The 53,651-nt window shown below is 67.7% G+C and carries 62 protein-coding genes (2 of these 62 running past the window's edge); 39 read left to right on the top strand and 23 right to left on the bottom strand.

Annotation, left to right across the window (positions count from 1 at the left end; all coding sequences use genetic code 11):
- Positions 1-42: the 5' end (the start) of an accessory factor UbiK family protein gene (locus FBQ73_RS20035; RefSeq protein ID WP_138401258.1), read on the bottom strand. It extends 285 nt beyond the left edge of the window; the window shows 42 of its 327 coding nt (coding positions 1-42); it begins with the start codon at positions 40-42; its stop codon lies beyond the left edge, outside the window.
- Positions 43-515: 473 nt separating this feature from the next.
- On the opposite strand from FBQ73_RS20035, the gene lgt reads away from it, so the two are divergent.
- The 6 genes from lgt (at position 516) to FBQ73_RS20065 (ending at position 5,832) form a co-directional block, all read left to right on the top strand.
- Complete coding sequence (gene lgt / locus FBQ73_RS20040) at positions 516-1,334, top strand: prolipoprotein diacylglyceryl transferase (RefSeq protein ID WP_138401354.1); 819 nt, start codon at positions 516-518, stop codon at positions 1,332-1,334.
- A complete protein-coding gene (locus FBQ73_RS20045) occupies positions 1,331-2,434 on the top strand; it encodes a class I SAM-dependent methyltransferase (protein ID WP_138401259.1) in 1,104 nt (367 codons plus the stop codon). The genes lgt and FBQ73_RS20045 overlap by 4 nt, the downstream gene beginning before the upstream one ends.
- Before the next feature lie 13 nt (positions 2,435-2,447).
- Complete coding sequence (gene pgeF, locus FBQ73_RS20050; RefSeq protein ID WP_138401260.1) at positions 2,448-3,215, top strand: peptidoglycan editing factor PgeF; 768 nt, start codon at positions 2,448-2,450, stop codon at positions 3,213-3,215.
- 29 nt (positions 3,216-3,244) lie between these two features.
- A complete protein-coding gene (locus FBQ73_RS20055; RefSeq protein WP_138401261.1) occupies positions 3,245-3,796 on the top strand; it encodes an RBBP9/YdeN family alpha/beta hydrolase in 552 nt (183 codons plus the stop codon).
- A gap of 187 nt (positions 3,797-3,983) precedes the next feature.
- A complete protein-coding gene (locus FBQ73_RS20060) occupies positions 3,984-4,664 on the top strand; it encodes a hypothetical protein (RefSeq protein ID WP_138401262.1) in 681 nt (226 codons plus the stop codon).
- A gap of 214 nt (positions 4,665-4,878) precedes the next feature.
- The gene (locus FBQ73_RS20065) at positions 4,879-5,832 is read left to right on the top strand and encodes a ribose-phosphate pyrophosphokinase (protein WP_138401263.1); all 954 of its coding nucleotides are present in this window, start codon (positions 4,879-4,881) and stop codon (positions 5,830-5,832) included.
- 54 nt (positions 5,833-5,886) lie between these two features.
- Here FBQ73_RS20065 and FBQ73_RS20070 read toward each other — a convergent pair whose 3' ends face one another.
- Both FBQ73_RS20070 and FBQ73_RS20075 read right to left on the bottom strand, forming a co-directional pair.
- Positions 5,887-6,711, bottom strand: coding sequence for a phosphatase PAP2 family protein (locus FBQ73_RS20070; protein WP_138401355.1), 825 nt, complete (start codon positions 6,709-6,711; stop codon positions 5,887-5,889).
- Between the two features lie 189 nt (positions 6,712-6,900).
- The gene (locus FBQ73_RS20075; protein WP_138401264.1) at positions 6,901-7,794 is read right to left on the bottom strand and encodes a branched-chain amino acid aminotransferase; all 894 of its coding nucleotides are present in this window, start codon (positions 7,792-7,794) and stop codon (positions 6,901-6,903) included.
- 213 nt (positions 7,795-8,007) lie between these two features.
- Here FBQ73_RS20075 and FBQ73_RS20080 point away from each other — a divergent pair, with 213 nt between their 5' ends.
- From FBQ73_RS20080 to FBQ73_RS20105, 6 genes are all read left to right on the top strand, one after another.
- The gene (locus FBQ73_RS20080; protein WP_138401265.1) at positions 8,008-8,559 is read left to right on the top strand and encodes a MarR family winged helix-turn-helix transcriptional regulator; all 552 of its coding nucleotides are present in this window, start codon (positions 8,008-8,010) and stop codon (positions 8,557-8,559) included.
- A gap of 60 nt (positions 8,560-8,619) precedes the next feature.
- Positions 8,620-9,333 carry a response regulator gene (locus FBQ73_RS20085; RefSeq protein ID WP_138401266.1) on the top strand — a complete coding sequence of 238 codons (714 nt, stop codon included), beginning with the start codon at positions 8,620-8,622 and terminating at the stop codon, positions 9,331-9,333.
- A complete protein-coding gene (locus FBQ73_RS20090; RefSeq protein WP_392567247.1) occupies positions 9,330-10,718 on the top strand; it encodes an ATP-binding protein in 1,389 nt (462 codons plus the stop codon). Before FBQ73_RS20085 ends, FBQ73_RS20090 begins: the two co-directional genes overlap by 4 nt.
- A gap of 88 nt (positions 10,719-10,806) precedes the next feature.
- Positions 10,807-11,676, top strand: a complete 870-nt coding sequence (locus FBQ73_RS20095) for a tRNA nucleotidyltransferase (protein ID WP_138401267.1) — start codon at positions 10,807-10,809, stop codon at positions 11,674-11,676.
- 63 nt (positions 11,677-11,739) lie between these two features.
- Positions 11,740-11,970: an AbrB/MazE/SpoVT family DNA-binding domain-containing protein gene (locus FBQ73_RS20100; protein ID WP_138401268.1), complete on the top strand. Its 231-nt coding sequence runs from the start codon at positions 11,740-11,742 to the stop codon at positions 11,968-11,970.
- Positions 11,971-11,997: 27 nt separating this feature from the next.
- On the top strand, positions 11,998-12,264 hold the full coding sequence (locus tag FBQ73_RS20105; protein WP_342780541.1) for a PIN domain-containing protein: 267 nt from the start codon (positions 11,998-12,000) through the stop codon (positions 12,262-12,264).
- A 229-nt stretch (positions 12,265-12,493) separates the two neighbouring features.
- On the opposite strand, the gene FBQ73_RS20110 is transcribed toward FBQ73_RS20105, so the two are convergent.
- From FBQ73_RS20110 to FBQ73_RS20120, 3 genes are read right to left on the bottom strand one after another with little or no spacing between them, the layout of a single operon-like run.
- Positions 12,494-13,138 (bottom strand): hypothetical protein, encoded by a 645-nt coding sequence (locus tag FBQ73_RS20110; protein ID WP_138401269.1) that lies wholly within the window; start codon positions 13,136-13,138, stop codon positions 12,494-12,496.
- A gap of 31 nt (positions 13,139-13,169) precedes the next feature.
- Positions 13,170-14,462 (bottom strand): ATP-dependent DNA helicase, encoded by a 1,293-nt coding sequence (locus FBQ73_RS20115; protein WP_138401270.1) that lies wholly within the window; start codon positions 14,460-14,462, stop codon positions 13,170-13,172.
- A complete protein-coding gene (locus tag FBQ73_RS20120) occupies positions 14,459-15,460 on the bottom strand; it encodes an adenosine kinase (protein ID WP_138401271.1) in 1,002 nt (333 codons plus the stop codon). Before FBQ73_RS20120 ends, FBQ73_RS20115 begins: the two co-directional genes overlap by 4 nt.
- A gap of 319 nt (positions 15,461-15,779) precedes the next feature.
- Between FBQ73_RS20120 and glmM the strand changes: the two genes are divergently transcribed.
- Entirely contained in the window at positions 15,780-17,123 is a 1,344-nt protein-coding gene (glmM, locus tag FBQ73_RS20125) for a phosphoglucosamine mutase (RefSeq protein WP_138401272.1), read from the top strand.
- Between the two features lie 145 nt (positions 17,124-17,268).
- A complete protein-coding gene (locus FBQ73_RS20130; RefSeq protein WP_170218986.1) occupies positions 17,269-17,928 on the top strand; it encodes an outer membrane protein in 660 nt (219 codons plus the stop codon).
- Positions 17,929-17,958: 30 nt separating this feature from the next.
- Here FBQ73_RS20130 and FBQ73_RS20135 read toward each other — a convergent pair whose 3' ends face one another.
- Positions 17,959-18,366 carry a response regulator transcription factor gene (locus tag FBQ73_RS20135; RefSeq protein ID WP_138401274.1) on the bottom strand — a complete coding sequence of 136 codons (408 nt, stop codon included), beginning with the start codon at positions 18,364-18,366 and terminating at the stop codon, positions 17,959-17,961.
- Complete coding sequence (locus FBQ73_RS20140; RefSeq protein WP_138401275.1) at positions 18,366-18,764, bottom strand: response regulator; 399 nt, start codon at positions 18,762-18,764, stop codon at positions 18,366-18,368. The genes FBQ73_RS20135 and FBQ73_RS20140 overlap by 1 nt, the downstream gene beginning before the upstream one ends.
- 213 nt (positions 18,765-18,977) lie before the next feature.
- On the opposite strand from FBQ73_RS20140, the gene FBQ73_RS20145 reads away from it, so the two are divergent.
- The gene (locus FBQ73_RS20145) at positions 18,978-19,433 is read left to right on the top strand and encodes a type II 3-dehydroquinate dehydratase (protein WP_138401276.1); all 456 of its coding nucleotides are present in this window, start codon (positions 18,978-18,980) and stop codon (positions 19,431-19,433) included.
- On the top strand, positions 19,430-20,389 hold the full coding sequence (locus FBQ73_RS20150; protein WP_138401277.1) for a 2-hydroxyacid dehydrogenase: 960 nt from the start codon (positions 19,430-19,432) through the stop codon (positions 20,387-20,389). Before FBQ73_RS20145 ends, FBQ73_RS20150 begins: the two co-directional genes overlap by 4 nt.
- A gap of 109 nt (positions 20,390-20,498) precedes the next feature.
- Here the strand turns inward: FBQ73_RS20150 and FBQ73_RS20155 are convergent, their stop codons facing one another.
- Complete coding sequence (locus FBQ73_RS20155) at positions 20,499-20,921, bottom strand: YciI family protein (RefSeq protein ID WP_138401278.1); 423 nt, start codon at positions 20,919-20,921, stop codon at positions 20,499-20,501.
- A 172-nt stretch (positions 20,922-21,093) separates the two neighbouring features.
- Entirely contained in the window at positions 21,094-22,032 is a 939-nt protein-coding gene (locus FBQ73_RS20160; RefSeq protein WP_138401279.1) for a LysR family transcriptional regulator, read from the bottom strand.
- Positions 22,033-22,267: 235 nt separating this feature from the next.
- On the opposite strand from FBQ73_RS20160, the gene FBQ73_RS20165 reads away from it, so the two are divergent.
- From FBQ73_RS20165 to FBQ73_RS20195, 7 genes are all read left to right on the top strand, one after another.
- Positions 22,268-23,722: a 4-hydroxyphenylacetate 3-hydroxylase family protein gene (locus FBQ73_RS20165; protein ID WP_138401280.1), complete on the top strand. Its 1,455-nt coding sequence runs from the start codon at positions 22,268-22,270 to the stop codon at positions 23,720-23,722.
- Positions 23,719-24,219 (top strand): flavin reductase family protein, encoded by a 501-nt coding sequence (locus FBQ73_RS20170; protein ID WP_138401281.1) that lies wholly within the window; start codon positions 23,719-23,721, stop codon positions 24,217-24,219. Before FBQ73_RS20165 ends, FBQ73_RS20170 begins: the two co-directional genes overlap by 4 nt.
- 10 nt (positions 24,220-24,229) lie before the next feature.
- On the top strand, positions 24,230-24,649 hold the full coding sequence (locus FBQ73_RS20175) for a RidA family protein (RefSeq protein WP_138401282.1): 420 nt from the start codon (positions 24,230-24,232) through the stop codon (positions 24,647-24,649).
- A gap of 346 nt (positions 24,650-24,995) precedes the next feature.
- Positions 24,996-26,027 carry an ABC transporter substrate-binding protein gene (locus FBQ73_RS20180; protein WP_138401283.1) on the top strand — a complete coding sequence of 344 codons (1,032 nt, stop codon included), beginning with the start codon at positions 24,996-24,998 and terminating at the stop codon, positions 26,025-26,027.
- Positions 26,028-26,240: 213 nt separating this feature from the next.
- Positions 26,241-27,092: an ABC transporter permease gene (locus FBQ73_RS20185; protein WP_138401284.1), complete on the top strand. Its 852-nt coding sequence runs from the start codon at positions 26,241-26,243 to the stop codon at positions 27,090-27,092.
- Positions 27,092-27,925 carry an ABC transporter permease gene (locus FBQ73_RS20190; protein ID WP_138401285.1) on the top strand — a complete coding sequence of 278 codons (834 nt, stop codon included), beginning with the start codon at positions 27,092-27,094 and terminating at the stop codon, positions 27,923-27,925. Before FBQ73_RS20185 ends, FBQ73_RS20190 begins: the two co-directional genes overlap by 1 nt.
- On the top strand, positions 27,915-29,072 hold the full coding sequence (locus tag FBQ73_RS20195) for an ABC transporter ATP-binding protein (RefSeq protein ID WP_246089795.1): 1,158 nt from the start codon (positions 27,915-27,917) through the stop codon (positions 29,070-29,072). The genes FBQ73_RS20190 and FBQ73_RS20195 overlap by 11 nt, the downstream gene beginning before the upstream one ends.
- A 49-nt stretch (positions 29,073-29,121) precedes the next feature.
- On the opposite strand, the gene FBQ73_RS20200 is transcribed toward FBQ73_RS20195, so the two are convergent.
- Positions 29,122-29,775 carry a DUF1028 domain-containing protein gene (locus tag FBQ73_RS20200; protein ID WP_138401287.1) on the bottom strand — a complete coding sequence of 218 codons (654 nt, stop codon included), beginning with the start codon at positions 29,773-29,775 and terminating at the stop codon, positions 29,122-29,124.
- A 38-nt stretch (positions 29,776-29,813) separates the two neighbouring features.
- On the opposite strand from FBQ73_RS20200, the gene argE reads away from it, so the two are divergent.
- The 7 genes from argE to leuB all read left to right on the top strand — a co-directional run bounded on the left by argE (position 29,814) and on the right by leuB (position 36,442).
- Positions 29,814-31,007, top strand: coding sequence for an acetylornithine deacetylase (argE, locus tag FBQ73_RS20205; RefSeq protein ID WP_138401288.1), 1,194 nt, complete (start codon positions 29,814-29,816; stop codon positions 31,005-31,007).
- A gap of 59 nt (positions 31,008-31,066) precedes the next feature.
- Complete coding sequence (locus FBQ73_RS20210; protein WP_138401289.1) at positions 31,067-31,498, top strand: GlcG/HbpS family heme-binding protein; 432 nt, start codon at positions 31,067-31,069, stop codon at positions 31,496-31,498.
- 133 nt (positions 31,499-31,631) lie between these two features.
- Positions 31,632-32,873, top strand: coding sequence for a bifunctional glutamate N-acetyltransferase/amino-acid acetyltransferase ArgJ (gene argJ / locus FBQ73_RS20215; RefSeq protein WP_138401290.1), 1,242 nt, complete (start codon positions 31,632-31,634; stop codon positions 32,871-32,873).
- Complete coding sequence (locus FBQ73_RS20220; protein WP_138401291.1) at positions 32,870-33,274, top strand: (deoxy)nucleoside triphosphate pyrophosphohydrolase; 405 nt, start codon at positions 32,870-32,872, stop codon at positions 33,272-33,274. The genes argJ and FBQ73_RS20220 overlap by 4 nt, the downstream gene beginning before the upstream one ends.
- Positions 33,275-33,298: 24 nt before the next feature.
- Positions 33,299-34,153: an aromatic amino acid exporter YddG gene (gene yddG / locus FBQ73_RS20225; protein WP_138401292.1), complete on the top strand. Its 855-nt coding sequence runs from the start codon at positions 33,299-33,301 to the stop codon at positions 34,151-34,153.
- Between the two features lie 29 nt (positions 34,154-34,182).
- Positions 34,183-35,049 (top strand): SDR family NAD(P)-dependent oxidoreductase, encoded by an 867-nt coding sequence (locus tag FBQ73_RS20230; RefSeq protein WP_138401293.1) that lies wholly within the window; start codon positions 34,183-34,185, stop codon positions 35,047-35,049.
- 280 nt (positions 35,050-35,329) lie between these two features.
- Positions 35,330-36,442, top strand: coding sequence for a 3-isopropylmalate dehydrogenase (leuB, locus tag FBQ73_RS20235; protein WP_138401294.1), 1,113 nt, complete (start codon positions 35,330-35,332; stop codon positions 36,440-36,442).
- Between the two features lie 160 nt (positions 36,443-36,602).
- Here the strand turns inward: leuB and FBQ73_RS20240 are convergent, their stop codons facing one another.
- Positions 36,603-36,944 (bottom strand): rhodanese-like domain-containing protein, encoded by a 342-nt coding sequence (locus tag FBQ73_RS20240; protein ID WP_138401295.1) that lies wholly within the window; start codon positions 36,942-36,944, stop codon positions 36,603-36,605.
- A gap of 305 nt (positions 36,945-37,249) precedes the next feature.
- Here FBQ73_RS20240 and FBQ73_RS22955 point away from each other — a divergent pair, with 305 nt between their 5' ends.
- The 3 genes from FBQ73_RS22955 to FBQ73_RS20255 all read left to right on the top strand — a co-directional run bounded on the left by FBQ73_RS22955 (position 37,250) and on the right by FBQ73_RS20255 (position 40,134).
- Positions 37,250-37,564, top strand: coding sequence for a glycine zipper domain-containing protein (locus FBQ73_RS22955; RefSeq protein WP_210236842.1), 315 nt, complete (start codon positions 37,250-37,252; stop codon positions 37,562-37,564).
- A 222-nt stretch (positions 37,565-37,786) separates the two neighbouring features.
- Entirely contained in the window at positions 37,787-38,746 is a 960-nt protein-coding gene (gene meaB, locus FBQ73_RS20250) for a methylmalonyl Co-A mutase-associated GTPase MeaB (RefSeq protein ID WP_138401297.1), read from the top strand.
- 224 nt (positions 38,747-38,970) lie between these two features.
- Positions 38,971-40,134, top strand: a complete 1,164-nt coding sequence (locus tag FBQ73_RS20255; RefSeq protein ID WP_138401357.1) for a cell wall hydrolase — start codon at positions 38,971-38,973, stop codon at positions 40,132-40,134.
- A gap of 102 nt (positions 40,135-40,236) precedes the next feature.
- Here FBQ73_RS20255 and FBQ73_RS20260 read toward each other — a convergent pair whose 3' ends face one another.
- Positions 40,237-40,854: a YqgE/AlgH family protein gene (locus FBQ73_RS20260; RefSeq protein WP_138401298.1), complete on the bottom strand. Its 618-nt coding sequence runs from the start codon at positions 40,852-40,854 to the stop codon at positions 40,237-40,239.
- A 192-nt stretch (positions 40,855-41,046) separates the two neighbouring features.
- Between FBQ73_RS20260 and FBQ73_RS20265 the strand changes: the two genes are divergently transcribed.
- Entirely contained in the window at positions 41,047-41,898 is an 852-nt protein-coding gene (locus tag FBQ73_RS20265; protein WP_138401299.1) for a protein-disulfide reductase DsbD domain-containing protein, read from the top strand.
- Between the two features lie 118 nt (positions 41,899-42,016).
- Positions 42,017-42,502 (top strand): peroxiredoxin, encoded by a 486-nt coding sequence (locus tag FBQ73_RS20270; RefSeq protein ID WP_138401300.1) that lies wholly within the window; start codon positions 42,017-42,019, stop codon positions 42,500-42,502.
- A gap of 90 nt (positions 42,503-42,592) precedes the next feature.
- On the opposite strand, the gene FBQ73_RS20275 is transcribed toward FBQ73_RS20270, so the two are convergent.
- Positions 42,593-42,799: a YdcH family protein gene (locus tag FBQ73_RS20275; RefSeq protein WP_138401301.1), complete on the bottom strand. Its 207-nt coding sequence runs from the start codon at positions 42,797-42,799 to the stop codon at positions 42,593-42,595.
- A gap of 302 nt (positions 42,800-43,101) precedes the next feature.
- On the opposite strand from FBQ73_RS20275, the gene FBQ73_RS20280 reads away from it, so the two are divergent.
- Positions 43,102-43,281 (top strand): YdcH family protein, encoded by a 180-nt coding sequence (locus FBQ73_RS20280; RefSeq protein ID WP_138401302.1) that lies wholly within the window; start codon positions 43,102-43,104, stop codon positions 43,279-43,281.
- A 132-nt stretch (positions 43,282-43,413) separates the two neighbouring features.
- Positions 43,414-45,243, top strand: a complete 1,830-nt coding sequence (locus FBQ73_RS20285) for an ABC-F family ATP-binding cassette domain-containing protein (protein WP_138401303.1) — start codon at positions 43,414-43,416, stop codon at positions 45,241-45,243.
- Positions 45,244-45,255: 12 nt separating this feature from the next.
- Here FBQ73_RS20285 and FBQ73_RS20290 read toward each other — a convergent pair whose 3' ends face one another.
- The 6 genes from FBQ73_RS20290 to FBQ73_RS20315 form a co-directional block, all read right to left on the bottom strand.
- The gene (locus FBQ73_RS20290) at positions 45,256-45,732 is read right to left on the bottom strand and encodes a MaoC family dehydratase (RefSeq protein ID WP_138401304.1); all 477 of its coding nucleotides are present in this window, start codon (positions 45,730-45,732) and stop codon (positions 45,256-45,258) included.
- A complete protein-coding gene (locus FBQ73_RS20295) occupies positions 45,729-46,193 on the bottom strand; it encodes a MaoC family dehydratase (RefSeq protein ID WP_138401305.1) in 465 nt (154 codons plus the stop codon). Before FBQ73_RS20295 ends, FBQ73_RS20290 begins: the two co-directional genes overlap by 4 nt.
- A 442-nt stretch (positions 46,194-46,635) precedes the next feature.
- A complete protein-coding gene (locus FBQ73_RS20300; RefSeq protein WP_138401306.1) occupies positions 46,636-47,094 on the bottom strand; it encodes a MaoC/PaaZ C-terminal domain-containing protein in 459 nt (152 codons plus the stop codon).
- A 118-nt stretch (positions 47,095-47,212) separates the two neighbouring features.
- Positions 47,213-48,310 carry a redox-regulated ATPase YchF gene (gene ychF / locus FBQ73_RS20305; protein WP_138401358.1) on the bottom strand — a complete coding sequence of 366 codons (1,098 nt, stop codon included), beginning with the start codon at positions 48,308-48,310 and terminating at the stop codon, positions 47,213-47,215.
- Between the two features lie 164 nt (positions 48,311-48,474).
- A complete protein-coding gene (gene pth, locus FBQ73_RS20310) occupies positions 48,475-49,083 on the bottom strand; it encodes an aminoacyl-tRNA hydrolase (RefSeq protein ID WP_138401307.1) in 609 nt (202 codons plus the stop codon).
- A 70-nt stretch (positions 49,084-49,153) separates the two neighbouring features.
- On the bottom strand, positions 49,154-49,765 hold the full coding sequence (locus FBQ73_RS20315; protein ID WP_138401308.1) for a 50S ribosomal protein L25/general stress protein Ctc: 612 nt from the start codon (positions 49,763-49,765) through the stop codon (positions 49,154-49,156).
- A gap of 247 nt (positions 49,766-50,012) precedes the next feature.
- Here FBQ73_RS20315 and FBQ73_RS20320 point away from each other — a divergent pair, with 247 nt between their 5' ends.
- Positions 50,013-51,026: a c-type cytochrome gene (locus FBQ73_RS20320; RefSeq protein WP_138401309.1), complete on the top strand. Its 1,014-nt coding sequence runs from the start codon at positions 50,013-50,015 to the stop codon at positions 51,024-51,026.
- Positions 51,027-51,048: 22 nt separating this feature from the next.
- Here FBQ73_RS20320 and FBQ73_RS23430 read toward each other — a convergent pair whose 3' ends face one another.
- The 3 genes from FBQ73_RS23430 to FBQ73_RS20330 all read right to left on the bottom strand — a co-directional run bounded on the left by FBQ73_RS23430 (position 51,049) and on the right by FBQ73_RS20330 (position 53,290).
- On the bottom strand, positions 51,049-51,174 hold the full coding sequence (locus FBQ73_RS23430) for a hypothetical protein (protein WP_269149865.1): 126 nt from the start codon (positions 51,172-51,174) through the stop codon (positions 51,049-51,051).
- Between the two features lie 135 nt (positions 51,175-51,309).
- Positions 51,310-52,437, bottom strand: coding sequence for a zinc-dependent alcohol dehydrogenase family protein (locus tag FBQ73_RS20325; RefSeq protein WP_138401310.1), 1,128 nt, complete (start codon positions 52,435-52,437; stop codon positions 51,310-51,312).
- 205 nt (positions 52,438-52,642) lie between these two features.
- Complete coding sequence (locus FBQ73_RS20330; protein WP_246089796.1) at positions 52,643-53,290, bottom strand: TetR/AcrR family transcriptional regulator; 648 nt, start codon at positions 53,288-53,290, stop codon at positions 52,643-52,645.
- Between the two features lie 281 nt (positions 53,291-53,571).
- Here FBQ73_RS20330 and FBQ73_RS20335 point away from each other — a divergent pair, with 281 nt between their 5' ends.
- Positions 53,572-53,651, top strand: partial view of an OsmC family protein gene (locus FBQ73_RS20335; protein ID WP_210236844.1) — the beginning only. Its footprint extends 487 nt past the window's final position; 80 of the gene's 567 nt are visible here — the first part of the coding sequence; the start codon lies at positions 53,572-53,574; its stop codon lies off the right edge, out of view.

Raw genomic sequence — 53,651 nt, forward strand, 5'->3', positions numbered from 1 at the left:
ACGCGCCATCTCGTCGAAAATGCGGCCGGTTGTCTGGGTCATGAATGCCTCCTCGCGTGCGTCGCGCCTGGCGCTGAACATGGCGAGGTGAGCGCGCGCGTGCAAGTGCGGAGCAGGTCGGCGGGGTGGGTGCGCGGCGGCGCCGCACCCCGAAGCGGCAGCACCGCCGTCCTTTCGCGGCTTGCGACGCGTGGGTTCGGCCGCCGGCCTCGCCCTCGGGCCCGTGTCTCAGTTTTAAGAGCAGCGGCTTCGACCGGGCGCACCCGAGAACCCTCTCCCGCTTGCGGGGGAGGGCAGGGTGGGGGCAGGCCCTCTGCGCCATCCCTACCGCCGGTGTTCGATCCCGACGCCTCTGCCCCCTCCCCACCCCTCCCCCGCACGCGGGAGAGGGGGCAGGCTGGTGCGGGGATGGCGAGCAGGGGTCCCACCGCCCCACCGTTCGGGCCGGCTTGACGGCGCAGCCTCCGGCGCGGCACATGACGGCGCCCGCCGCGGTAGTGCATTCCGGGGATCAGATGCCGACCTTCGCCTTGCCTTTCCCGGCCATAGACCCGGTCCTGATCCAGCTCGGTCCGCTGGCCATTCGCTGGTATGCCCTTGCCTATATCGCCGGCCTCGTCCTCGGCTGGCTGCTGGCGCGGGTGCTGGTGGCGCGCCCTGCCTTGTGGGGCGGCACCTCGCCCATGACGCCGCAGGACCTCGACGACGCTTTGTTCTGGGCGACGCTGGGCGTCATCCTGGGCGGGCGGCTCGGCTATGTGCTGTTCTACAATCCGGCCTATTTCGCCGCGAACCCGCAGGACATCGTGGCGGTGTGGAAGGGCGGCATGTCCTTCCACGGCGGGCTCGCCGGCACGCTGGTGGCCCTTGTCCTGTTCGCCCGGTCGCGCGGCATCCGGGTCATGTCGCTGCTGGACGTGTCGGGCGTTGTGGCGCCGCTCGGCCTGTTCTTCGGCCGCCTCGCCAATTTCATCAATGGCGAGCTGTGGGGCCGGCTGGCCGACGTGCCGTGGGCCATCGTCTTCCCCCATGGCGGCCCGGTGCCGCGCCATCCCAGCCAGCTTTACGAGGCGGCGCTGGAAGGCATCGTGCTGTTCCTCATCATGCTGGTGGTGGTGCGCCTCGGCGGGCTGAAGCGGCCGGGGGTGGCGGCGGGCATTTTCGGCATCGGCTATGGCATCTCCCGCATCATCGGAGAATTCTTCCGCGAGCCGGACGCGCAGCTCGGCTATCTCGCCTTCGGCACCACCATGGGCATGTGGCTGTCGGTGCCGCTGGTTGTCGCCGGTGCTGGCCTTCTTCTCTACGCCCTGAAGCGCAAGCCGGCCGCGTGACCACGCCCCTCGCTCAGGACATCGCCGCCCTCATTGCCGCCGAGGGGCCCATGCCCCTGAGCCGCTACATGGCGCTGTGTCTCGGCCATCCGCGCCACGGCTATTACATGACGCGCGATCCCCTCGGCACGCGGGGCGATTTTACCACCGCTCCCGAGATCAGCCAGATGTTCGGGGAATTGCTCGGCCTGTGGGCGGTGGCCCAGTGGCAGGCCATGGGATCGCCAGCCGCCTTCGCCCTGGTGGAGCTTGGCCCCGGCCGCGGCACCCTGATGGCCGACGCCCTGCGCGCGGCCCGGCTGGTGCCGGATTTCGGCGCGGCGGCGCGCATCCATCTGGTGGAGACGAGCCCGGTTCTGCGGGCGGCGCAGGCGCGCACCCTCGCCGCTTACGCGGACCATGTGGCCTGGCACGACCGCATGGAGGAGGTGCCGGCCGGCCCGGCGCTGGTGCTTGCCAACGAATTCTTCGATGCCTTGCCCATCGACCAATATGTCTTCCGCTCTGGCCACTGGCATGAGCGGCGGGTGGGCCTCGATGACGAAGGCCGGCTCGTCCTCGGCCTTGATCCCGCCCCGTCGCGGGTCGCGCCCGCCTTCGCCGCCCTTCTGCCCCCACCCGCCGAGGGCGCGGTGCTGGAGCATCTGGAGAGCGGCCCGGCAAGGGTGCTTTCGGCGCGGCTGAACACCCAGGGCGGGGCGGCGCTGATCATCGATTACGGCCATGCCGGCGGCTATGGCGACACCTTCCAGGCGCTGGAACAGCATCGCTTCGCCGATCCTTTGTCCGCGCCGGGGAACGCCGACCTCACCGCCCATGTGGATTTTGCGGCTCTCGCCCGCATCGGCCGCGAGGCGGGGCTGCGCGCCTTCGGGCCGCTGGAGCAGCGGGCGTTCCTCGCCCGCCTCGGCCTTGCCCAGCGTGCCGAGCGGCTGAAGCGCGATGCGCCGGCGGAGGTCCGAGCCAGCGTGGATGCCGCCGCGCGCCGGCTGGCGGGGGACGGGGCACGGGAGATGGGGCGTCTGTTCAAGGTGCTCGTCCTCGCCCATCCTGAAATCGGGCTGCCGCCCGCGTTCGATTCGACCGAGGAATGGGTGTGATGAGGTTCGCGTCATGAAGATCGAGGCCCCCTCGCTCAAGGCCCTGCCCGGCATCCGCCATGCCTTCTTCACCCGGCAGGGCGGGGTCTCGACCGGCCTTTATGCCAGCCTCAACGGCGGCATGGGCTCCAATGACGATCCGACTGCCGTGGCTCAGAACCGCGCCCGCATGGCGCAGGAGATCGGCATCGCGCCGGAAGCGCTTTTGGCCCTGTGGCAGGTGCATTCGGCCGATCCGGTTCTGGCCACCCAGCCCTGGACCCGCGAGGACGCCCCCAAGGCCGATGCCATCGTCACCACCACGGTGGGCCTCGGCGCGGCGGTGGCGGTGGCCGATTGCGGGCCGATCCTGTTCGCCGATCCCGATGCCCGCGTGGTGGCCGCCGCCCATTCCGGCTGGAAGGGCGCAGTGTCCGGCATCATCGGAGCGACGGTGGCGCTGATGGAGCAGCAGGGCGCGAAGCGGGGCAACATCCGCACCGTCATCGGCCCGCTCATCCGCCAGCCCAGCTACGAGGTGGGGGAGGATTTCGTCGCCCGCCTGCTTTCCGAGGACAAAAGCTTCGCCCGCTTCTTCGCGCCGGCGGACCGGGCCCACCATGCCCTGTTCGACCTGCCGGGCTTCATCCGCCTGCGGCTGGAGCAGGCCGGCGTGGGCTTCATTGAGGATCTGGGCCTCGATACCTATGCGGACGAGGCGCGCTTCTTCTCCTATCGCCGCACCACCCACCGCAAGGAAGCCGATTACGGCCGGCTGATCGCCGCCATCACCTTGGCCTAACCCTCGCCTGAACCTGCCCGGACTGACGCATGCGCTCCACCGATGCCGCCCTTCTCATCGTGCCCGGCTGGCAGGGCTCCGGCCCCGATCACTGGCAGAGCCGGTGGGAGCGCAGCCTCTCCACCGCCCGCCGGGTGCAGCAAGCGGATTGGGACCGGCCCGACCGGGAGGACTGGCCGCGCCGCCTCGTGGCGGCGGTGGTGGCGGCGGACAAGCCGGTGGTGGTGGTCGCCCACTCCCTCGGCGTGCCGACCCTGCTCCATGCCGCGCCGCTTCTGCCGGAAGGGAAGGTGAAGGGCGCCTTCCTGGTCGCGCCTCCCGATCTTGATGTGCCCGAACTCGACCCGATGGTGGCGAACTTCGGCCCCATGCCGACGGCGCCGCTGCCGTTTCCCTCCGTGCTGGTGGCGAGCCGCACGGACCCCTATTGCAGCTACGCGCGGGCGGAGGGCTTCGCCCTCGACTGGGGCGCAGCCATCGTGGATGCGGGGGACGCCGGCCATATCAATGCGGATGCCGGCTACGGGCCGTGGCCGGAAGGGTCCATGCGCCTCCTTGGCCTGCTCCAGTCGCTGAAGTGAGCGCGGGGCGGTATCTTTACCAAAGCTTAGAACTTTTTCCGCGCCGCCAACCGGCCGGCCGGAGGGGCGCCTTCCCTTGAGTTTGCTCGGTTTCACAGCCGTGTTAACCGCGTCTTAACCGTTTTTCTGGACCCGGCCTCCGTTTCCCGCTACGCCTTCGGTGACGAGACAAGCGCCGGGAGCCACCATGCGGGGATACGAGGCAGAAGCCGTTCCGGAGGTGCGCGCGCACCGGCCGTTCGTCTTTTCCGCCAGCCGGACCCGGACCCTGGCGCGCATCGCCGGCCTCTCCCTGTGCATCGCGCTCGGCGCCTGCCAGACCGATGGCTCCGGCATGGCCTCCTCAGGCAATCGCGCCCTCGCCTTCGACACCATTGACGGCCCGCCCCCCGCCACCTTCGACAAGCTGGTGGGCCAGCTCACCAGCGAGGCGCAGGACCGCAAGGTGACCGTGGTCTCGCGCAGCACCAGCGCGACCTACCGGGTGAAGGGCTACCTTGCCCTGCACGTGGACAAGGGCAAGGCCTCCGTCTCCTACGCCTGGGATGTCTACGACCAGAACCAGACCCGCGTCGCCCGCGTCGCCGGCGAGGAGCCGGCCGGCAGGGTGAAGGGCGGCCTCGCCAATGGCTGGGCGGCCTGCGACGATGCGGTGCTCTCCCGCGTGGCCAACCGCTCCATGGCGAGCCTGGCCGAGACCCTCGGGGTCGGCGGCACCCCGCAGCCGGCGTCGGAACCGGCCACGGCGACCGCGGCATCCGCTCCGGCCGAGTCTCCCGCCGCCGAGCCGGCGCCGGGCGAGCCTGCGGGCGTGCCCGTCGCGGCTTTCTCTGCGCCCTCCGCAGCCCTGGCATACGCGGGCAACTGACGGCGGCGGCAGGGGACGGCCACAACGCCGGAAATCCTGTTCCACCAAGGCTGTGCCGGCCTGACCCAGCCTTCACACGGCGTTTTCCCGCCGATCCGGCAGGACGCGAGCGTGTTCGCCGATGCCTTGGGGCCTTTACAAGATTGTGACGGCCCGCCTATCAGAACGCCTCAAGCTTTCGATCAGCTCCCGGCGCGGCCGGGGCGGAGCGACCATGTCAGCGGAGAACGGATCCATGAAGCTCGTCGCGGGCAACTCAAACCGCGCGCTCGCTGAAGCCATCGCCGCTTATCTCGCCACCCCGCTGACCAAAGCGGTGGTGCGGCGCTTCGCGGACATGGAGATCTTCGTCGAGATCCAGGAGAACGTGCGCGGGCAGGATGTGTTCGTGGTGCAGTCCACGGCCTTCCCCGCGAACGACCACCTCATGGAACTGCTCATCATCATCGATGCGCTGCGCCGGGCCTCGTCCAAGCGCATCACGGCGGTGCTGCCCTATTTCGGCTACGCCCGGCAGGACCGCAAGCCCGGCCCGCGCACGCCCATCTCCGCCAAGCTGGTGGCCAACCTCATCACCCATGCTGGCGCCGACCGGGTGATGACGCTGGACCTGCATGCCGGTCAGATCCAGGGCTTCTTCGACATCCCCACCGACAATCTCTATTCGGCCCCGGTGATGGTGCGCGACATCAAGGAACGGTTCGACCTCTCCAACGTCATGGTGGTGTCGCCGGACGTGGGCGGCGTGGTCCGCGCCCGCGCGCTGGCCAAGCGCATCGACGCCCAGCTCGCCATCGTCGACAAGCGCCGCGAGCGCCCCGGCGAGAGCGAGGTGATGAACGTCATCGGCAACGTGGAAGGCCGCTCCTGCATCCTGGTGGACGACATCGTCGATTCGGGCGGCACGCTGGTGAACGCGGCCGAGGCCCTGCTGGCCCGTGGCGCCAAGGAAGTGCACGCCTATATCACCCACGGCGTGCTGTCGGGCGGGGCGGTGGCGCGCATCACCGCATCCAAGCTCAAGGAACTGGTGATCACCGATTCGATCCAGCCCACCGAGGCGGTGCGCGTGGCCCGCAACATCCGCGTGCTGTCCATTGCCACCCTCATCGGCGAGGCCATCGCCCGCACGGCGCACGAGGAATCGGTGTCCAGCCTGTTCGACTGACCATTTGGTCGATTGTTACGAGGGCGGGCTCGGGTCCCATTGGGACGAGTCCGCCTATCGATCGGCTTGCGATGCCGTTCGCTCGGCACGGGCCCGGGCGTCCATCCCATTGCCCTCGGTCTCGCCTTCCACCTCGCCACGGCGCTGAAGCCATAGCATCAGCAGCCAGCAGGAGCAGGCCCAGGCCGCGCCCAGGGCCCAGCCGCCCAGCACGTCGGTGGGCCAATGCACGCCGAGATAGATGCGGCTGATGCCGACGATGACGGTGAGCGCCGCCGCCGAGCCCAGGAAGAATACCTTCACCCGCGTCCGCGCCTGGGTGCGTGCCAGAAGCGCCCCCAGGGTCAGATAGACCACCGCCGAGAGCATGGCGTGGCCGGAGGGAAAACTCTGGCTGTAGACCGCCATGCCGTGGGGCACGAGGTCGGGGCGGGGCCGATCGAACCCCCATTTCAGGATCTGCGACAAGGCGGTGCCGCCCGCCACCGACAGCAGGACCAGCCAAGCCGCATGGCGTTTGCGCGTCATGGTCAGGAATACGGCCACCAGGATGGTGAGCAGGGTGAGCACGCTGGTTCCGCCCAGGGCGGTGAAGTCCCGCATGGCCTCCTCCAGCCACGGCGGCCCGATGGGATCGGACGGGTCGGCTGGATTGCGCAGGGCGAGGAGGATGCCGCGATCGAGCCCGCCGGTGGCGCCCTCCATCACCTCGTCGGCCACTTCGATGAAGACGTAGAAGGCGATGGCGACGAAGCCGAGCACGGCCAGGGTCGCCCGCTCCATGCCGCTCACCGAGGCCAGCATGGGCCCGATGACCGGCACGGCTTCGAGACGGCGCAGGCCGGCGAGGAGGAAGGATTTTCTGGGGTGCGCGCTCACGCGCAAGGTGTGGCGCGCTTCGGCTGGAGCGTCAACACCTTGTGGTAAGGGATGACGTTTGCGTGACGCTCCGGTCGCGCCGTGGGGCAGGGCTCAAGGCGTGCTCTCCCCCGGCGTAACCTGCCCCTGCGAAAGCAAAAGGGCGCCGCGCAAGCGACGCCCTTTCCTCATGCCTGCCCGATAGCGGCCTCAGGCGGCCTGCTGCTTCGGGCGCACCTCGGCGGTGTAGGAGTCCATCAGCTGATGGGTGATTCCCGAGGGAGCGAAGTGCCAGTCGGCGATGGAGCCCACTGGCGTCACCTCGGCCGCGGTGCCGGTGATGAAGCATTCGGTGAAGGAGGAAAGCTCCTCCGGCTTGATGTGGCGCTCCACCACCTCGATGCCGTGGCGGCGGGCGATGTCGATCACCGTGCGGCGGGTGAGGCCGTCCAGGAAGCAGTCCGGGGTCGGCGTGTGGATAACGCCGTCCTTCACGAAGAAGATGTTGGCGCCGGTGCACTCGGCCACATAGCCGCGATAGTCGAGCATCAGCGCGTCGGCGAAGCCGCGGCGCTCGGCCCGGTGCTTGGAGATGGTGCAGATCATGTAGAGACCGGCCGCCTTCGCCTTGCAGGGGATGGTGGCGGGATCAGGCCGCCGCCATTCCGAGAGGTCGAGCCGTAGGCCCTTCAGGCGCTGCTCGGGGTCGAAATAGCTCGGCCATTCCCACACGCCGATGGCGAGGTGGATGGTATTCTTCTGGGCGGCGACGCCCATCATCTCGCTGCCGCGCCAAGCCACGGGGCGGATATAGGCATCCACGAGATTGTTCTTTTCCAGCGTGGCCTTCTTGGCCGCGTCAATCTCGCCGATGGTGTAGGGGATGGTGAAATCCAGCATCTCGGCGGACAGGCGCAGGCGCTCGGAATGCTCTGCGCTCTTGAAGATCGTGCCGCCGTAGGCGCGCTCGCCCTCGAACACGGTGCTGCCGTAGTGAAGGCCATGGGACAGCACATGCAGCTTGGCATCGGCCCACGGCACGAACACGCCGTCGTACCAGATCCAGCCGTCACGTTGGTCGAAGGGGACACCCTGCGCGCTCATGATCTCGAACTCCTTTTTTCGACCGCGTCGTCCGCGCGGCTTCTCCCCAGGAGCGTCCACCGTGGCTTTCCAGCGATGCCGCATGGGGATATCTTTACGCCTGCTCAGGAAGCCGGCAAAGCCACGAAATGATCGAACCTTGTATAGAGGGTGGACGACCGATCATTTCGTGGAACTGGCTCCTGAAGTAACGATCAGAACGAAAAAGTCAACATGGCTGACATAAATTCTCTCCTGGACCCCGCGCCTCTTCCCGCTCCCGCGGTGGTCGAGGACACGGCGGCCGCCTTGCCGCTGGTCGATTTCATCGAGCTTTTGTTCTTCGCCTACAGGGACTTCGTGGCCGATCCGGACCAGATCCTGGCGCCCATCGGCTTCGGCCGGGCGCATCATCGTGTTGTCCATTTCGTGAACCGGCACCCCGGCATGCGGGTGACAGACCTGCTCGACATCCTGCGCATCACCAAGCAGAGCCTGGGCCGGGTGCTGCGCGAACTGGTGGACGAAGGCTTCGTGGAAAGCCGGGCGGGATCCTCGGACCGCCGCCAGCGCCTGCTGTTTCCCACCGCGAAGGGCGAGGCGCTGGCGCGCCAGTTCGTTGGCCTGCAGAGCCGGCGCATGGCCACGGCGCTGGAGGCGAGCGGCCCGGACGGCCGGGAGGCGGTGCAGCGCTTTCTTCTCGCCATGATCGACCCGGAGGATCGCGCCGCGGTGGAGCGCCTCATCGAGCGCGCCGACCGCGCGGCCCGGGCCCGCCCGGCGTGACCGCGTCGGGCGTGACCTCGACCGTGACATTGAGTTGGACCGTGACCTGCGAGCGCCCCCATGTCTGATGCCGCCGCCGCGCCCGTGCCCGTCGCCGATGACGCGCCGCATCTTCTTGTGGTGGACGACGACAACCGCATCCGCACCCTCTTGTCGCGCTTCCTCACCGAGCACGGCTACCGCGTGACCACCGCCGCCAATGCCGCCGAGGCGCGCAGCCGGCTGGACGGCCTCGCCTTCGACCTCCTGGTGCTCGACGTGATGATGCCGGGGGAGAGCGGGCTCGACCTTGCCCGCGACCTGCGGCGCTCGTCCGCCGTGCCTATCCTGATGCTGACCGCCCGCTCGGAAACTTCCGACCGCATCACCGGCCTGGAAGCGGGCGTGGACGATTACCTCGCCAAGCCGTTCGAGCCGCGCGAGCTTCTGCTGCGCATCGGCTCCATCCTGAAGCGGGCGCTGCCGCCGGCGCAGAAGGCCATCGAGAGCGTGCGCTTCGGCGAGTTCGCCTTTCATCTGGAGCGGGGCGAACTGACCCGTAATACCGAGATCGTCCGCATCACCGAGCGCGAGCGCGACATGCTGCGGGCCTTGGCCGAGGCCCCGGGCGAGACCGTGCCGCGCCTGGCTCTCGCCGGCGGCGGGGCGGCGAGCGAGCGCGCCGTGGACGTGCAGGTGAACCGCCTGCGCCGCAAGCTGGAGCGCGATCCCGCCAATCCGGTGTTCCTGCAGACGGTGCGCGGCATCGGCTATCGCCTGGTGGTGACGCCTTGAGCGTGGCGGAGAGCGGGCCGTCCGGACTGCGCCTGCTCGGCGGCTGGCTGAGGGACGCCAACACCCGCTTTGCCGCCTGGTTCAACCGGGTAACGCCCAAGGGGCTTTATCCGCGCTCGCTGCTCATCATCGTCACCCCCATGGTGATCCTGCAGTCGGTGGTGGCGTTCGTGTTCATGGAGCGCCACTACAATACCGTCACCCGCCGCCTGTCCGCAGCCGTCAGCCAGGACATCTCGGCGGTGGTGGCGCTCTACGACCTTCTGCCCAAGGACCGGGACTTCACCGAGCTGCGCCGTGTCGCTTGGCGCAACCTTGCCCTCAACGTCACCGTGCTGCCTCCGGACCCGCTGCCGCCGCCGGGGCCGAAGCCCTTCTTCTCGGTGCTCGACAGCTCCCTGTCGCGGGAGATCGGCCGCCGCATCCAGCAGCCGGTGTGGATCGACACGGTGGGGCGCTCCAACCTCATCGAGGTGCGCATCAAGATGGATGACGCGGTCCTGCGCATCTTCGCCCCGCGCAACGCCGCCTATGCCTCCAACTCGCACATCTTCATCCTGTGGATGGTGGGGACATCTCTGGTTTTGTTGACGGTGGCCATCCTGTTCCTGCGCAACCAGATCCGCCCCATCGAGAACCTGGCGGACGCCGCCGAGGCCTTCGGCAAGGGGCGGGACGTGGAGAATTTCCGCCCGCGCGGCGCTCGCGAGGTGCGGCGCGCGGCCATCGCCTTCCTGGAGATGAAGCGGCGCATCGAGCGGCAGATCGAGCAGCGCACCACCATGCTCGCCGGCGTCTCCCACGACATGCGCACCATCCTCACCCGCTTCAAGCTGGAGCTGGCCTTCCTCGGGGAGGGGCCGGAGACCGAGGCTCTGAAGAAGGACGTGGACGAGCTTGCCGGCATGCTGGAGGCCTATCTCGCCTTCGCCCGGGGCGATCCCGGCGAGCAGGCCGCCCTCACCGACATGGCGGCGCTGCTGGAGGATTTGCGCCTCAATGCCGAGCGCGACGGCGCCATCGCCGAAGCGAGTTTCATGGGCCCGCCTCTGGTGGAGGTGAAGGGCGACCAGCTCAAGCGCTGCGTGGGCAACCTCGTGAACAATGCGGTGCGCCACGCCTCCCGCGTCGCCATCACCGGCACCCGCGACGCCCGCTGGCTGATGGTGAGCGTGGACGACGACGGGCCGGGCATTCCGGAGGAAAAGCGCGAGGAGGTGTTCCGCCCCTTCCTGCGGCTGGATGATGCGCGCAACCAGGATGACGGCGGCTCGGGCCTTGGCCTCTCCATCGCCCGCGACATCGCCCGCGCCCATGGTGGGGAGGTGATCCTCGCCGACAGTCCCATGGGCGGGCTGCGGGCCACCGTGCGCATCCCGGTGTGAGGCCGCGCCAAACCTCAATCGCTTAAGTTATAGGCATGCCTTTTTCATGGGCTTGCCTTCGCGCCGGGTGTGATGGTCCTATTCCCGGATGGACGAGACGCCCCCCTTCCGCATCGAGGACATGATCGAGACCCATCCCGGTCTCGCGCTGCTGCGCCTTGCCGCCCTCATCGCCGAGAGCAACCAACAGGACGCGAGCGCGGACGAGGACACCCTCGACCTCATGTTCGAGCAGATGGAGGTGGGCGCGCTCGACGCCCTCGATCCCGCCCGCATGTGGCCGGAGCTGGCGCGCGGCCTGATGGCCCCGGCCCCCGCCGCCATGGTGAAGGCCCTGCGCGAATGCGGGGTGCTGGAGATCGTTCTGCCGGAGGTGTCCTCCCTGTTCGGCGTGCCGCACATCACCGATACGGCGGACGAGATCGACCTCGGCGTTCTCATCCTGAATTCGCTGACCGAGGCGGCCCGGCGCAACGCGCCGCTGGAGGTGCGGTTCGCGCTTCTGGTGATGCACGCGGGCAAATCGGATTCCCCGCGCGAGCATTTGCCGGTGCATTACCGCCACATGGAGCGCGGCCTGCCCCGCATCCATGCCATCTGTGACCGCTTCGCTTTGCCGGACGTGTGCCGCGACCTCGCCCTGCTGGCGCTTCAGGAATGCGAGCGGGTGGGGCGCGTGTCCCCCATCCGCGCCGGTCCGGTGGCGGCCATGCTGGAGCGCACCGGCGCCTTCCGCGATCCGGACCTGTTCGCCAAGCTGTTGCTGGTCTCCACCTGCGATTACTTCGGCTATGGCGACAAGGTGGGCGACACCCACCCCAAGGTGGACCTCCTGCTCGCCGCCCGCACCGCCTGCGCCACGGTGGACGGGGAGGGGCTGGACGACGACGACCTCGCTACGGCGCGGGCTCAGGCGATTGCGCTGGCGTTCCGGTCGGAGCGCTGGGCGGAGGCTTGAGGGGGCGGCTTGCCGGGTGCGCGATATTTCTTACATGGTAAGGTAAGAAATCCGGAGGCAGCCATGCGCATCACATCCAAGGGGCAGGTGACCATTCCCGCGGACATCCGCGTGAAGGCCGGCCTCCTGCCCGATACCGAGGTGGAATTTCAGTTCGACGGCACGGTGGTCACCCTGCGCCCGGCCCAAGGCCACAAGGCCGGCCGTGGCGCCCGCCTCGTGCGTCAGCTGCGCGGGCGGGGCGATGTGGCGCTCTCCACCGATGCCATCATGGCGCTGACCCGCCAAGACTGACCCGCCAAGACTGACCCGGCAAGACTGATGGGCACCGTCTTTATCGACAGCAACATCCTGCTCGACGTTCTCACCGAGGATCCGCAGTGGTTCTCCTGGTCCAGCGCCGCGCTGGCCGAGGCGGCGGACCGGCATCGCCTTGTCATCAATGCGGTGGTCTATGCGGAAGTCTCGGTGCGCTTCTCCCGCATCGAGGATCTGGAAGCCGCCTTGCCGGCGCAGCTGATCGAGCGCGAGCCTATTCCATTCGAGGCGGCGTTCCTCGCCGGCAAATGCTTTCGCGCCTACCGCTAGCGTGGCGGCGCCCGCACCTCGCCGCTCCCCGACTTTTTCATCGGCGCCCATGCCGCCGTGGCTGGATATGAGCTGATGACGCGGGATGCGGCGCGGTACGAGACGTATTTTCCGAAGCTGAGGGTGATTGGGCCGGGTTGAGGAAGTGAATACTCCTGCCCTTGGTGGCATATGCAGGGGATGAGGAGGGCTGAGTCTCGTTCTCAAGTATGACTTTGGTCGCGACAGCTTAACACAAATCACCCTGCGAGCACTCGTTCTGAAGCCGGATTTGGTTCTCAGATTCCGAGTACCCTATCAATATTCCGGCAGAAATTATGATCGCAAAGGCCGTTAGTACGACCCACTTAGTTTGCAGTTTGCGCGCGGCGACCTCGACATAGAGGAAGCTGAACAGCGTGATGGGCGCCTGTGCCATCAGCGCAACCATATAACGCGACCGCGTTAATCCGTGCTGGTATGGCTCCCAATCCAGACCCGCATTTATCCCCAAACTGAAGTCGTGAAGGGTAAAATAATCAAAACAGTACCAAGTCGCGATGGCGATCGCGGGCAGCGTGAGCAAGACGCAGAAGCGTGCCGGCTTGCCGAAGCAATGGACCAAAACTTTCATGAGAAACGCTTGCAATGCCTGTGGTGTCGCGAAAACAAGAATCGCGAAAATTATATTAATAATCGAAAGAAATGGCTGCATTAATATTATAATGACAAAAACATTTTGATAAGAGCGGTTCGGGTTCCCATGTATGAAATCGAAAAAAACCAAGTGCGCTATGGTCGATACGGAAGTCAGAGCAACGAAGAGTCCAAGGACCCAAAGGAAGCTAATCAGATAAGCCCGTCCGATCACCGTTGTGTCGGAAAATGTACTCACTGGCGACCTCCCTCCGGGCATTTCTGCCCCCTCACCCCTCAAACCGCTCCATGAACCCCACCACCCGCCGGTCCACGCGCACATCCTGCCCGCGGATCGGCCGCACCAGCGACAGCCCTTCCAGCGAGCGCGCCCGCGAGAGGGCCACATAGGCCTGGCCCGGGGCGAAGGCGCCGTCGCCGAAGTCGATGCGCACGTCTTCCAATGTCAGGCCCTGCGCCTTGTGCATGGTCAGCGCCCAGGCGGGGGCGAGGGGAAGCTGGGTGTAGGTGCCCACCACCTGCGCCTCGATGCGGCCGCCCGGCTCGTCCCAGCCGTAGCGGATGCGCTCCCAGGTGAAGGATTCGATCTCCACCACCGGCCCGGCATCCAGCTTCACCATGGCGGAGGTCTCGCCCAGCCCCACCACCGTGCCCACCGAGCCGTTGACCCAGCGCCGCGCCGGATCGTTGCGTAGGGCCATCACCCGCGCGCCGCGCTTCAGCACCAGCCGCTCCGCCACCGGCAGGCGGTCGCCCTCCAGCCCGAACTCGCCCTTCAAAAGGCCGGAGAATTCGCGGCCGGCGTCCGAAAGGGTGGCAAGGCCACGGGCGTTGTAGGCGTCGGCGCGGGCATTGGTGGGGGTGAGCAGCACGGGTAGGGCGCCGTCGCGATGGGGGCGCACGCAGGCGGCGTTCAGGGCCTCCGCCGCCTCCCGCGCGCCGCGCCCGCGGCGGATGGCGTCCAGCATGGCGATGAAGGCACGGTCGGTCTGCCGGTGCACATGGGTGAACGGCACGCCGACCGGCTCGCGGTCGGCCAAAGCCTTGGCGTTGAAGGCGAAGGGGCCCTCGTAGCCCATCCGGCCCAGCATCTCCTGCTCGGCCATGGGCACCACCGGGGGGAGCTGGAGGAAATCGCCCACCAGCACCATCTGCACCCCGCCGAACGGCTCGGAAGTGTCGCGGGCGATGCGCAGGGAAATGTCGATGGCGTCCATGAGGTCGGCGCGGACCATGGACACTTCGTCGATCACCACCCGGTCGAGCTTCTTGAGCAGGCGGCGCACCTGCACCCGCGGCTTCACCTCGTCGGGGTTCAAAAGGCGCGGGGGGATGCCGAAGAAGGAATGGATGGTCTGCCCGCCGGCCTGGAGCGCCGCGACGCCGGTGGGGGCGAGGAACACCTGCCGCCCACGCGGGGTCTTGCGCAAAGCGTGCAGGAAGGTGGTCTTGCCGGTGCCGGCGCCGCCCAGCACCATCAGCAGCGGGGCGCGGCTGTCGATGGCGGCGAGCGCCCGGCCAGCGGCATCCGTTGCGTCGGGAGCGGCCGGCAAATCGCTCACGACAGGAGGCCGGCCTCGCGGGCGAGGTCGATGAGGGGACGCTGGGGCCGCGCGCCCATCTGGCCGATGATCTCCCCCGCCGCCAGCGCGCCGAGGCGCAAAGCGGTGGCCGGGTCCAGCCCGCGCGTATAACCGGCGAGGAAGCCGGCGGCGAAGAGATCACCCGCGCCGGTGGTGTCCACCACCTTCTCCACCGGATGGGCCGGCACGCTCACCACCGCGCCGGAGGTGACGAAGGAGGCGCCCTTCTCCGAGCGCGTCACCACCGCTTCCTTCGCATCGCGGCGCAGGGCGACGAGGGCGGCATCGAAATCGGCGGTCTCGTAGAGGGATTTCAGCTCGCCCTCGTTGCAGAACACGAGGTCCACGGTGCCGGCCCGGATCAGGTTCAGGAACTCGCCGCGATAGCGGTCCACGCAGAAGGCGTCGGAGAGGGAGAGGGCCACCTTGCGCCCGGCGCCATGGGCGATCTGGGCGGCGGCGAGGAAGGCGTTCTTGGCGGGCGGCGGATCCCACAGATAGCCTTCGAGATAGGTCACGGCGGCGCTTTCCACCTCGCCCGCATGGATGTCGGCGACGGTGAGGTGTTGGGCGGCGCCGAGATAGGTGTTCATGGTGCGCTCGCCGTCCGGCGTCACCAGGATCAGGCAGCGCGCGGTGGCGGGGCCGTCGGCGGCGGCCGTCGTCGCATAGGCGACCCCGGCGGCGCGGATGTCGTGGCCGAAGACGGTGCCGAGGGTGTCCGCCTTCACCCGGCCGACGAAGCCGGCGCGTCCGCCGAGGGAGGCGATGCCCGCAGCCGTGTTGGCCGCCGAGCCGCCGGATGCCTCGGTACCCGGCCCCATGGCGGCGTAGACCTGTTCCGCCCGCTCTTCGTCGATGAGGGCCATGCCGCCCTTCACCATGCCGTGCCGGGCCAGCACATCCTCCTCGGCGCGGGAGAGGACATCGACGATGGCATTGCCGATGGCGAGAACGTCGAGGGCGCTTGAGGTCACGAGGGGCAATCTCCGTAAAGAATCGGCGGAGCCGTAGCATTGGGCGAGGGGACGGCGCAATCTTCGCCTTAACCCTGCGTTCGTTCCTCAAGGCTAGGCTGATCAGGGCGCCTGGCCTTGCCCTTGCGGCCAAGGCTTTGTTTTTGACACTTTTGTCGTCGTAGAGAACAGGCCATCGGGGGCGTCATCCCGGGGCGGGGGAGCGGGGCTTCATTACGCGCGCGTCACCAGAAGTGATCGCGTGCCCCGCGCCAAGGATGGTAAGGCAGGTAAACCCCTGTGGAATCAGTGCCCGCGCCAGCGTGGAGCAAGAGGGAACATGTCGCGCAAATATTTCGGAACGGACGGTGTGCGCGGGCGCGCCAACGCAACGCTGACGGCCGATCTGGCGCTTCGGGTCGGCATGGCCGCGGGCCTGACCTTCCAGCGGGGCGAATACCGCCACCGCGTGGTCATCGGCAAGGACACCCGCCTGTCCGGCTACATGATCGAGAACGCTTTGGTGGCGGGCTTCACCTCCGTGGGCATGGATGTGCTGCTGCTCGGCCCGGTGCCGACCCCGGCGGTGGGCATGCTCACCCGCTCCATGCGGGCCGACCTCGGCGTGATGATCTCCGCCTCGCACAATCCCTATGACGACAACGGCATCAAGCTGTTCGGACCCGACGGCTTCAAGCTCTCCGACGAGGTGGAGCGGGAGATCGAGGGGCTGATCGACGAGGACATGGCCAAGCGCCTCGCCAAGCCCGCCGAGATTGGCCGGGCCAAGCGGCTGGAAGGCGTGCACGCCCGCTATATCGAATATGCCAAGCGCACCCTGCCGCGGGATCAGACCTTCGACGGTATCCGCGTGGTGGTGGATTGCGCCAATGGCGCCGGCTACAAGGTCGCCCCCGAAGCCCTGTGGGAGCTGGGGGCGGACGTGGTCTCCATCGGCGTCGAGCCAGATGGCATGAACATCAACCGCGACGTGGGCTCCACCTCGCCCGCCGCGCTGTCCGCCAAGGTGCGGGAAGTGCGCGCCGACATCGGCATCGCCCTCGACGGTGACGCCGACCGGGTGATCATCGTGGACGAGAAGGGCCACGTGGTGGACGGCGACCAACTGATGGCGGTGGTGGCCGAGAGCTTCAAGGAAGACGGCCGCCTCGCCCGCAGCGGGCTGGTGGCCACTGTCATGTCCAATCTGGGCCTGGAGCGGCACCTGGCGGGGGAGGGCATCTCGCTCGCTCGCACCGCCGTGGGCGACCGTTATGTGCTCGAGCGCATGCGCGCGGACGGCTATAATGTGGGCGGAGAGCAGTCTGGCCACATCATCCTGTCGGACTATTCTACCACCGGAGATGGCCTCGTGGCCGCGCTTCAGGTGCTCGCCGTGGTGGCGCGGCGGGGCAAGCCGGTGTCCGAGGTGTGCCACCGCTTCGATCCGCTGCCGCAGATCCTCAAGAATGTCCGCTACGCCAGCGGCCGGCCGCTGGAGGACGAGAAGGTGAAGATCGTGATCGCCGATGCGGAGCGCCGCCTCGCCAATCACGGCCGCCTGCTTATCCGCCCCTCGGGCACTGAGCCGGTCATCCGTGTGATGGGCGAGGGCGACGACCGCGACCTGGTGGAGAACGTGGTCGACGATGTCATCGACGTGCTCCAGAAGGTGGCCGCCTGAGCGCCCGCTTAACTGTTCGTCAGGGTTAATCCGGCCTTAAAGCTTGCCGTGCGAGGGTCTGCTTCGAAAGCGGATCTTGGCACGGGTTCAAGCAATGGTGCGGTTTTGGAGTGCGGGGCGTTGTGGTTTCGCCGGCGTGGCGGCGATGGCCTTCCTGTGGGCGGGAACGGTGGCGCAGGCCGCTGACCCGGAAGCCGCAGACATGCTGGCCAAGCTCGGCCGCCCCGGCGATTTCTCCCTCGCGCCTCCCGAAGTTTCGGACGATGCCCCTTCCGGCTGGTACATGCGGGCGGACGCCGGCTATGTGGCCTCGACCGGTGGCCGTGTCTCCACCGCGGGCATCCCTGCGGCGGGTGATCTGTCCGGCTCGGGCTGGTCGGTGGGCGGCGGATTGGGCTACCGGTTTCTGCCGGTGCTGCGCGGCGAGGTGAGCCTCGACTATCTCGACCTCGGCGCGACCCAGAACGGGGCGGCCCAGATGTCCGCGAACGCGACGGTAGCGCTGGCAAGCCTCTACTGGGACGTGATCACCGTCGCGGGGTTCACGCCCTATCTCAGCGCCGGCGCGGGCTTTTCCATCAATACGCTTGATGTGGCGCCCGCCGCCTTCGGTCCGGCGGTGAACGACTGGCAGTTCGCGTGGTCGGCGGGCGCGGGTGTGTCCTATGCGCTCTCCTCCGACCTCAGCCTGGATGTGAGCTACCGCTACCTGGACCTGGGGTCGCCGTCCTCTGCGGGGGTGTTCGCTGTAAGCGATACCATCGCCCATCAGGTGCGCTTCGGCGTGCGCTACATGCTGCGCTGAGCGGCCGCGACAGGCGGCAAAGGCCAGCCTTCAGCGGTTCCGTCCGCGCCGCGCCATGAGCCAGCGGATGCGGTCGGCCAGTTGCTGGGGCTGGTAGGGCTTGTCCACCGCCGGGCCGTCCTCGCACAGGTCGGTGGCCTGGGCGGCGGCCATGGCCGGCGAGCCGGCCAGGACCACATCCATGTGGGGATGGGTTTCCCGCAGCCAGCGCGCCAGCGCAAAGCCTTCCCGGTCGCCAGTCGCTGCGGCGTCGGCGAGCACGATGTCGATGCCCTCGGCCTCCACGTCCAGGATCAGCGCCGCCTCTTCGCCGGTCGCCGCCTCCAGCACCCGGTAGCCGCAGCCGCGCAGATAGTCGGCGATCACATGGCGCACGAGGATGTCGGTTTCCACCACCAGGATCGTCGGGGCGGGCTCGGTTGCATTGGGTTCGGACATCAGGAGGATCCGCTTGCGAACTGGGCGTGGATCAGCTGGATCACTGTTTCCACGCTGTAGGGCTTGGCGAGAAAGGGGGCGACAAGGGCCGCCACCGAACTGTCCAGATGGCCGGAGGTGAGGATCACCGGCAGGCTGGGGCGTTCCGCCTTCAGCATGCGGGCAAGCTCGTAGCCATCCAGCGTGCCCTCGGTGCGCACGTCGGTGAAGACCACATCCACGTGCAGGCCGGCAATGATGGCCTCATAGGCCTCCTGCGCCGAGGCCGCCTCGATGACGGTGAGGCCGGCATCCCGCAATTCGCCCGCCGTGACCAGCCGGACGAGGGCATCGTCCTCGACCAGCAGCACGGTGCGTGCGGCTGCGATTGTACTTGGCGCGAGACCTTGAGCTGACATGATCCGATTATTCTTCCGGCGCGGCGTCGAACCTGAGAACGCCGTTATCGCGCTCCGGTTCCGCTAACCGTCAAAGAGCGGCGCACAAAATCAGGAAAGCCGATGCCTGCCATCCCAACTTTCGATTGGCCGGGGGCGGCCGGGCCGGTGACAGTGCGCGAGACTTCCGAGTTCGCCTGCCAAATTCGCCTTCCAGAAAACAGGACACCCGCGGTGGCAACCACGATCTTCTTCATCAACGGGCCGAACGCCAATCTCTACGGCCTCGACCCGTCCGGCACCTACGGCAGCGAGAGCTTCCCGGCCATCGAGGCGCGCTGCCAGGCCCATGCGGCGGCGCTGGGGGTCACCCTCGATTTCCGCCAGTCCAACCATGAGGGCGTGATCGTGGACTGGATCCAGGAGGCGCGGGCCAAGGCGGATGCCATCGTCATCAACGCGGCAGGGCTCACCTATACGTCCATCGCCATCCTCGACGCGCTGCTGGCCTTCCCCAAGCCGATTATCGAGGCGCACATGAGCAATGTGTACCGGCGCGAGCCGTTCCGGCACCATTCCTTCGTCTCCAAGGCGGCGACGGGGATCGTGGCGGGGCTCGGCGCGCTGGGCTACGAACTCGCCATCAGCGCGGCGGCGAAGCTGGCGCAGGCGGAAGGGGCGCAGAAGTGAGCGAGCAGGCGAGCGGGGCGCTGGTGTTCTACAGCGCCGTGGACATCGGGCAGGAGTGGAAGAGCGCCCTTCAGGCCGCCCATCCCGGCCTCGACGTGCGGATCGCGCGGGCGGAGGACGGCCATGTGGAGGGCGATCCGGCGCAGGTGCGCTATGCGCTCGTCTGGAAGCCGCCCCACGGCTTCTTCGCGCGATTCCCCAACCTGAAGCTTGTGATCAATCTCGGCGCCGGGGTGGATGCCCTGGTGGCGCGGGATGATCTGCCGGACGTGCCGGTCACCCGCCTCAGCGAACCCAACATGTCCCAGATGATGGCGTCATTCGTGCTGTTCTGCGTGCTGCGCCACGCCCGCGACATCCCCACCTTCGAGCGGGCGCAGCGGGAGGGGCGCTGGCACTATGTGCATCCGCGCACGGCGAATGAGACCCGCGTGGGCGTGCTGGGCCTTGGTGACCTGGGCGCGGCGGCGGCGCTGGAACTGGCCCGCCACGGCTTCGACGTGCGCGGCTGGTCGCGCACCGCCAAGGCGCTGGAGGGCGTTTCCTGCTTCCATGGCCTTGAAGCCCTGCCCGGCTTCCTCGCAGGCAGCGACATCGTGGTGGTGATGCTGCCGCTGACGTCTGATACGCGCGGGCTCATGAACACCGAGCGGCTGGCGCAGCTGCCCAGGGGCGCCAAGTTCATCAATGTGGCGCGCGGCGCTGTGGTGGACGAGGCGGCGTTGATCGCGGCGCTGCGCTCCGGCCACATTGCCGAGGCGACCCTCGACGTGTTCGAGGTGGAGCCGCTACCGGCCGAAAGCCCGCTTTGGGCCATGTACAACGTGCTGGTGACACCGCACCTCGCCTCCGTCGCCATCCCGCGCACTGCCGCGCCCCAGATCGTGGAGAACATCCGCCGCATCGAGGCGGGCGAACAGGTTTTGAACCAGGTGGACCCCAAGCGGGGGTATTGAAGCGCGAGGGGAGGGGGGGCCTCGCGCTTGCGGCGGTCGGTCTCTCTAAATTCAAGAAAGAGAACGCGTTGGCCGATCGGCTTGCGATGCAAGCTGATCGGCGCGTGCTCTAGCGCTTGGCGATGGCCTCGCGGGCGCGGTCGTGGGGCGCGACCGCCTCGGGGGTCAGGGCCTCGCCGAAATCGGCCATCTCGTAGAGCGGGCGGATCTCGATCTCGCTCGGGCCGGGCATGGGATTGGGGCAGCGCTTCACCCAGGCGACCGCCTCCTCCATGTCCTTGACCTCCCACAGCCAATAGCCGGCGATCAGTTCCTTGGTCTCGGCGAAGGGGCCGTCCATGACGATGCGGCCCGGGCCGTCGAAGGCGACGCGCTTGCCATTGGAGGACGGCTTCAGGCCGTCGCCGGACAGCATGATGCCCGCATTGGCCAGTTCCTCGTTGAACTTGCCCATGGCCTCCAGCAGTTCGGACGAGGGCATGAGGCCCGCCTCGCTGTCGGCCGTCGCCTTCACGATCACCATCACGCGCATGTCGCTCTCCTCGGTTTTGGCTGGCCATGGCGGCCTGCATCCCCCCAAGGACGGATACCGGCGGCCGTCCCGACATCCCATTTGAATTTTACGCTACGTCATCGTGCCGCGCAGCCTCGCGAGCAACGCGTTTTCTTCACCCGAACCGGTGCCCACTTCGCTCGAAACCGCTTTAGTCCATGTCCGGCGCGATGGAGCCGGGGGCGAACATGCCACCGGGGGAGAAGGCATCGGACAGGAACCGCGCGAACACCTCCACCGCCGGGCGCATGGGCTGTCGGCGCAGGGTGAGGCGCATCACCTTCACCGGCGGCAGGCGTTCCTTCAGTGGCCGCACCGCCACCCGGCTGCCGTCATAGGCCATGGTGGTGCGGGGCGAGGCATTGTGCAGCGTGTAGCCGCGCTTCTGCCCCACCAGGCCCCGGATCAGCTCGTAGGAGCGCGAGCGGTAGGCGATGCGCGGGGTGATGCCGGCGGCATCGAACAGGGAGAAGAAATAGTCGCGGGTGTGGGGCAGGTCGTAGAGCAGGAAAGGCTCATCGGCCACGTCCTTCAGCGAGACCACGCTCTTGCCCGCCAGGGGATGGTCGGCCGCCACCACCAGAAGGGGCGGCAGATCGATGAGGAGTTCGCCTGACAATTCCTCCGGCACCGCATAGCCGTAGGACACGGCGATCTCCAGCCGGCCGGAGAGCAGGCCGTCGAGGATCTCCCGCTGGTCGCCTTCCTCCAGCTTCACGGTGATGCCCGGCTGCACCTCGGCAAAGCGTGCCAGCAGCGCGGGCATGAAGCGCGGGGCGATGGTGAGGAAGCAGCCCAGCGCGATTTCGCCCCTCAGGCTGTCGCCCAGCGCCTCGGCGGTCTGGGCGAAATCGCGGGCGTGGGCGAGGAGATGGCGCGCCTCGTTCACATAGCGCTGCCCCGCCGAGGTCAGCGAGATGCCCCGCGCATGGTGGCGGACGAACAGTTGCAGCCCGAGATCCGCCTCGGTCTGGGCGATGGCGGCGGAGATGGAGGGCTGGGAGACGTTGAGCTGGCGTGCCGCCTCGGTGACGTTGCCGCAATCGGCCGCCGCCACCACGTAGCGCAGGGCGCGCAGGGACACGTTCATCGCCAGAGGGCTTCCGGGCGGGCCAAGGCGCTGGATTGAAAAGGCGATCTTGAAAGCGGGCAGGGGGCGGACGCGACCACGTGGGCAGGACTCCGATGATGAGCCCACTGTGGCGCATTGATCTGGATCATAAAAGCCGATCTTTTCGCCTCAGAGAAAATATTTTATCGATCCGAGCGTCGGCTCCACACTCTGCACCAATCCTAGGCATGACCAATTCGGGAGCAGGCGCGAGATGATCAGGACCGGAGCCGCCTACAAGGACGGCCTGCGCGACGGGCGCGAGATCTGGATCGACGGCGAGCGGGTGAAGGATGTCACCACCCATGCCGCCTTCAAGCCCATCGTGGATATCAAGGCGCGCATGTACGACCTCCACCACGAGGAGGCCACCGCCCCGGCGCTGACCTATGTGGAAGACAATGCAGTGCATTCCATCTTCCACCAGCCCCCCACTACCCAGGACCACTGGCACGCCAAGCGGCAGGGCGTGGACATCCTGCTGAAGGACGTGGGCGGAGTGGTCACCCGCGTCGGCGACGAGACCATCGGCGAGATGTGGTCGCTGCAGGACGGCCGCGACATGCTGGCGGCCATCGACCCGCGCTTTGCCGCCAACATCGACAACCACATCAAGCGTGTGGTGGAGGAAGACCCCTTCCACGTCTCCGCCAATACCGATCCCAAGGGCGACCGCTCCCGCCACATCTCCGAGCGCGACCCGGACATGATGGTGCACGTCACGAAAGAGACCGACGCCGGCATCATCATCCGCGGCGCCAAATACGAGACCGCCGCCGCCTATGCGGACCAGGCCTATCTCAAGCCCACCGTGGGCGCCTGGACCGACGAGAAGGAAAGCGACTACGCCCTCGGCTGCATCGTGAAGATGGGCGCACCGGGGGTGAAGCACATCTGCCGCTCCGGCTTCGCCGGCCGCACCAATCCGGCCGACTATCCCCTCGCCAATCGCTACGATGAGGTGGATACGCTGGTGATCTTTGACGACGTTCTCATCCCATGGGAGGACGTGTTCTTCTATCGCTACACCAAGGCGGCCCAGTTCGTGCGCGGCACGCTGCACCGCTACTCGGCCTATCCTTACGTGCTGCGCCTGCTCTACGTGGCCGACATGATGATCGGCGCGGCACTGTGGAACGCCAAGCAGACCGGCCTCGACAAGCTGCAGTCAGTGCAGGAGAAGCTGGCGGACCTCGCGGTCTATCGCGAGGGCATCAACGCCCACCTCACCGCCTCTATTGCGCTGGCCGAGAAGAGCCCGGCGGGCCTGCTGATGCCCAACCAGTCCATCCTCTATGCCGGGCGGGTGCTCGCCTGCTCGCAGCTTCCGGCCATGATGCACGCCACCCGAGAACTGATCGGCGGCCAGATCTGCGTGACCCCGAACGTGGCGGCGTTCGAGGCCGAGGGCACCGCGGACTGGCTGAAGAAGTTCTACACCCTCAACGACAATTGGGAATCGGAGGACCGCCGCAAGCTGCTCGCCTTCGCGCGTGATCTCGTCTCCTCCGATTATGCCGGCCATCGCCTCGCCTTCGTGCAGTTCGCCCAGGCGCCGCACTTCAATCACCTGGCGGCGGTCTACAAGAGCTTCGATTTCGAGGGGCCGCTGGATTTTGTGCGCAAGACCGCCGGCCTCTCCGACAAGGTGAAGGGGTCGCTGAAATGAGCGCTCCCATCGATCCGGCGCTGTTCCGCGAGGCCATGCGGCGTATGGCGTCCGGGGTGGCGGTGATCGTCACCGATGGGCCGGCCGGGAAGGCCGGGCTCACCGTCTCCTCGCTCGCCTCTTTGTGCATGGAACCGCCCTCGGTCATCCTGTGCATCCACGAGAAGAGCGCGGCGTTGGCGACCATCGAGGCCAACGGCGTGTTCGTCGCCAACGTGCTCGCCCACCACCAGTCGCGGGTCGCCGACGCCTTCGCCGGCCAGATCCCCGAACTGCGGGAGGACCGCTTCGCTGCCGCCCGCTGGGACGTGGCGGCGAGCGGCGCGCCGGTGCTCGCCGACGCGCTCATGAGCTTCGATTGCCGGCTCGCCGCCCACCATGCCTATGGCACCCACCGCATCGTGGTGGGCGAGGTGACCGCGGTCCACGGCATCGAGGCCGAGGCCGAGCCGCTCCTCTACGCCAACCGCGCCTATCGGCGCCTTTCCGCTGCATAAGGGTTTGATCGTGCCCACCCACACCCGCATCCGCCCGTTCAACACCAAGCAGGCCTATCCCGAGCAGAATCTCGACAATGACGTGTGCATGGCGGTCCGCGCCGGCAACACCGTCTACCTGCGCGGCCAGACCGCCATGGACCTCGACGGCAACATCATCGGCGTGGGCGATGCCGCCGCCCAGACCGAGAACGCCATGGCCTGCGCCAAAGTGCTGCTGGAAGAGGCCGGCGCGAAGCTCGAGGACGTGGTGAAGATCGTCATCTACATCACCGACCGGGCCTATCGCGAGCCGGTCTACCGCGTGGTGGGCGCCTGGCTGAAGGGGGTCTATCCGGTCTCCACCGGCCTCATCGTGCAGGGCCTCGCCAAGCCGGAATATCTGATGGAGATCGACATCATCGCCGAGATCCCCGCCCAGCGGGCATGAGGGCGTTGCGGTGCGCGGCGGACGACCCGCGACACGTTCCGCACGGGGTCCTATCCCGGCTTGACCGGGGGATCCATTCCGCCGCCGGGCCGCTACTCCGAACCAGCCGGGCAGGACGGCGGTGAAGCCCAAGGTCTTTCATCCTCGCGCCGCCAGCGGCGCGGGGAATGACTGCGTTTAACGCAGTAAAAATGCACTCAAGTGCTTCTAAAATACTTCAAAATGCAATTTTCCTATTTCATTTCTGTGCGGCTCTACGTACATTTACGTAAAGGCTGCGCGTCGGATCAGGCGGGCGGGTTTCTAAAATCAACCGTCGCAAAGGCGGATCCAGAGGAGAACACGGATGAAAGGCAAGTTCCTTGCCCTCGGCCTCGCGCTGGCCGCCCTCGCGGCGGGTCCGGCGAGCGCCGCGGAAAAGCTGGTGGTGAGCACGTGGGGCGGCAGCTTCCGTGACCTCATCGCCGACACCATCGCCAAGAAGTTCACCGCCGACACTGGCGTAGAGGTGGAATACATCACCGGCGGCACCATCGACCGGCTGAACAAGGCGAAGCTCGCCAAGGGGTCTCCCGAAAGCGACATCACCTTCACCACCGCGCACGTGGGCTGGCTCTATGCCACCGACGACCTGTTCGAGACGCTGGATCTGGCCAAGATCCCCAATGCGTCGAAACTGGTGCCGCAGGCCAAGGTGAGCCCCTATCACATTGGCGCCTGGGCCTATGTCTACACCATCGGCTACCGGCCGGACCTGACGCCGAAGAACATCACCTTCTCGTCCTGGGCGGACCTGTGGAGCCCCGAGCTGAAGGGCATGATCGCGGCCCCCGATTTTGATCCCAGCCACATCATCGCGGTCTCCGCGCTGCTGGCCGGCGGCTCGCCTGCGGACTGGCAGAAGGGCGAGCAGAAGCTCTTGGCGCTGAAGCCGAATTTCAAGGCCTTCTACACCAACGACGCCAATTCCCAGCAGCTCATCGCCACCGGTGAGACGCCGGTGCAGATCATGCTGTCCATGAACGCCTATTACATGATCGCGCAGGGCGTTCCGATCAAGCTGGTGATCCCGAAGGAAGGCGGCGTGCTCGGCATCGACACCATGGCCATCATGAAGGGCTCCAAGAAGCAGGAGCTGGCACAGAAGTTCATCAACACCGCGCTTGATCCCGAGGTGCAGGGCCAGATCGCCGAGCTGAAGAAGGGCTCGCCCACCGTGCTCGGCGCCAAGGTGAGCGCCGAGACGGCGAAGCTTCCGGGCGTCTTCACCACCGCCGAGCAGTGGGAGAAGGAGACCATCATCATCGACCACAAGCTACGCGCGGAGAAGACCGCCGAATGGCGCAAGTGGTTCTCAGAGAACATGATCGCCAAGTAGTCGTCGAGCAAGTAGTCGTCGAGACTGCCGGTCATGGCGGGCGCGGCTCTGCGTCCGCCCGCGATGTGAGGCGGACGCCCGGCCCCCAGACTGCCCTGATCGGTGGTCGGGCATCGCATCACTGCGGAGGGGAAGTGTGGGGCCCCTGCCCACTCTCCCCTCCGCCCCGGACAGGACACCGGGACGGCTCAAGAATGGTCGAATGGCATACACATGAACAAGCGCCCCTTCCTCGCCCTGTTCGTCACGCCCGCCGTGTTGGCGGCCCTTGCCTCGGCGGCGGCGCTGGCGGCGATCCTGCAATATGCCTTCCGCGCCTATGTGCCGGGATCGCTCGACCCGGGCGGCTTCTCGCTTTCGAATTTCGAGGCGCTGCTGCGCCCGCTCTATGCGCAGGTGTTCGTGCAGACCGTGTGGATCTGCCTGCTCACCGCCTTCATCACCCTTGTGGTGGCCTATCCGCTGGCCTTCGCGCTGGTGCGCACGCGCAACGTGGCGCTGAAGTCGTTCCTGCTGATCACGGCGGTGACGCCGCTGTTCCTGGGCGAGGTGGTGCGGACCTATTCCTGGATCATCGTTCTGGGGAACACCGGTTTCATCAATTCCATTCTCATGGGCCTTGGCCTCGTGGAGCGTCCGGTGCAGATGATGTTCACCACCTTCGGCGTGGTGGTGGCGCTGGTGCACGTGACCCTACCGGTGATGGTCATCATGCTTGCCGCCGCGCTTTCCCACATCGACGTGGACTATGAGAAGGCGGCCACCTCGCTGGGCGCCGGGCCGGTGAAGGCCTTTCTCACGGTGACGCTGCCGCTCTCCATGCCCGGCGTAGTGGCGGGCGTTTCCACCGCCTTCGCCTGGACCTTTTCCGCCTTCGCGACCCCGCAGATGATCGGTGGCGGACGGGTGAGCATGATCTCGACCCTCGTCTACCAATTGGGCTTTGCCTCCTTCAATTTCCCCTTCGCGGCGGCGCTTTCCATCACCGGCATCGCGCTCACCTTCGCGGTGCTGGCCATGGCCAAGCAGGCCATCCGCCCGCTGGAAAAGATCGGAGCCCACTGATGCGCCGCCGTCTTATCCCCGCCCGCATCGGCGAGCGCATTCTGAAGGTCGCCGGCTGGAGCGTGGTTGCGCTCATCGTCGCCTTCATCATCCTGCCGGCGGTGGTGGTGGCCATCTCGGCCTTCAACGATCGCGCCATCCTCACCTTCCCGCCGCAGTCGTGGTCGCTGCGCTGGTTCCGGCGCGCCTTCACCTATCGCGATTTCGCCGTCGGCTTCCAGAACGGGCTCATCATCACCGCGTTCGCCTCCTCCATCGCGCTGGTGGTGGGGGCGGGCTTCGCCTTCGCCATCGATCGCTACAGCTTTCGCGGCAAGAGGGCGCTGGAAGCCATGCTGACCTCGCCGCTGGTGATCCCCCATTTCACCATCGGCCTCGGCTTCCTCATCCTCGCCGCGCAGGTGCATGCCACGCGCACCTTCGCCCTCGTCATCGTCTGCCATGTGGTGCTGGTGCTGCCCTTCGTCATGCGCTCGGTCTATGTGTCGCTGCGCAATCTCGACGGACGGCTGGAGCTGGCCGCCGCCAGCCTCGGCGCCAGGCCCGGCATGGCGCTATGGACGGTGACGCTGCCGCTCCTCATCCCCGGCCTGTTCTCGGGCTGGCTGTTCGCCGCCATCCTGTCCTTCAACGAATTCACCGCCTCGCTGTTCGTCACCGCCCAGGCAACCCAAACCCTGCCGGTGGCCATGTATAATTATGTCCGCGAATATGCCGACCCGACGCTCGCGGCGCTCTCCGTCATCTACATCGTGGTGACGGCGGGCCTCCTCACCCTCGCCAACCAGTTTCTCGGCCTCGGAAAGGTGCTGAACGTTGAGCATGCCCGCTGAACGCCGCGATCCGCAGGAGCGCGCCTCCATGTCCTCAATCCCGCCTGACGTGGCGTCCCAGACCCGCCCGGTGGGTGTGCAGATCGACGGCGTCACCAAACGCTTCGGCGACGCCACCGCGCTGCACGAGGCGTGGCTGAAGATCGGCCAGGGCGAGTTCATGACGCTGCTCGGCCCGTCCGGCTGCGGCAAGACCACCCTGCTCAACCTCATCGCCGGCTTCCTGGAGGCGGATGGCGGCGAGATCTTCGTTTCCGGCAGCCTGATGACCGAGACGCCGCCCTATGATCGTGAGATCGGCGTGGTGTTCCAGAACTACGCGCTGTTCCCGCACATGAGCGTGGCGAAGAACGTGGGTTATGGCCTGCGCATGCGCGGCGTGCCCAAAAGGGAAATCGAGCAGCGGGTGGCCGAAGCGCTGGCGCTGGTGAAGCTTGCCGCCTTCGGCGACCGCAAGCCGCGCCAGCTCTCCGGCGGCCAGCAGCAGCGCGTGGCGCTGGCCCGCGCCCTCGTCATCCGCCCCAAGGTGCTGCTGCTGGACGAGCCGTTCTCCGCCCTCGACAAGAATCTGCGCGGCTCCATGCAGGTGGAGCTGAAGGAGATCCAGAGGAAGCTCGGGGTCACCACCATCTTCGTCACCCACGACCAGAGCGAGGCGCTGTCCATGTCGGACCGCATCGCGGTGATGTCCGACGGGCGCATCCGCCAGGTGGGCACGCCCGACGAGATCTATCGCCGGCCGCTCGACCCCTTCGTCGCCGCCTTCGTGGGCGATGTGAACGTGCTGCCGGCGCGCCTTGAACGCCGCCTCGGCGACATGGCCACCGTCGCCCTGGGCGAGGGCCGGGTGCAGGTGCGTGCCGAGACGCTGGACGGCCTTGTGCCGGGCGCCGCAGTGGACCTGTTCGTGCGACCGGACGCCATGCGCTTCGCCGATGCCGACGGCGTACTCGCCGGCACGGTGGCGACCCATGTCTATCAGGGCTCCCACGTGGATGTGCTGGTGGATGTTCCGGCCGCCAGGGGCGGTCGCGTCACCGTGCGGGTGCCCGGCCATGAAGCACCGGGTCGCTGGCCGGCGGGCGCTCACGTCAGCCTCGATTTCGCGGCGGGCGACGCCGTGGCCTTCGCCTCCGATGCGAAATGATGCCGGCGTGCGCCCGTTAGAAAGCGGATGCCGTGGCCTGTGCGCACTCCTAGAAGCTGGGCGCGGTGGCCGGGGATCGGGCTCGGCTCTCGAAGGCGGCCTGCTCGGGGGCGTAGCGGTCCCACAGGGCGCGCAGGGCGGCGATGGGGGCCTCGTCCCAGTCCACCCGCAGGTCCACCACCGGCCAGTCATAGGTGCATGCCACATGAAGGCCCGCCGCATGCTCGTCCCCGGTCTCGCCACCGGCTTCGAGTCCGGCCTCCAGGCCCCGCAGCAGCCGCTCGGCCAGCGGCAGGGCGGGGTCGGCGAGGAAGGCGTCGCGCATGGCCGCCGGCACGCCGTCATGGGTGAGGAGATTGCCCAGGGCGATACAGCCGGGCCCTTCCGCAGCAGCCGCGATGGGCAGGGCCTCGGCCCCCGAATGCCACGCCACCTGTCCGTAGCGGTCGATGACGCTGGCCTGCCGGAAGGCGGGCTGCGGCGTTCCGGCCAGCAGGGTTGTGAGCACGCCGCCGGCGCCGATGCCCTGCCGCAGCAGCGCGAGGCCCGCAGGCCCCAGCGCGGGATCGGTCACATTCTGAGTGGTGACGAGCCCGAGCGGGCTCACCCAGGCGCACCGGCTGGCGACGCAGATGCTGGACGAGGTGATGGCGATGCCGAAGGCGCCGGTTTGCGGGCAGCGTGCGGCGATGGAATAGGTCATTCCCGTCTCCTTTTCATGGTTTTTCTAGCGGGGCGGGCATGAGCAGGCAAGTATCATCCGAAGAAATACTTGAAAAACTCATTTCGGTTGCATCGATTACAGATGCGCCGAATGAAGAGGTGGTCGCCGCCGTCGCGGCGATCGCCGCCCCCTTCGCCCGCGTGCGCCGCCTGCCCAACGCCGGCGGGGAGAAGACCGCGCTGCTGATCTCCATCGGGCCGGAGGACCGTGCCGGCATCGTGCTCTCCGCCCACACCGACGTGGTGGCGGTGGCGGGACAGCCGTGGACCAGCGATCCCTTCCGCCTCGCCGCGCGGGATGGCCGGCTTTATGGGCGCGGCACGTCCGACATGAAGGGCTTCGTCGCCTGCGTCCTCGCGGCGCTGCCCGCCTTCGCCGCTGCCGATCCGCAGACCCCCGTGCACGTGGCCCTCTCCTACGACGAGGAGATCGGCTGCAAGGGCGCTGGCGACCTTGTGGCGGCGGTGGCGGCCCTGCCGGCGCGGCCGCTGCTGTGCATCGTCGGCGAGCCCACCGGCATGAAGGTGAAGCGCGCCCACAAGGGCAAGACCGGCTGGCGCGCCACGGCGCTGGGCCGCACCGGCCATTCGGCCCTGCCGCACCAAGCGGCCAACGCGGTGACGGCGCTGGCCCGGTTCGCCGCCCGGCTCGCGGATCTCGCGGACGAACTGAAGACCGGCGCGCAGGACGGCGCCTTCGATCCGCCCTATGCCACGCTCCACATCGGATCCCTCCACGGCGGCGGGGCGCTCAACGTGGTGCCGGACCAGGCGGTGATGGAATTCGAGCTGCGCACCATCCCCGGCAGCGACACCGCCGCCCCGTTCCGCCGCATAGAGGCGCTGGCGGACGAGGCCCGCGCCGCCCTGAAGGCGCAAGCGCCCGAGGCCGACCTGCTGCTGGAGGAGCTTTCCGCCTATCCCGCCCTCGCCACCGCCCCCGATGCGCCGGAGGCCGCCGCCGTGGCGCGGCTCACCGGGGACAATGCTCCGCCGGGCACCATCGCCTTCGGCACCGAGGCCGGGCTTTATGCGCAGGCGGGCATCCCCACCCTGGTCTGCGGCCCCGGCGACATCGCCCGCGCCCACAAGGCGGACGAATGGATCGGCCGCGAGGAGCTTGCCCAGTGCGATGCCATGCTGGCCCGCCTGGCTGATATCATCCGCCGTCCCGCCGCCGACTGGATCAGGAGCGAGCCCCGCGGCGCCTGAGCCAAATCCCGCCGTGCCGGTCGAACGCCGGAGCCGCGGCACAGACAGAGAGGCCATTCATGTCGACAGAGAACGCCGCCTTCACTCGTCCCGCCGCCCGGCTCACCCATGCCGGCGCGCTGGTCGCGCTCAACGCGGCGGTGGTGAAGGCGGAAGCCATGGGCGTGCCGCAGAACATCTCCATCGTGGATGAAGGCGGCAACCTCCTCGCCTTCGTGCGCATGGACGGAGCCAAGCTCCTGTCGCGGGAGACCTCGCTGTCGAAGGCCATCAGCGCCGCGTCCCACCGCCAGCCCACCAGCCGGCTCGATCCCGCGCTGGAGCTGAAGCTGGCCATCGCCGCGGGCGGGCGGCTGACCAATCTGGAGGGCGGCTTCCCCATCATTCTCGACGGGGTGTGCGTGGGCGGCATTGGCGTCGGCTCCGGCAAGGGGGCGGAGGACGTGGAGGTGGCGAAGGCGGCCCTGGCGGCCATCGGGGCGGAAGTTTAGGCAGCGCCAAGGAACGGGCATATGGTGCGGGGGCGCAGATCTGGCGCGGGGCTGCGGCAACCGGCGCCATCGGCGCCCTTGCCTTGGCCTTGAAGCTGCGGCACACGAGACGCGCCATCACCGGGGAACAGCCATGTCGTCGACCATCTCTCCCCTCGCGCCCAAGTTCGTGCCCGAATTGCTGCCGGTGCCAGGGGTGACCTTCACCACCGCCGCCGCCGGCATCCGCTATCACGGGCGCACCGATGTCCTGGTCATGTCGTTCGCGCCCGGCACCACGGTGGCCGGCGTCACCACCAAGTCCCTGTGCCCGTCCGCGCCGGTGGAGTGGTGCCGCGATCTGCTGAAGAAGGGCAAGGCCCGCGCCCTGGTGGTGAATTCCGGCAATGCCAACGCCTTCACCGGCCTGAAGGGCCGCGAGGCCACCCAGCTCACGGCCGAGATTGCCGGCGTGGCGCTGGGCTGCAAGACCTCGGAAGTGTTCCTGGCCTCCACCGGCGTCATCGGTGAGCCGCTGGACGCCACCAAGTTCGAGGGTGCCCTGACCGAGGCCGCCGGCCGCCTCGTGGACTGGCCCTGGCTCGATGCCGCCCGCGCCATCATGACCACGGACACCTTCCCCAAGCTCGCCACCGCGCAGGTGCTGCTGGGCGACGTGCCGGTGACCATCAACGGCATCGCCAAGGGCGCGGGCATGATCGCCCCGGACATGGCGACCATGCTTTCCTTCGTCTTCACCGACGCGCCCATCGCCGCCGGCGTATTGCAGGACCTGCTCTCCAAGGGCGTGAAGAACACCTTCAACGCCGTCACCATCGACGGTGACACCTCCACCTCCGACACCCTGCTGCTGTTCGCTACCGGTGCCGCCAAGGCGCGGGGCGCGAAGACGGTGAAGAGCGCGGACGACCCGGCCCTGCGTGCCTTCCGCCATGCGCTGGTGGATCTTCTCGCCGACCTCGCCGAGCAGGTGGCCCGCGACGGCGAGGGCGCCCGCAAGCTGCTGCGCATTCAGGTGACCGGCGCGGTATCGAAGAAGTCGGCGCGGCGCATCGCCATGTCCATCGCCAACTCGCCGCTGGTGAAGACCGCCGTGGCCGGCGAGGACGCCAACTGGGGCCGCGTGGTGATGGCGGTGGGCAAGGCCGGCGAGCCGGCCGACCGCGACCGCCTCACCATCTCCTTCGGCGACTACCGCGTCGCCCACGAAGGTGCCCGCGACCCTGATTATGACGAGGCCGTGGTCTCCCACTACATGAAGAACGACGTGATCGACCTGTTCGTGGATCTCGGCCTCGGCCGCGGCTCCGACCGGGTGCTCACCTGCGACCTCACCAAGGAATATGTGGCGATCAACGGGGATTATCGCTCGTGAAGATCACTCTCGTCGCCGCCTGCGCCCTGGTGGACGCGGACGGCCGCGTGCTGGTGGCGCAGCGGCCGGAGGGGAAGGCGCTGGCCGGCCTCTGGGAATTCCCCGGCGGCAAGGTGGAGCCGGGGGAGCGGCCGGAGGCGACGCTAATCCGCGAGCTGGACGAGGAACTGGGCATCACCGTCAAGGAAGCCTGCCTCGCCCCGCTCACCTTCGCGAGCCACGGCTACGAGACCTTCCATCTGCTGATGCCCCTGTGGATCTGCCGACGTTGGGAAGGCACCATCCAGCGCAAGGAGCACCAGGCGCTGCAATGGCTGCACCCCGCCCGTCTCCGCGACATCCCCATGCCCCCCGCCGACGAGCCGCTGATCCCCGCGCTCATCGACCTGCTCGGCCCCTGAGCCGCGCGCCGTGATCCGCGCGTCATGACCTCCGCCGCCGCCACCCGCATCGGCCTGCTCGCCATCCTGCTGTGGGCGACCCTTGCCGTGCTCACGGCGGCGACGGGACAGGTACCGCCCTTCCTCCTCACAGCGCTCACCTTCGCCATCGGCGGGGCGGTGGGCGTGGGCGCGGCGCTGGCCGGGCCGGGGCTCGGCGTGCTGAAGCAGCGGCCGTTGGCCTACCTCCACGGGGTGGGCGGGCTGTTCGGCTACCATTTCCTCTATTTCACCGCGCTGAAATGGGCGCCGGCGGCGGAAGCCGGGCTGATCGCCTATCTATGGCCCCTGCTCATCGTGCTGCTTTCCGCCTTCCTGCCGGGGGGCGGGCTGCGCCGCGTCCATGTGATCGGCGCGCTCATGGGTTTTGCGGGAACGGTGGTACTCCTCCTCGGCAAGGGCGGCTTTACCGGCGTGGAGATGCGCTTTGCGCCGGGTTATCTCGCCGCCTTCGCCTGCGCCTTCATCTGGTCGTCCTATTCGGTGGCGTCGCGCCAGTTCGCGGATGTGCCCACCCAGGCGGTGGCCGGCTTCTGCCTCGCCACGGCGGTGCTGGCGGGCCTGTGCCATCTGGCGCTGGAACGCACCGTGTGGCCGTCCGGCGCGCTGGAATGGGCGGCGGTGGCGCTGCTGGGCATTGGCCCGGTGGGGCTGGCCTTCTACACTTGGGATATCGGCATGAAGCGCGGCGACGTGCGCTTTCTGGGCGTCGCCTCCTATGCCGCGCCGGTTTTGTCCACGCTGCTGCTGGTGGCGACGGGCTTTGCCGCGCCATCCTGGTCGCTGGCGCTCGCCTGCGCTCTCATCGTCGGGGGAGCCTTCGTCGCCACGCGGCGTTGAGACGGCATCCCCTTTGAAGGAGAAAAGCCATGGCTGATCCCGTGCTTGCCCATCCCGCCCTTGCTCCCGGTGCCGTGGCGGTCGTGACCGGCGGCGCCTCCGGCATCGGCCTTGCCGCCGCCGCCCGCTTCGCCGCGCGGGGCCTGAAGGTCGCCATCGCCGATCTGCCGGGGGAGAAGCTGGAGGCCGCCGCTGCCAGCCTCTCGGGCATCGCAACCGGCGGGGCGGCCGATGTGCTCGCCGTTGCCACCGACGTGAGCGAACTCTCCGACATCGAGCGGCTGGAAGCCGAGGTGGCCGAGCGCTTCGGCGGCACGGACGTGCTGCTGAACAATGCCGGCATCCAGCCCGGCAGCGCCCTGTTCGGCCCGCTGGAGAACTGGGAGAAGGTCATTGCGGTGAATCTGTGGGGCATCATCCTCGGCTCCCGTGTGTTCGGGCCGAAGATGATCGCCCGCGGCAAGCCGGGGCTCATCGTCAATACCGGCTCCAAGCAGGGCATCACCACCCCGCCGGGCGACCCCGCCTACAATGTCTCCAAGGCCGGGGTGAAGGTGTTCACCGAGGCCCTCGCCCACGAGCTGCGCAACATCGAGGGATGCGCGGTGACCGCCCACCTGTTCATTCCCGGCTTCGTCTTCACGCCGCTGGCGGCCGGCGGGCGGACCGAAAAGCCGGCGGGCGCCTGGACGGCGGAACAGACCGTGGATTTCATGCTGGAGCGCCTTGCGGCCGGCGATTTCTACATTCTGTGCCCGGACAATGACGTGACCCGCGCCCTCGACCAGAAGCGGATCGCCTGGGCGGCGGGGGACATCATCGCCAACCGGCCGCCCCTGTCGCGCTGGCACAAGGACTATGCGCAGGCCTTCGCCGCCTTCGTGAAGGGCGACTGATACCAATGGTCCGAGAGCTTGTCTCGCGGACCATTGGTCAAGCCCGCGCGGCGCTTGAGCGTACCCACTTGGCATCGGTCAACGACCGAGGCTGATGATATCGCGCCGCACTGCAGCAACGATCTTGCGCCGGCGCCCTTGCGCTTGAAGAGGCGAGGCCGTAGCACTCCGCGCCGGAACCGCCGCCTTCAGGGTGGCGACAGCGCCAAGACGGCTCGAGGCAGGACTGCCAGACGCCGCAGGCCAAGAGCACTCCCAAGAGACTCCAAGGACACCACCCATGGCCACCCACAAGCTGCTCCTCCTCGCCGGTGACGGCATCGGTCCCGAAGTGATGGCCGAGGTGAAACGGGTGGCCGCTTGGCTCGACCAGGCGGGCCTCGCCTCCTTCGCCATTGAAGAGGATCTGGTGGGCGGCTGCGCCTATGACGCGCACGGCGCCGCCATCTCCGAGGACGCCATGGTCCGCGCCAAGGCGGCGGACGCGGTGCTGCTCGGCGCCGTGGGCGGCCCCAAGTGGGCCAGCGTGCCCTATGAGGCGCGCCCCGAGGCGGGCCTGCTGCGCCTGCGCAAGGACTTGCAGCTGTTCGCCAATCTGCGCCCGGCCATCTGCTATCCGGCGCTGGCGGATGCCTCCTCCCTCAAGCGCGAGGTGGTGGAGGGGCTCGACATCCTCATCGTGCGCGAGCTGACCGGCGGCGTCTATTTCGGCGAGCCCAAGACCATCATCGATCTCGGCAACGGCCAGAAGCGCGCCATCGACACGCAGGTCTACGACACCTACGAGATCGAGCGCATCGCCTCCGTGGCCTTCGAGCTGGCGCGCACCCGCCGCAACAAGGTGACTTCTTCCGAGAAGCACAACGTGATGAAGTCCGGCGTGCTCTGGAAGGAGGTGGTCACCGCCCTCCACGAGCGCGCCTACAAGGACGTGGAGCTGGAGCACAACCTCGCCGATTCGCTGGCCATGCAGCTGGTGCGCTGGCCGAAGCAGTATGACGTGATCGTCACCGACAATTTGTTCGGCGACATCCTCTCCGACATTGCCGCCATGCTCACCGGCTCGCTGGGCATGCTGCCCTCCGCCTCGCTTGGCGCGGCCGATCCGGTCACAGGCAAGCGCGCGGCGCTGTACGAGCCGGTGCACGGCTCGGCGCCGGACATTGCCGGCAAGGGCATCGCCAATCCCATCGCCATGATCGGCTCGCTGGCCATGGCGCTGCGCTATTCGTTCAACCAGGGCGAGGTGGCGGACCGCATCGACCAGGCCATCGCCGGCGTGCTGGCCTCCGGCAAGCGCACCGGCGATATCGCCGGCCCGGGCACCGAGACCATCGGCACCCAGGACATGGGCAAGGCCATCATCGCCGAGCTGGACGCTGCGACGGCCTGATCGGGCGCGAACAAGCCCGCGCGGGGCTTGAGCGATATCTTCTCGGCACCGGTCAAAGACCGGAGCCTTTGGTTGGGCTCAACAAAAACGCGCCGTCCGGGGCCCGGGCGGCGCGTTTTCGTTTCGGATGTGACGATTCGGATCCGAAGGGCGGAGCGGCTCAGCCGCGGTCGACCTCGAAGCCGGCTTCGCGCCAGCCGATGATGCCGCCCTTCATGTGCTCCTCATAGGGCAGGCCCGCCTTCTGGGCGTAGGCCGCCGCCTGCTGCGAGCGCTGGCCCGAGCGGCAGGAGAAGACAAGGCGCTTGCCTGCCGGGTCGGGCAGGGCGGAGGGGTCGAACTTGCTCAGTGGAAAGGGCGTGGCGCCCGGGACGCGTTCGGCCTGGATCTCGTTTGTCTCGCGCACGTCCACGAGAAGGATGGTGCCGTCGGCGAGGCCTTGGCGGACCTCCGCCGGCGAAAGGTGCGTGATGGTCCCGCCGAAGGGGTTGCGTTCGCTCATGAATGATCGTCCTGGGAACGAGGGTGCCGAAGCCTGCACCCAACCCGCCTTGCGATGCAAGAGCCGTTCCTGACCGAATGGTGTCTGGTTCCGCCGCGGCAAACGCCGGCCGTGCGGTATCACGATCCATTGCTGTCACGGCACGTCTGCGGCCCTTTACGGGGACAGGCGTGGGATGCAGAACGGTCGGGAAGCTGCATGTCGGCCAAACGTTCCGCTCATCTGGCGTTCATGTTGGCTTTGCTAGATCAGCATCCATCGCAGCACGCCATCGCCCACATACGGTGGCTGCGGAAAGGAAGACAATGACCCAGCGTCCCGGCCTCGCTCTCGTCCTCGCTGTCGCGGCCTTCGTCGGCGCGGCGTCCCCTGCGTTCGCGCAGAACAGCACGGTGGGCGGAGCGCTCATCGGCGGTACGGCCGGCGCGCTCATCGGCGGCGCCGCCACCGGCTCGGCGGGCGGTGTTGCGGCGGGTGCCATCATCGGCGGCACCACCGGCGCCATCATCGGCAACCAGCAGGACCGTAACCGCGCCTACTACTTCTGGGGCAATGACGGTCGCTGCTATCTGCGCCAAAGCAATGGCGCGGTGGTGCGCGTGTCCCGCGGCAATTGCTGATCTAACGAATTCACGGCTGTTGATCGGTTCCGTTCCCCCGCACGGATCCGATCAGTGGGAGAGGCGCCGGCCCTGGCCGGCGCCTTTTTCCGTTGTTCGGCAGATGGCAGCGGCCCGCGTCGGGCGGCTCGTGGATCGTCGCCTGCTCTTTCCTCAGGTCTGAGGGCGATTCACCGCGCAAGCTGGTTCAATTTGGCCGGATCGCGCTCTAGACTTGCCCTTATGCTGCCTGCTCCCGCCCCCGCCGCCCCGCCCCCCATGCTTGATCTCGACACCCTGCGTACCGGCGGCAAGCGCGGTGTGGCGCGGGCCCTCGCCTTGGTGGAGACCGCGCGGGGGACGCCGGACCTTGTCGCCCTGCTCGATCAGGCGGCGGAGGCCGGCAAGGCCCATGTGCTGGGGCTGACGGGGCCGCCCGGCGTTGGCAAGTCCACCCTCACCAACGCCCTGGTGCAGCGCGCCCGCGCCGCCGGCCGCACCGTGGCGGTGCTGGCGGTGGACCCGTCCTCGCGGCGCACCGGCGGAGCCCTCCTGGGCGACCGCGCCCGCATGAAGACCGACCCGGAAGACCGCGGCGTGTTCGTGCGGTCGATGGCCGCACGTGACCGCCTCGGCGGCCTGTCGGATGATTCGGTGGCGGCGGTGGTGCTGCTGCGCGCCATCTATGATCTGGTGATCGTGGAAACCGTGGGCGTCGGCCAGTCGGAGGCGGACATTTCCCTCGTCGCCGACACGGTGGTGCTGTGCATCCAGCCGGCCTCCGGAGACAGCCTGCAATTCATGAAGGCGGGCGTCATGGAACTGCCCGACATCATCGTCGTCACCAAGGCCGACATGAAGGAGGTGGCGCGCCGGGCGGCCTCGGAAGTGGCTGGCGCGCTTTCACTTTCCGGCTCCGGCGCGGCCGGCTGGACGGTGCCTGTCATCCGCCTGTCCGCGGCGACGGGGGAGGGGCTCGAGGCGTTCGACGAAGCCGTTTCGCTCCATCTCGCCTTCATGGACGAGAATGGGCGGCGCGCCGCGCACCGGGCTGCGCAGGAGGAAAAATGGGTTGAGGAGGCCGTGCGCGTGCGCTTCGGCACCCATGGCCTGGCCCGCGCCCGCCGCCTCTCGCTCGGTGCCAAGACACCGTTCGCCCGCGAAGCGGAACTCGCGACGCTGTTAACCTCCGGGCAAGGCTGATCGGACAATGCTCTTGCGTGTCACCGCCGGGCAACGCCCCGGCGCCCCATTAGGGACACGATGACACGTCAAGGGCAGGAGCCATGGAGTTTCGCCGAGACCGAGGGACACGCATCAGGCGGTTCGCTTCGCCTGTCCTGCTTGCCGCCGCTTTCGCCGCCGTGCCGCCCGCAATCGCCGGGGCGGATGGCGCCGATTCCCGTTCATCCGCCAGCGGGCTCGTCATGCTGGCCGCGCCGGCGCGGGCGCTCAAGGTCAGCACGCTGGACCTGCCCCAGCCCATCGGCACCGGACTGCCCGAGCCGCGTGTGGTGTTCAACGACGCGCCGCGGGTGATCCGACCGGGGGCGGCCATCGTCACCGCCTCGCTCACCGATGTGGCCGTACCGCCTGAGGCTTTCAGGGCGGCTGCCATCGCCGGCGCGCCGATGGCAGATGACCTTACCCCGCCGCCCGCCGCGGCGATGGCCTCGGCATCGGACGACGACGCCTTCGCCTATCCCCCGCCTCTGGTTCTCGACGCCGAGGATGTGCCCGCACGCACCGGGCCGAGCCAGCCCCACCTCGAACTCGCCCTCGACCTGCTGCTGGAATTGCCGCTGATCCAGGATAATTCCGGCCCCATCGCCGAGGATGCCTCCTTCGGTCCCGATTTCGGCGCGGTGCGGGAGAGCGAAGGCGCTCCCGCCGGGGAGGCGCCGCCCGCTGCGACCATCGAAGAGGCCGACGCGCAGCCGGCGCTCCATCACGATCCGGTCGCGGTCTTCAGCCGTGATCCCAACGTTTTTCCGGCGCTGGCGTTCGAATATCACGCCCTGGCCGAGCAGGGCTTCGTGCCGCTCCCGGCCCCGCGCCCCACCGGCGCGGTCGAGATCGCCACCAGCGCCGGCGCCGAGGCGGTGGAAGCAGCGGAGGATGGCGAGCGCGACGGCATCTGGCCCTCGCCCGCCCAGCGCCTCAGCCTTGCCGGCGAGCAACTGGCGCGGGCGCAGAAGTGCTTGGCGGAAGCCATCTATTTCGAAAGTCGGGGTGAGCCCAAGCGGGGGCAGGTGGCGGTGGCGCAGGTCATCGTCAACCGGGTGTTCTCCGGCTACTACCCCAACGACGTGTGCGGCGCCGTCTACCAGAATGCCCACCGGCATCTGGCCTGCCAGTTCACCTTCGCCTGCGACAATGTGCGCGACGTGGTGCGCGAGCCGGACATGTGGGTGCAGGCCAAGGATATCGCCGCCGACATGCTGGACGGCAAATTGTGGCTCACCAGCGTGGGCCGGGCGACCCATTACCACGCCTACTGGGTGCACCCGAGCTGGGTGAGGGAGATGCGCAAGCTCGACCGCATCGGCGTGCACACTTTCTATCGCCCCCGCCGCTGGGGCGAGGGCTGAACCCACTGTCCGGCGTGTTTCACTCAACGCACTTTGGATAAATCGCGCGGAGCCTGAGCGTCGCACTCTCGGGACCCAGGCATAACCACCGGCCTGCCGGCGTCAGGCGTGGCCGGCGTCGCTTGAGAGCATGCCGGGGTCAACGCCCAGCTTGCGCAAGGCCAGGTTGTATTTTGCATCCACCCCCTCGCCGAAGATGAGATCCGAATCAGCCGGGCAATTCAGCCAGCCGTTGGCCTGGATCTCGGTCTCCAACTGGCCGGGCGCCCATCCGGCATAGCCCAGCGCCAGCACGGCGCTGCGCGGGCCGCGACCACCGGCAATGGCCTTCAGGATGTCCAGCGTCGCCGTCAGGCAGATGCCGTCATCAATGGGTAGGGTGGAGTTCTCGACGAAATAGTCGGCCGAGTGCAGCACGAAGCCGCGCCCGGTCTCCACCGGCCCGCCACGCAGAACCTTCACCGCTCCGGCGCTCTTGGGCAGCAAGATGCGCTCGGAGGAGGGGATCACGTCGAGCTGGACCAGGAGGTCGGTGAAGTCGATGTGGCTCGCCGGCTGGTTCACCACGATGCCCATGGCCCCCTCTGCTGAGTGGGCGCACAGATAGACGAGGGTGCGTGCGAATTGCTCGTCGCGCATGGTGGGCATGGCGATGAGCACCTGCCCGTCGAGAAAGCTCGACCCGCCGCTGGGGACGTTGGGTTTCTGGCTCGCAATCATTGTCAGAGGGTACCGCGCATCCGGACTTTTGGAAATGCGAATTGAGCGCGTCGCCGCAGGGGGTGGATGCGGAAAAGGCTTTAACCACCCCTTGTCCGTCCCTTGCCGACTTCTTGTCCGACCTTGGCCTGTCACACGCTTGTGCGCGTAGGGGGCTTTGCGCGCCGCCGCGGAGAGGCTACCGGCTGGGGCATGAACTTGCTGCGCACGTTGGCCGAGAGCGGCCGCATGGGGCTTGCCGCCCTGTCCATTTCGGGCCTTTGGCTTGCCGCCCTGCCGGCTCGGGCCGACACCCTCGCCAAGGTCCCGGGGGCCGAGGTGGAACTCATCGCCGGGGCGGTCGAGGGCGTCCAGGTGGATGCCGGCATCGAGGTGCGCCTCGCTCCCGGCTGGAAGACCTATTGGCGCTATCCCGGCGACAGCGGCGTGCCGCCGGCCTTGGCGTTCGAGGGGTCGCAGAACGTGGCCGGCGTTTCCATAGCGTGGCCGGCTCCGAAGCGCTTTTCTGACGGCGGTGGCGGGTTTTCCATCGGCTACAAGGGCGCGGTGCTGTTCCCGCTGAAGGTGGAGCTTGCCGATCCCGGCAAACCGGCGCGGCTCCAGATCGCGTTTGATTTCGCCGTTTGCGAGGCTTTGTGCATGCCGGCGAAGGTTGACCTTTCCCTGGTCATCGACGCCGCCGGCGGGGAGGATGCGGCACGCATCGCGGCCGCCCGCGCCACCGTGCCCGCCGCGCAGGCGCTGGGGTCCGTCGATACTCCCTCGGTGCGGTCGGTTGCGCTCGATACTGCGGCAACGCCCCATCGCCTGGTCATCGAGGTGAAGGCCACGAACCCAAAGGCCGACCTGTTCGCCGAAGGGCCCGATGCGCACTGGGCCCTGCCGCTGCCACAGAAGACTGCGCTGCCTGATGGAGTGGCCCGCTTCGTGATGCCGCTGGACGGCGTGCCCTCCGGAGTAGACCCCACGGGCGCGCCTCTCACCTTGACCCTGGTGGACGGCCCGAAGGCGATCACCACCACGGTGCCCGTTCCGGCGCCTTGAAAGGGTGCGCGGGCGCCTCTGCGACGGGCCGCGTGATACTGCCGGCGCGCTTTTCTCCTCCGTAAAACCCCGTATTGTCGGCGCGGGCCGGAACGGCCTGCGACTTTCGGAGAAAACGATGCCCATTTCGGTCGGCGAAAAACTGCCCAGCGCCACCTTCCGCGTTCCCACCGAAGACGGCCCCGTGCCGAAGACCACCGACGAGATCTTCAAGGGCAAGAAGGTGGTGCTGTTCGCGGTGCCGGGCGCCTTCACGCCCACCTGCCACAAGAACCACCTGCCGGGCTACGTCCATGAGGCCGACGCCATCAAGGCCAAGGGCGTGGATGCCATCGCCGTGGTCTCGGTGAACGATCCCTTCGTCATGGGCGCCTGGGAAAAGGCCTCCGGCGCGGACGGCAAGATCGTGTTCCTGTCCGATCCCGACGCATCCTTCTCCACCGCCCTCGATCTCACCTTCGACGGCTCGGCCGCCGGCCTTGGCGTGCGCTCCAAGCGCTATTCCATGGTGGTGGAAGACGGCGTGGTGACGAGCCTGAACGTGGAGGACGTGCCCTCCAAGGCCGATATCTCCAGCGCCTCGGCTCTGCTCGCGCAGCTCTGAGCGCCTTCGCACCGCCTTGGCCCTCCGGCCTGGCCGGAGGGCTTCCTCAGGCGGCCCCGGTCCGGTGCCGCGTCTGGCGGCGCAGCGGCCTCAGGCGATGATGTCCGGGAACAGCTGATCCTCCACTTGGCTGATGCGATCCTTCAGCTGCAGCTTGCGCTTCTTCAGCCGCTGGATCTGGAGCACGTCCGATCCGGACACCGCCAACAGTGCGTCGATGGCGGTGTCGAGGTCGCGATGCTCCTGCTTCAGCCGCTCGAGATGGATCCTGAGATCCCGTTCGTCGTCGCTCGTCATTCCCACATCCGTCACCGGCAGGATCGGCATCGGCATCCGCGGGCCATCACGCCGGGCGGCGCCGGCAGACCCCCATGGACACAAATACGCGACCCCGCTGCCGCATCGCCGAGGCCCTGGAAAACGACCGCTTCCCAAGGATGCAACAGGGCAGCCGCCCTTCCCCCGAATTCGGTACTGACTATGGCATGCGCTTGCCGCGCTGCAAGATGGGAGCTTGCCGGAGGATCAAGAAAGGCAATCGACTCTTCGTCGGCTCCGTGACAGACTGATGTCGTGTTGCAGACAGGGAGAGGCTTAGAATGTCCATCCAGTCGCACCTTCAGGAGTTGAAGCGGCGCCATCAGGCCATTGAGCAGGAACTCAACCGCGAACTTGCACGTCCGGCTTCCGACACCGTTCGCATTGCCGAATTGAAGCGCAAGAAATTGGTCCTTAAGGACCAGATGACCAAGATCAACGGATCTTCCACCCTACATTGATGGTTTGACGGGACGTCCCCGGCCGGGCGGTCGTGTCCGGACGGGGCGTTTTCGGGTCTTGCGAACCGAGCCGAGCGGCCGGCGCCGCAGCAACCCTTTGCGTTCCGGCGCCGGGGGCTTTAATCCGGCGCCATGGCTCCTCCCCTCGTTCTCCTCCAGGACATCCATCTGCGCTTCGGCGCCACACCCCTGCTCGACGGGGCGGAACTTTCGGTTTCCGCCTCCGAGCGCGTGTGCCTTGTCGGGCGCAACGGTTCCGGCAAGTCGACGCTGCTGAAGGTGGCGGCGGGCATGGTGGCGCCGGATTCCGGCACCCGTTTCTTCCAGCCCGGCACCACCGTGCGCTACCTGCCGCAGGAGCCCGATTTCTCCGGCTACGCCACGACCTTGGCCTATGTGGAGGCGGGGATGGGGCCGGGGGATCAGGAGTATCGCGCCCAATATCTGCTCGACGAGCTGGGCCTGACCGGTCGGGAAGACCCCTCCAACCTCTCCGGCGGTGAGGCGCGGCGGGCCGCGCTCGCCCGCGTCATCGCGCCGGAGCCGGACGTGCTGCTCCTCGACGAGCCCACCAACCATCTCGACCTGCCGGCCATCGAATGGCTGGAAAGCGAGCTGAGGGGCCTGCGTTCGGCCATCGTCCTCATCAGCCATGACCGGCGCTTCCTGGAAACCCTGTCGCGCGCCACCGTGTGGCTCGATCGCGGCCAGACCCGGCGGCTCGAACAGGGCTTTTCCGCCTTCGAGGCCTGGCGCGACGAGGTGCTGGAGCAGGAGGAGACCGAGCGCCACAAGCTCGACCGCAAGATCGTCGCGGAACTGGACTGGCTGCGCTACGGCGTCACCGCCCGGCGCAAGCGCAATGTGCGTCGCCTCGGCCTGCTGCATTCCATGCGCAAGGACCGCCGGGACGAGCGCCGCGCCGTCGGCAACGTCAAGCTCACGGTGAGCGAGGCGGAGACCTCCGGCAAGCTGGTCATCGAGGCCAAGGGCATTTCCAAGTCATACGGCGACCGCACGGTGGTGAAGGATTTCTCCACCCGCATCCTGCGCGGCGACCGCATCGGCATCATCGGTCCCAACGGCGCGGGCAAGACCACCCTCATCAAGCTCTTGACCGGGGAACTCGCCCCCGACAGCGGCACGGTGAAGCTGGGCACCAACCTGGAGATCGCCAGCCTCGACCAGAAGCGCGCGGCGCTCGATCCCACCACCACCCTGCGTGATGCGCTCACCGGCGGCGGTTCGGATCAGGTGATGGTGGGCGGCCAGCCCAAGCACGTCATCGGCTACCTGAAGGACTTCCTGTTCTCCCCCGACCAGGCCAACGCGCCGCTCTCGGTGCTGTCGGGCGGCGAGCGTGGCCGGCTGATGCTGGCGCGGTCCCTGGCGCTGCCCTCCAACATGCTGGTGCTGGACGAGCCCACCAACGACCTGGACCTCGAGACCCTAGACCTGTTGCAGGAGATGGTGGCCGACTATCCCGGCACGGTGATCCTGGTGAGCCACGACCGTGACTTCCTCGACCGCACCGTCTCCAGCGTCATCGTGGCCGAGGGCGACGGCGTGTTCCGCGAATATCCCGGCGGCTATTCGGACATGGTGACGCAGCGCGGCCGCGGCGTGGAGGCGCGGGACAAGGGCGCGCCGGTGGTGAAGGCCAAGGCCGGCGCGGGGGAAAAGAGCGAGCCGGCGACGGCCGCACCGTCCCCGTCCAAGGACAAGCGCAAGCTCTCCTTCCACGAGCAGCACGCGCTGAAAACCCTGCCGAAGACCATGGCGACACTCAAGACCAAGGTGGAGAAGCTCGCCGCTGAACTAGCCGACCCGGCCCTTTACGCCCGCGACCCTGCCCGCTTCCAGAAGACCTCGGCCGCGCTCACCGAGGCCCAGGGCGCACTGGATGCGGCGGAAGAAGAGTGGCTGCGGCTGGAAATCCTGAAGGAGGAACTGGAGGGCTGAGCGAGAGGCCGCTCAGCCGCCCTTGCGGGCCACCAGCACCGCGCTCTCGAAATCGATCACCAGGTCGCCGTGCTGGTTGGTGCCGGAATTATAGGCCTTCAGCAGGCCCCATTGGGGCCGCCCGCGGGTGGCGATCTTCTCCCGCGCCTCGGTGGCGTAGGTGATGGTGTCGCCCGCATAGACCGGCTTCAGCCAGCGCAAATTGGTGAAGCCGGGGGAGGGACCGACCTCCAGCATGCGCCCGCCCTTGGCCTCGAGCGCCTTGGTCGATCCCGTGTTGAAGGCGATGAAGAACTTCATCCACATGGATGCCGTGTGCCAGCCGGAAGCCACCAGCGCGCCGAAATGGCTGCGCTTGGCTGCCTCCGGATCCACATGGAAGGGCTGGGGATCATAGAGCTTGGCGAAGGCGATCATCTCGGCTTCCGTGAAGGTGTGGCGGCCGAGTACCTCGTGGTCGCCGATTTCCAGTTCCTCGAAATAGGTCATGCGAGGCGTGCTCCCGGATTGCGGCGGCCGATCATGATGACGCAGACCTGCGACATGGCAACGGTCTTGTCCGGCTTCACCAGCTCGAAGCGGAAGGTGACGAGGCCCATGTCCGGCTTGCTCTTGGAAGTGCGGCTTTCCAGCACCGTGCGGCGCAGGGTCAACACGTCGCCGGGAAACACCGGGGCGAGCCACTTGTTCTCGGTGATGCCGGGGGAGCCCATGCCGGCGGTGCGCAACAGGAAGCCGTCGCAGATCAGCCGCATGAGGACGGCGCAGGTGTGCCAGCCGGACGCCGCCATGCCCCCGAGCAGGGACGCCTTGCCGGCCTCCTTGTCCAGATGCATGGGCTGGGGATCGAACTCGCGGGCGAACGCGACGATCTCCTCCTCGCCGAACTGGTGCGAGCCGAACGTCTTCACCTCACCGATGATGAAATCTTCGAAGAAGATGTCTGGCAAGGCGTCCCTCCTGTCGTTGGACTGCGATGGAAGGCGAGGATGCCGCAAACGTCAAGGTGGGCTGGGGATAAGGGGCTGCACGGGCGATCAGAACATCATCTTGTCCACGCCGATCAGCTCGTGCCGCATGTTGAGCGGCACCGGGAAGCCGTAGCCCTCCACGCGATTGGCGGAGCGCAGCGCGCCTTCCTCAGAACCAGGGACTAAAGAGCGTCGACCCCATGGGCGACCATAACATGGCGTCCCTCAGCCAGTCGATCTCATAGCGGTATGTTCAGGATGGACCCCAAGTGTTCTGTTGTTGAAATTTGATCTCGATCTGAATTTATCCGATCTCGTTTCGAAGAAAACGCGTGAAATGTAGAGGGCATTGAAGCCAGTCGGCAGGTGATTAATTTTAATTCTGGCTAGAGAGAGGTGGTTAGTTTAGATCGCCTTGGCTTTAGAGCAAAGCCGCCGGCGCCATGTGCTTGATCTCGAAGGTGAGGACTTCCGTGCCATCCTCCCGCTGGGCGCTGTTGCGGCGGTGAAAAATGGTCCAGCCCGGCCTGCTGCCGCTGGGGCGGGCATCCAGGACCTCGGTGAAGAAGGTGAGGGTATCGCCCGCGCGCACGGGGGCGAGCCATTTCAGCTCGGTCATGCCGAAGCCCACGCCCACCGGCGAGAGCACGGCCGGGTGATCGGGCGGCAGGCCGTCCACTGCGGCCGCGCGCACGAAAAGGCCCATCCAGACGCAGGCCGTGTGCCAGCCCGAGGCGACCAGACCGCCGAACGGGGAGGCAGCGGCTGCCGCCTCGTCCACATGGAAGGGCTGGGGATCGAAGGCTTGGGCGAAGCGCAGGATCTCCGCTTTCGTGAAGGTGAAACGGCCGATCTCCACCGGCCCCTCGTGCCCGGCCATTCCCGATCCCTTATACTGTCGGCCTCGGTCTTGGTTGGAGGCCAAGTGGGTTACGCTCAAATGCCGCGCAGGCTCGACCAATGGCCATGAGCCAAGCTCTTGGCCATTGGTCTGGGCTTCAGTTGGCGAAGCGGAAGTGCAGCACGTCGCCGTCGGCGACCACATATTCCTTGCCTTCGAGGCGGAAGCGCCCGGCCTCGCGGGCGCCGCCCTCGCCCTTGAACTTCACATAATCGTCGTAGGCGACGGTCTCGGCGCGGATGAAGCCCTTCTCGAAATCCGAATGGATCACACCCGCCGCCGCCGGCGCCTTGGTGCCGGCCGTGATGGTCCAGGCGCGCGCCTCCTTCGGCCCCACGGTGAAATAGGTGAGAAGCTGGAGCAGTTCGTAGCCGGCGCGGATCACCCGGTTGAGACCGGGTTCGTCCAGGTCGATGGCCTCCAGATAGTCCTTCTGCTCCTCGGGGGGCAGGACGGCGATCTCGCTCTCGATCTTGGCCGAGACCACCACCGCCATGGCGCCTTCGAGCTTGGCCCGCTCGAACACCTGCGCGGAGAGGGCGTTGCCCTCCTTGGCCGAGGCCTCCTCCACGTTGCACACATAGAGCACCGGCTTGGCGGTCATGAGGCCGAGCTGGGAGAACAGTTTCTCTTCCTCCGGCTTCACCTGCGCGAGGCGGGCGGGCTTGCCCTCGCGCAACAGGACCAGGGCGCGGGTCATGAGGTCGAGGGTTTCCTTGGCCTCCTTGTCGGCGCCCTTGGCCTTCTTCTCCAGCGCGGCCGCGCGCTTCTCCAGGCTTTCGAGATCGGCGAGCATCAGCTCGGTCTCGATGGTCTCGATGTCGTCCACGGGAGAGATCTTGCCCTCCACATGGGTCACGTCGCCGTCCTCGAAGCAGCGCACCACATGGGCGATGGCGTCGCACTCGCGGATGTTGGCGAGGAACTGGTTGCCGAGCCCCTCGCCCTTGGAGGCGCCGCGCACCAGCCCCGCGATGTCCACGAAGGTGAGCCGGGTGGGGATGATCGCCCCCGAGCCGGCAATCTCGGCCAGGGTATCGAGCCGCGGGTCGGGCACCGCGACGTCACCCACATTGGGCTCGATGGTGCAGAACGGATAGTTCGCCGCCTGCGCCGCCGCGGTCTGGGTGAGCGCATTGAATAGGGTGGACTTGCCCACGTTGGGAAGCCCGACGATGCCGCATTTGAAGCCCATGGAACGCTCGGGTTTGGCCGCCGGCCGGTATCGGGGCAGCAGTGTCAGATTGGCGAGGGATGTCGCGGGGACAGCTCTTGCCATCCGCATATCCCCTCACGGCGTGGCTCCGCAACCCATGGGACCATCACGCCGGGCCGCATCGGTCCGCGAAGGCCCGCGCCTCAGCCCTTCTCGCCCACCCGCTTCTGCTCGCCGAAGCCCTGGGCATCCAGGAACAGGTGGGCGCGGTTCTGGAACTCCTCCGGCCGCTTCTGGGTGAGCAGGTCGGCAAAGTCGGCGCAGGCGTCGCAGATGGCGTCGAGCCAGGGTTTCTCGCTCTTGGCGAAGTCGTTGAGCACATAGGCATGCACCAGCGCCTTGTCGCCGGGATGGCCGATGCCGAGGCGGATGCGGAAATAGTCGTTGCCGCACTGGGCGGTGATGGACCGCAGGCCATTGTGGCCCGCATTGCCGCCGCCCTTCTTGATGCGCAGCTTGGCGGGGGGCAGGTCCAGTTCGTCGTGGAAGACGAAAATGTGGTCGAGGGGGATCTTGTAGAAGCGCTGCGCCTCGGCGACGGCGCGCCCGCTCTCGTTCATGTAGGTCTCGGGGAACAGCGCGATCACCTTCTCGCCGCCGATCTCGCCCTCCGCCGCCATGGACTGGAAGCGGCGGCGCAGCGGGCCGAGGCGGTGGCGGCGGCAAATGGCATCAAGCGCCATAAAGCCGATATTATGCCGGTTGCCGGCATATTTCGGGCCGGGATTGCCGAGCCCTGCGAACAGGAACATGTGGCGCCTCCGGCCCGAATATTCTGGACCATCCGGCTGCCAGTGCGGCAGCAGGATGGAGATCGCCAGCTCAGGCCTTGGCCGCTTCAGCCGCGTCTTCGGCCGCGGCATCCGCCTGGCCCGACGGGGCGACGACGGTGCCCAGCGTGTCATCGCCATGGCCGGCCCAGGTCACGCCCGCGGGCAGCTTGATGTCGGACAGGTGGAAGCTGTCGCCGTAGTTGGCACCGGTCAGGTCCACTTCGACGGAAGCCGGGATCGACTCGGCGGGGCAATCCAGCTCCACGGCGTGGGCCACGACGTTGAGGGTGCCGCCAGCCTTGATGGCGGGGGAGGCTTCCTGGTTCACGAAGTGCACCGGCACTTCCACCGTCACGGTCGCGCCCTGGGACACGCGCAGGAAATCCACGTGCAGCGGGAAATCCTTCACCACGTCCATCTGGTAGTCGCGGGGGATTACGCGGTGCTTGGTTCCGTCCACGTCGATCTCGAACAGCGTGGTGAGGAAGTGGCCAGCGTAGATGGTCTTGTTGATCTCGCGGAAGTTCAGCGAGATCGTCACCGGCTCCTGCTTCTCGCCGTAGATCACGGCGGGCACGCGCCCGGCGCGGCGCTCGGCACGGGCGGCCCCCTTGCCGGCCCGCGGGCGCGCCACAGCCTTCAGTTCCTTGATGGCAGTCATGGCACTCGTCCTAACATTGATAAGATTCTACAACGACGCATGTCGCGATGCGGGCACGCGTCTTCGACCGCGGCACGCCTCCAGGGGGGCGCATGCCGCGAGCGAAGGCGCGCTTATAGCGGTGCGCCGGCATGGATGCAAGAAAGGCGGGCCTTTTCAGGCATCGCAAAATACCGTGGGGGAAGAGATGCGGCGAAGCGCAGGGCGCAATGGGGCGGCGGCCAGCCTGCTTTCAGGCCTGGTCCTGATGGGGGCATTCGTCCCGGGGGCGGCGCTGGGCCAGCAGGCCACGCCTCCCCCGCCCGCGGCCGAGCTTGCTGCCAGCCTCGCCACGGCCAACGCACGCATCGCGGTGTGGGACATTCCCGATATCGATCTTCTGCCCGATGACGAGAACGGCCGTCTCGTCCGTTACGGCCGCTCGGTGCTGGAGGAGAGCGCGCGCCATATCGGTCCTGACGCGGCCGACCCGGCCCAGCGCTTCGCCGGCAACAACTTGGCCTGCGCCAACTGCCATCTAGATGCCGGGCGCAAGAAATTCGGCCTGCCGCTGGTGGCCGCGGCGGCGGATTATCCGCGCTATTCCACCCGTTCCGGCGAGCGGGCGGAGCTCGCGGACCGCGTCGACAGCTGCATGACGCGCTCCATGAACGGTCGCGCTATGCCACGGGATGCGCGGCCCATGCGCGCCCTGCTCGCCTATCTCACCCTCCTGTCCTCGGCGCTGCCGAAGGATGCGAACATCGCGGGGGCCGGCGCCGGTGCCATCCCGCTGCTCGACCGGCCGGCGGATCCCGCGCGCGGGGCGGTGGTCTATGCGCAGACCTGCGTCGTCTGCCACCGGTCCGGAGGCGAAGGCCTGCGCCGTAACGCGGTGGATGCAAGCTTCGGCTATGGGGTGCCGCCGCTGTGGGGGCCAGACAGCTTCAATGACGGTGCGGGCATGAGCCGGCTCATCACCATCGCCAATTTCGTCCATGACAACATGCCGAACGGCGTCAGCTGGGTCATGCCGGTGCTTGCGCCGGAGGACGCCTGGGACGTCGCGGCCTATGTGGCAAGCCAGAAGCGGCCCCATCGCGCGGGGCTCGACCGGGATTTCCCGGACCTGCTCGACAAGCCCGTGGACACTCCCTACGGCCCCTATGCGGACGGCTTCCCGCAGGCGCAGCACAAGTATGGGCCGTTCGGCCCCATCGGCGCCGAGATCGCGCGGCTGAAGGCAGCCAAGGGTCGCGTCCCCAATCCAAACGTACGGTGAGGGTGTTCGGGCACCCGGCCGCCTATTTGGGCGTGCCGGACTGGCAGGCGTTCGGCTTGCCCTGGCCGAACCAGTTGCCGCATTTGTCGCAGCCGCCGAGGCCGAGGGCGAGCGCCGCGACCACGGCGAGACGGATGACGGCGCGCATGGCTTCTCCTGTTCGATGCGGCGCGACTTTAGAGCGTTTTCGCGCGAAGTGGATACCGGTTCGCGCGAAAACGCGTCAGCCAAGTCGTGCTCGCCAAGCGGCGGGGAAGGGAATCCCGTCCCCGCCTGCTCCGGCTCAATAGACGATGACGTGCCGCACCACCTCGCCGCGGTCGAGGCGGTCGAAGCCCTCGTTGATCTCATCGAGCGGACCGGTGGAGGAGAGCAGGCGGTTCACCGGCAGTTTGCCGCGCTGGTAGAGCGCCATGAAGCGGGGAATGTCGCGCGGCGGCACGCAGCTGCCCATGTAGCTGCCCTTGATGGTGCGCTCTTCTGCCACGAGGTGCACCGGGGGCAGCGAGACCCGGGCGTTGGGATTGGCGAGGCCGCCCGTGGCGGTGGTGCCGCCGCGCTTGGTGATCTTGTAGGCCAGCTCGAAGGCGGGGGCGGAGCCTGCCATCTCCACCGCATGGTCCACGCCGCCCTTCGTTGCGGCCTTCACGGCATCCACCACATCGGGATCGTTGGCGAGGAAGGTGTCGGTGGCGCCCAGCGAGCGGGCGATGTCGAGCTTGGCCGGCGACAGGTCGAGGGCGACAATCTGCTCCGCCCCGGCCGCCACCGCGCCCATCACCGCCGACAGGCCGACGCCGCCGAGGCCCACCACCGCGACGCTCTGGCCGGGCCGCACGCCGCAGGTGTTCACGATTGCGCCGACGCCGGTCATCACCGCGCAGCCGAACAAAGCGGCATCCACCAGCGACATCTCGGGGTCGATCTTGATGATGGAGCGGCGCGATATCACCGCATATTCGCCGAAGCCGGAAATGCCGCACAGATGATAGGCATCGGTGCCGTCATCGCAGGTCAGCCGCCGGCCGCCGCCGAGCAGGGTGCCGGCGCCGTTGGCCGCCTGGCCGGGGCCGCACATCTGGGCCCGCCCGTCGAGGCAGGAAGGGCAGGTGCCGCAGGTGGGCACGAAGCTCATCACCACATGGTCGCCGGGGGCAAGATCGGTCACGCCGGGGCCCGGCTCCACCACCACGCCGGAGGCCTCGTGGCCGAGCACCATGGGCAGCTGGCGGGGACGGTCGCCATTGATCACGGACAGGTCGGAATGGCACAGGCCAGCCGCCGCAATCTTGATCAGCACCTCGCCGGCCTGGGGCGGGGCGAGCTCAACCGTTTCAATGGAGAGCGGGCGCGTCTGTCCGTAGGGCTTGCTCACAGGGGACGCACGGAGCACGGCGGCGCGAATACGCATGATATTTCCTCCCGAGCCTCTTTGCCGACCGTATTGGGGGCGCCGGGGCGCACCGTCAAGCCGGCGCGGCTGCACAGTTGGGAGGGGTGAATTTCAGTCGCGCGGACGGAAAGTCGGGGCACCGGACGCCGCGCGCGCAGCGGCGTCCGGTGCCTTGCGGATGCGGCCCGGCCGCGTGGGCGCCGGGCCGCCGGAAGACGACAGCTCAGGCAACTTCGGCGGCGGTCATGCGGGCGAGCAGCAGATCGGCGGTTTCTCCCGCGAGGAGGGCGACGTTCTCGTCCCGGGTGATCATGGCGGCGACGATGGCCCCGTCGATCAGCAGTCCCAGCTGATGGGCGGCGCCGTCCGGGTCCGGCGCGCCGGCCTCCGCGGCGAGGCGGGAGAGGGTCGCGAGCACCACCTTCTTGTGGGCGAGGGCGATCTGGCGCATGCGATCATCCCTTTTGTCGTGCTCGGCCACCGCATTGATGAATGGGCAGCCGAAGAAACGGTCGTCGCCGAACCAGTCGCGCAGCACCGGGAAGATGCGGCGCAGGCGGGAGAGAGGTGTTGCCTCTCCCTTGAGCAGTTCGCCGAGGAACCAGTCGCGCCAGGCCGCGCCCTCGCGCTCCAGCACTGCTTCCACCAGCCGCTCCTTGGAGCCGAATGCCTTATAGAGCGTCGCCTTCGCCGTGGCCGCCTCCGCCACCACCGCGTCCACGCCCACGGCGGTGATGCCGTATTGGCAGAATAGCCGCGTCGCCGCCGCGATGATGCGCTCGCGCGCCTTCGGTTCAGCCTCGGCAGGCAGCTCCAGGGCGTGATGGGGATTGAAGGTTCCCGCGGTGCTCCCTGCCTGGGGACTCCCCATCTGGGCCTTCTGCGTACGTACCTTGGGCGCCTGGGTCCGCGCCGTCTTCGCCTGCTGCATTGCTTCTCACCACCGTGCCGCTTTGGTGGGCACAAAGACAGACCTGTCTGTTAAATACAGGCAGGATTCATGCCGCGCAATCCCGGCGCTGAAACTCGAAAAATCCTGCCTTCTCTTAAGGAAACACCGTTTCCCGGTGGGTGCGGCACGTCAGGCTTGCGTCTGGCACGTGCCGTGCATAAGACAGACCGGTCTGTCTATATCTGCCGAGGAAGATCCCGATGTCTCAATCCAACACCGTCCTGACCGGCTGCCTGATGCCTGAAGCGACCACGGGCTGTCTTGCCCCCATCGACAAGGA

This window comes from Xanthobacter autotrophicus (assembly GCF_005871085.1).
GTDB lineage: Bacteria > Pseudomonadota > Alphaproteobacteria > Rhizobiales > Xanthobacteraceae > Xanthobacter > Xanthobacter autotrophicus.

Excerpts from the sequence above, each read along its gene's own strand:
- FBQ73_RS20170 (WP_138401281.1), top strand. The coding sequence starts at position 23,719 with ATGAGCGCTCCCATCGATCCGGCGCTGTTCCGCGAGGCCATGCGGCGT.
- FBQ73_RS20265 (WP_138401299.1), top strand. The coding sequence starts at position 41,047 with ATGAACTTGCTGCGCACGTTGGCCGAGAGCGGCCGCATGGGGCTTGCC.
- argJ (WP_138401290.1), top strand. The coding sequence starts at position 31,632 with ATGTCGTCGACCATCTCTCCCCTCGCGCCCAAGTTCGTGCCCGAATTG.
- ychF (WP_138401358.1), bottom strand. The coding sequence starts at position 48,310 with ATGGGCTTCAAATGCGGCATCGTCGGGCTTCCCAACGTGGGCAAGTCC.
- FBQ73_RS20100 (WP_138401268.1), top strand. The coding sequence starts at position 11,740 with ATGCGCATCACATCCAAGGGGCAGGTGACCATTCCCGCGGACATCCGC.
- FBQ73_RS20200 (WP_138401287.1), bottom strand. The coding sequence starts at position 29,775 with ATGACCTATTCCATCGCCGCACGCTGCCCGCAAACCGGCGCCTTCGGC.
- FBQ73_RS20285 (WP_138401303.1), top strand. The coding sequence starts at position 43,414 with ATGGCTCCTCCCCTCGTTCTCCTCCAGGACATCCATCTGCGCTTCGGC.
- FBQ73_RS20135 (WP_138401274.1), bottom strand. The coding sequence starts at position 18,366 with ATGTCCGAACCCAATGCAACCGAGCCCGCCCCGACGATCCTGGTGGTG.
- pgeF (WP_138401260.1), top strand. The coding sequence starts at position 2,448 with ATGAAGATCGAGGCCCCCTCGCTCAAGGCCCTGCCCGGCATCCGCCAT.
- FBQ73_RS23430 (WP_269149865.1), bottom strand. The coding sequence starts at position 51,174 with ATGCGCGCCGTCATCCGTCTCGCCGTGGTCGCGGCGCTCGCCCTCGGC.
- FBQ73_RS20180 (WP_138401283.1), top strand. The coding sequence starts at position 24,996 with ATGAAAGGCAAGTTCCTTGCCCTCGGCCTCGCGCTGGCCGCCCTCGCG.
- yddG (WP_138401292.1), top strand. The coding sequence starts at position 33,299 with ATGACCTCCGCCGCCGCCACCCGCATCGGCCTGCTCGCCATCCTGCTG.
- FBQ73_RS20165 (WP_138401280.1), top strand. The coding sequence starts at position 22,268 with ATGATCAGGACCGGAGCCGCCTACAAGGACGGCCTGCGCGACGGGCGC.
- FBQ73_RS20270 (WP_138401300.1), top strand. The coding sequence starts at position 42,017 with ATGCCCATTTCGGTCGGCGAAAAACTGCCCAGCGCCACCTTCCGCGTT.
- FBQ73_RS20260 (WP_138401298.1), bottom strand. The coding sequence starts at position 40,854 with ATGATTGCGAGCCAGAAACCCAACGTCCCCAGCGGCGGGTCGAGCTTT.
- FBQ73_RS20320 (WP_138401309.1), top strand. The coding sequence starts at position 50,013 with ATGGGGGCATTCGTCCCGGGGGCGGCGCTGGGCCAGCAGGCCACGCCT.
- FBQ73_RS20275 (WP_138401301.1), bottom strand. The coding sequence starts at position 42,799 with ATGACGAGCGACGACGAACGGGATCTCAGGATCCATCTCGAGCGGCTG.
- FBQ73_RS20290 (WP_138401304.1), bottom strand. The coding sequence starts at position 45,732 with ATGACCTATTTCGAGGAACTGGAAATCGGCGACCACGAGGTACTCGGC.
- FBQ73_RS20255 (WP_138401357.1), top strand. The coding sequence starts at position 38,971 with ATGCTGGCCGCGCCGGCGCGGGCGCTCAAGGTCAGCACGCTGGACCTG.
- argE (WP_138401288.1), top strand. The coding sequence starts at position 29,814 with ATGAGCAGGCAAGTATCATCCGAAGAAATACTTGAAAAACTCATTTCG.
- pth (WP_138401307.1), bottom strand. The coding sequence starts at position 49,083 with ATGTTCCTGTTCGCAGGGCTCGGCAATCCCGGCCCGAAATATGCCGGC.
- FBQ73_RS20315 (WP_138401308.1), bottom strand. The coding sequence starts at position 49,765 with ATGACTGCCATCAAGGAACTGAAGGCTGTGGCGCGCCCGCGGGCCGGC.
- FBQ73_RS22955 (WP_210236842.1), top strand. The coding sequence starts at position 37,250 with ATGACCCAGCGTCCCGGCCTCGCTCTCGTCCTCGCTGTCGCGGCCTTC.
- glmM (WP_138401272.1), top strand. The coding sequence starts at position 15,780 with ATGTCGCGCAAATATTTCGGAACGGACGGTGTGCGCGGGCGCGCCAAC.
- FBQ73_RS20085 (WP_138401266.1), top strand. The coding sequence starts at position 8,620 with ATGTCTGATGCCGCCGCCGCGCCCGTGCCCGTCGCCGATGACGCGCCG.
- meaB (WP_138401297.1), top strand. The coding sequence starts at position 37,787 with ATGCTGCCTGCTCCCGCCCCCGCCGCCCCGCCCCCCATGCTTGATCTC.
- FBQ73_RS20210 (WP_138401289.1), top strand. The coding sequence starts at position 31,067 with ATGTCGACAGAGAACGCCGCCTTCACTCGTCCCGCCGCCCGGCTCACC.
- FBQ73_RS20240 (WP_138401295.1), bottom strand. The coding sequence starts at position 36,944 with ATGAGCGAACGCAACCCCTTCGGCGGGACCATCACGCACCTTTCGCCG.
- FBQ73_RS20330 (WP_246089796.1), bottom strand. The coding sequence starts at position 53,290 with ATGGGGAGTCCCCAGGCAGGGAGCACCGCGGGAACCTTCAATCCCCAT.
- FBQ73_RS20075 (WP_138401264.1), bottom strand. The coding sequence starts at position 7,794 with ATGAGCGCGCAGGGTGTCCCCTTCGACCAACGTGACGGCTGGATCTGG.
- FBQ73_RS20190 (WP_138401285.1), top strand. The coding sequence starts at position 27,092 with ATGCGCCGCCGTCTTATCCCCGCCCGCATCGGCGAGCGCATTCTGAAG.
- FBQ73_RS20055 (WP_138401261.1), top strand. The coding sequence starts at position 3,245 with ATGCGCTCCACCGATGCCGCCCTTCTCATCGTGCCCGGCTGGCAGGGC.
- FBQ73_RS20080 (WP_138401265.1), top strand. The coding sequence starts at position 8,008 with ATGGCTGACATAAATTCTCTCCTGGACCCCGCGCCTCTTCCCGCTCCC.
- FBQ73_RS20185 (WP_138401284.1), top strand. The coding sequence starts at position 26,241 with ATGAACAAGCGCCCCTTCCTCGCCCTGTTCGTCACGCCCGCCGTGTTG.
- FBQ73_RS20095 (WP_138401267.1), top strand. The coding sequence starts at position 10,807 with ATGGACGAGACGCCCCCCTTCCGCATCGAGGACATGATCGAGACCCAT.
- FBQ73_RS20325 (WP_138401310.1), bottom strand. The coding sequence starts at position 52,437 with ATGCGTATTCGCGCCGCCGTGCTCCGTGCGTCCCCTGTGAGCAAGCCC.
- FBQ73_RS20140 (WP_138401275.1), bottom strand. The coding sequence starts at position 18,764 with ATGTCAGCTCAAGGTCTCGCGCCAAGTACAATCGCAGCCGCACGCACC.
- FBQ73_RS20130 (WP_170218986.1), top strand. The coding sequence starts at position 17,269 with ATGGCCTTCCTGTGGGCGGGAACGGTGGCGCAGGCCGCTGACCCGGAA.
- FBQ73_RS20105 (WP_342780541.1), top strand. The coding sequence starts at position 11,998 with ATGGGCACCGTCTTTATCGACAGCAACATCCTGCTCGACGTTCTCACC.
- leuB (WP_138401294.1), top strand. The coding sequence starts at position 35,330 with ATGGCCACCCACAAGCTGCTCCTCCTCGCCGGTGACGGCATCGGTCCC.
- FBQ73_RS20160 (WP_138401279.1), bottom strand. The coding sequence starts at position 22,032 with ATGAACGTGTCCCTGCGCGCCCTGCGCTACGTGGTGGCGGCGGCCGAT.
- FBQ73_RS20230 (WP_138401293.1), top strand. The coding sequence starts at position 34,183 with ATGGCTGATCCCGTGCTTGCCCATCCCGCCCTTGCTCCCGGTGCCGTG.
- FBQ73_RS20300 (WP_138401306.1), bottom strand. The coding sequence starts at position 47,094 with ATGGCCGGGCACGAGGGGCCGGTGGAGATCGGCCGTTTCACCTTCACG.
- FBQ73_RS20060 (WP_138401262.1), top strand. The coding sequence starts at position 3,984 with ATGCGGGGATACGAGGCAGAAGCCGTTCCGGAGGTGCGCGCGCACCGG.
- FBQ73_RS20065 (WP_138401263.1), top strand. The coding sequence starts at position 4,879 with ATGTCAGCGGAGAACGGATCCATGAAGCTCGTCGCGGGCAACTCAAAC.
- FBQ73_RS20155 (WP_138401278.1), bottom strand. The coding sequence starts at position 20,921 with ATGCGCGTGATGGTGATCGTGAAGGCGACGGCCGACAGCGAGGCGGGC.
- lgt (WP_138401354.1), top strand. The coding sequence starts at position 516 with ATGCCGACCTTCGCCTTGCCTTTCCCGGCCATAGACCCGGTCCTGATC.
- FBQ73_RS20280 (WP_138401302.1), top strand. The coding sequence starts at position 43,102 with ATGTCCATCCAGTCGCACCTTCAGGAGTTGAAGCGGCGCCATCAGGCC.
- FBQ73_RS20195 (WP_246089795.1), top strand. The coding sequence starts at position 27,915 with ATGCCCGCTGAACGCCGCGATCCGCAGGAGCGCGCCTCCATGTCCTCA.